A 57,671-nucleotide genomic window follows, 5' to 3' on the forward strand; every position below is an offset into this window, starting at 1 on the left:
AACGGCAAGGCATAGCCGATGGGAGTCCCCAACCCTTTACCCAATGCCTGTGCCAGCGCACGACGAGCGGTAGGGTCTTTGAGGTCGGCTTTGAGTGGGTCAAGGTTGTCCGGAACGGTTCCTTCTTGCCACAGCCAGTAAAGAACATCTTCATAGCCAGGCACCAGATAATCTTTTCTGATGGCCAATTGTTGTGTCAGGTGCTCAGAAAAATTCAGCGCATCGGTGTGGGTGAACTGATAGTCACGATTGATGTCAGCCAGCAGCTCAATGTCACGCCAGATCGGGGTGTTGTCTTTGCGCCAGAAGCAGCTATAGGCCCAACGTGGCATAAGTTCGCCCGGGTACCATTTGCCCTGGCCGTAGTGGAGCAGGCCACCGGGGCCAAAGGCCTCGCGTAAACGAAGCAGCAGGTTGTTGGCCAGTTCTCTTTTATGCGGGCCGTCAGCTTCAGTGTTCCACTCAGCACCTTCCATGTCGTCGATCGAGACAAAGGTCGGTTCTCCGCCCATGGTCAAGCGGACATCAGCAGCCACCAGTTCATGGTCAACTTGCTGACCCAAAGCGTTGGCGGTCTGCCATTGCTCATCGCTGTAGGGTTTGGTGACTCGCGGATCCTCATGGAAACGTGTCACAGTGTTGCTGTGCTCAAACTCCACCTCACAAGCCTCAGTTGCCCCGGTCACTGGAGCCGCGCTTAAGGGATGCGGGGTGCAGGCCAGAGGGATGTGTCCTTCGCCGGCAAGAAGGCCGGATGTTGGGTCAAGACCTATCCAGCCCGCGCCCGGAATATAGACCTCGGCCCATGCATGCAGATCGGTAAAGTCTGTTTCCGGACCGGAGGGCCCGTCCAGCGATTTTTCATCGGCAGAGAGTTGAATCAAATAGCCACTGACAAATCGAGCAGCCAGGCCCCGCAAACGGAGAATCTGCACCAGCAGCCAGGCCGAATCACGGCAGGAACCGAGTGCCAGCTGCAGGGTTTTTTCACAGCTTTGCACGCCAGGCTCCATACGGACGGAATAGTCGACGGTTTTGTTGAGCTGCTGATTAATATCAATCAGGAAGTCGATCGTTCTTTTTTTACTGCAGTCGGAATTGGCCAGCCACTTTTTCAGTAGCGGACCGGGGACGACTTGCTTGAAATATGGAGCGAGTTCCATGAGCTCCAGTTTGCTGTAAGTAAACGGATATTCCTCTGCATATTCTTCGATGAAAAAATCGAAGGGGTTATAGGCGGCCATGTCGGCGATCACTTCAACTTCGATGCTCAATTCGCGAGTTTTCTCGGGGAAAACCAATCGGGCCAGATAGTTGCCGAAAGCATCTTGCTGCCAGTTGATAAAATGATTCTCCGGTTTCACTTTAAGGGAATAGGCATGAATCGGGGTACGGCTGTGAGGCGCAGGTCGCAAGCGTATGACGTGCGGGAAAAGAGAAATTGGACGGTCAAATTTATAGTAAGTGTTGTGATTACAGGCAACGCGTATTGACATAATAATCCTTATTAAAACCCTTGATTGAAAGCAGGCAACAAAAAGATAAGTTTTTAATCGATAGCATTCTTGTTAACGGCTAAATATACCATATCCTCGAAAATTGATAATGGTTATGAATCGCAATAATTTCGAACCATAGCGCATTTGTTCCCCAACGCTTTAGTCTAGCGTTAAGCTGGAGCATCACCAACAATACACAGATGATGTAATTCTTTGAGGTGTGAACGGGAATGCAGATGTTTAGTGTCCAGGTGAGAGGCCCGTCGAAACGTTCGTCCCAGGTCCAGCCCTGAGGTGAAAATCTGGGGCGGGGAGGGGAGGTCGAATTGTGGAAATGAAAAAGCCCCAACCGCTGGTGTCTGGGGAATATCTCGTTGAATGACCGGCTGTCTCCTTTCATTGTTTATTTGAGGCGACAACTATGCTGACACAGGGAGGTGTGGTGTTTTGCGAGTTTACTGATAATTCTGCAATGTAAGAATTACGCATGGGGAAAGTGGAGTTACTAAATAAGTTCTCCCAATGTGGGGAGGCAAGGCCTACTTACCTGAAGGCCTCCATTGAATACGTAACTCTCTTTTCCGTCTCCGGTTCGCGTGCATCGGTTACGAATTTTATTAAGTTGAACCGCACATAGGTTGTGGTCAACTTGGTGGCTCTCTTTAAGTATTGGCCTACAGTGTTGTATATGAGGAGTTGGTATAAATGTGCCTTTCTCCCGCATGACCAATGGTGTTCCTCAATACATTAGCGAGTGAAGCCATTAGTTCTTATTGTCGGGGATTTCCCTGGGGTCCGTCATGTTTTCAGGGCGCAGCATCTCATCGAGTTGTTCTTTAGAGAGCAGGCCTTTCTCTAGAACCAGGGAATAGACGCTGCCGCCTGTTTTGAGAGCCTCCTTGGCAATAGCGGCTGACTGTTCGTAACCGATAACTGGTACCAACGCAGTGACCAGGCCGATACTGTTCTCCACATAGCCACGGCAGATATCGCGGTTGGCCTCAATGCCAACGATACAACGAGAAGCAAGGGTTACACAGGCATTTTTAAGGATCATCATGCCGTGTAGCAGGTCGAAAGCGATGACCGGTTCGGCCATGCAAAGTTCCAGTTCACTGGCTTCGGCTGCCATAGAAACAACGGCATCGTAACCCATGACCTGATAACAAATCTGGCTGACCAACTCAGGAATAACTGGATTGACCTTGCCGGGCATAATCGATGACCCTGGCTGCATTGGTGGAAGGTTGAGCTCGTTGAGCCCACAGCGTGGACCAGATGATAGCCAGCGAAGATCGTTGCAAATCTTGGAAATCTGCACCGCGCTCCTTTTCAGGGTCGCCGACATTTGCACAAAAGTTCCGGCATTCTGGGTTGCTTCGACAAGGTTCTCGGCTCGGCGTAGTTCAAAACCACTGACTTCGGAAAGCTTTTCTGTCACCAGGTTGGCGTACCCGGGCGGACTGTTGATTCCGGTCCCGATGGCTGTTGCCCCCATGTTGATGGCGAGAAATTCGTAAGCAGCTCTTTCTATGGCGCTAATGGCACTGCCGACCATCACAGCGTAAGCACCGAACTCCTGGCCGAGGGTCATCGGAACGGCATCCTGATTCTCGGTCCGACCCATCTTCAAAACATCGCTGAATTCTTCAGCCTTCAACTCCAGGGCTTGACGAAGCTCCTCCATCGCCCTGGCCAGTTCTCGATTTGACAGCAGAACAGCAAGTTTGATCGAGGTTGGATAAGCGTCGTTGGTTGACTGGGAACAGTTGACATGATCATTGGGGTGCAAGTGTTCATATTCTCCCTTGCGATACCCCATGATCTCGAGACCGCGATTAGCGATCACTTCATTGGCGTTCATGTTGGTTGATGTCCCGGCTCCGCCCTGAAACATGTCGACGGTGAAATGCTCCCGTAATTTGCCGTCCAGAAGCTCGTCACATGCACTGCAGATCGCTTGTGCTTTTCCCTCGTCGAGAACTCCCAGTTGCTGATTTGCCAGTGCCGCAGCCTTCTTCGTCATGGCAAGACCTTCAACCAGATGCTCAAAATTACTGACAAAAACACCTGAAATCGCGAAATTCTCCATAGCCCTCTGGGTCTGAACTCCGTAGTAAGCATGGTCTGGAATTTCGCGTTGGCCCAGAGAATCGTGTTCCAGACGATAACCTCCTACCTCACGGGCCTCCTGGTCATCCTGGTAGATCTGATCGGACAGACTGCGCAAACGCCTGTTGATGCCGACCGCGACCCGCGCAACGATCCGGTAGAAGAGGTCAGGTTTCTCTTCTCGGTAAGCATCAAGCTTTTCTTTGGAGATCTGCCAAACGGTTGTCCCGTGGCGGGTAAAGGCTCCTGTGCTATGAGCGTCGTCGCCCAAAAAGGCCCCTTCACTGATCAGCGTTCCTGGAATCAGGGAACCGATGTGTCTGGAGGAGCCGTGCAGGCCCCGAACTAACTCGACATCGCCATCCAGAACGATCCCGGCCCAGGACCTGGGAGTCGACTCTTGAAAGAGCCAGTCATTGGCTTGATATGTTTGCGTTTCACCTTCTTTAAAAAAGATTCGGAGATCTTCTTCACTGATGCCCGTGCCTTTGGCCGCTTGTTTAATGATCTGTTCTTCGAGGATCATGATTATGACTCCTTTATTATCAATTGACTGGTGTTAAAGGATAATCCCACCAAACACAAACCCCAGGATAACTGCAGCAACGATAGTCACTGTGCCGGGGATCAGAAACGGGTGATTGAAAACAAGTTTACCGATCTGCGTCGACCCGGTATCGTCGAACTCAACAGCGGCAATGAGAGTTGGATAAGTCGGCAACACGAAGAGGGCACTAACGGCAGAAAAGGCTGCTATCGCGGCAATAGGAGAGACGCCAAGAGCCATGGCTGCCGGCATCAGAGCCTTGGTGGTAGCTGCCTGAGAATAGAGCAACATAGAAGCGAAGAACAGAACCACGGCCAATGTCCAGGGGTTTGACTCGAGTATTTCTCCGGCAAAGATGTTGATCTCTTCAATGTGGGCCGTGACAAAAGTCGTGCCGAGCCAGGCGACCCCGAGGACACAGATACAGGCGCTCATGCCCGACTTGAAGGTTGCGGCATTAAGGATTCTTTTTGCATCGACCTTGCACAAGAGAGTGATCAGGGACGCTGCAGCCAGCATAAAGGTAACAATCGCATCGTTGCGCGAGAGAATCGGCTCCTTGATCAGGCCGATTGTGTCACTGGTTGCTGTTGCATAAAAAACCACGCAGATAATACTGAGGGCAAAAATCAACACCGACCTTTTTGCTTCCGTGGGAATCTCCTGTTGATTGTCCTCTTCCACGTCTATATTGACCTGTCCTTTCGCCAGACGTTCCTGGTAGATGGGGTCATCTTTAAGATCCTTACCCATGAAGTTGGCAACAACCGCTCCAATCATGACCGCCAGGAAGCTGCTGGGAATCGAAATCATCAGTAACTCGACATAGTCGACACCAAATTTTTCCAACTCACTGGAGAAAAACACCACGGCTGCAGATATCGGGGATGCGGTAATGGCGATCTGAGAAGCGACAGTGGCAATCGAAAGAGGGCGTGAAGGTCTGATCCCCTCACGTTTAGCGACTTCAGCGATGACCGGTAACGTTGAAAAGGCAGTGTGACCAGTGCCCGCAAAAATAGTCATCCAGTAAGTGACGACCGGGGCCAGGAAGGTGATATATTTCGGTTTGCTTTTCAAAATAGTTGCGGCAATGTGTACGAGGTAATCAAGCCCCCCTGCTTCCTGCATAGCAGCGATCGCAGCGATGACCCCCATGATGATGAGGATGACATCCACCGGGATCGCCCCCGGCTCAAGGCCGAAGCCGAAAGCGAGGACCAGAACACCAAATCCGCCGGCAAAACCGATACCGATGCTCCCCATCCGGGCACCGAGCCAGATAAAAAACAGCACGACCAGTAACTCAACGATCCACATACAATGTCTCCTTTTGTACGAATAAATCAGCTGAACACAAGCGCTGTCATCAAGGAATCACGTAACTGCCACTCAAGTCCAAAGTCTGACCAGTTATCGTTGTTTTTCTGCCGTTTTCATTTAATTGAGTGGAGACGGATGACCAACTGTAGGAAAGTTCTCCACTGATTCCTTCCAGTTTATTGCTGCCACCAAGGATGGTTCCGGTGACTCGTTTGTCTGTCTGTATTGCACTACTTTGCAGTGAGAGATAGATCTCCGCCCCATCAAGGTCCTTCCAGACACAACGGGCAGTGGCGCCGGTCGCAGAGTCTGATAGACCGATACATTCAGCCCAGTAATCATTTTTTTTGCCGAGACGTGACTCAAGATTTACATGACCGGAAAACTTGAAGGTGTAAATCTGTATGTCGCTGTTGGAGATAAAAACCTCTTTGACGCCATTAGCAATCCATCTTCCACTAAATTCACCAGCTTCTGCTGCATACCCGACAGTTTGAAAACCAAAGACAAGGAAAAGAACGACGAAGCTGATTACCCTGGAATGCCAACTCAACGATAGACTGTAGTTGCCCATCCTTATTCCTCCTTAAAGTGAGCTTATTGCTCTGACGGAATTTTAGAGTTAGTTCAGATTTGAGAATGTTAACTATTTGTCGAGAGTATACAAGGGTTCTGAATGATGTCTATTGACCCGTTGGCGATAAAAAAAGGGGGGGTAACCAGAGAAGATGGGGCAGGGTTGGGGAGAAGATACTTGCAAAGGTTTAAGGTGCAGACGCTCATTGACTCGAATCAAGTCATGCGGATTATTATTTATCCCCTCGCTTTGTTAGGAGGGTGTGGAATTTGCTGAAAAAAATAGATGGTCGTGCATTGTCATAAAAAAAACCCCACAGCCAGGAGGGTGGCTGCGGGGTAACGGGTTATTATGGGTTTTTTTAGGAGGTAGAACATGAAGAAAAGTGTTCTGGTTGAAATATTACTCTTTTGGTCAGGTATGTCAACAAGAAAAACAAAATGAAATTACCATCAAGGATCGAACCCTGGTGGCCTTTTTCATTAAGGACATTCATAAGGTCGCCAATTAAAATCTAACGGACTTAATAAGGCTTATCCTTTAACTCCCCATCGCGCAATCAACTCAAACTTTTCTGAATCATCAAGCCATTCGGCGTTAATCATGTGTCTACCGCTTTTCCATGGCTGCAAATTAACCGCTCCTAGGGCAATCAAAAGTACAAACAAACAGAAAACAAGAATAAGTAAGACCATGATTGACTCCTGGTGGTTAGGCTTTTAATTACTTCCCGTAAGTCGCAATCTATTAACAAAGACAATAAAAGTATAATTAATTGTTTTTCTTGTGCATTAATTATGCTAATGATGTGCCATGATTGATTACAAACTATTAGAAGCCTTAGCAATGGTTGTTCAGGAAGGTGGCTTTGAAAAAGCAGCGACCTTGATGAACCTGACCCAGTCTGCGGTATCTCAAAGGGTCAGGCTTCTAGAAGAGCGTGCGGGCAAAATTCTTCTCTCTAGAACATCTCCACCCCAGCCTACAGAAGCCGGGCAAAAGCTCATCAAGCACTATTTGCAGGTAAGGTTGCTCGAGGATAGCCTCGAAGAGGGGATAAGTGACTCTGATGATTCCACCCCTGTCAGATTGTCGTTGGGAATTAACGCCGACAGCCTGTCCAGTTGGTTTTTGCCTGCCATAGGAGACCTTTTAGAGGATGGCAAGATTCTGATTGATATGCATGTTGATGATCAGGAACAAACCCACAAATTACTTAGAGGCGGAGTCGTTGTCGGCTGCATTAGTGACTTAGCCTCTCCAATGCAAGGGTGCAAGGTGGATTTTTTAGGGGCGATGAAATATCGCCTCCTGGCTCGTCCGGAATTTATTGCGAAATGGTTCCCGGAGGGGTTGACAGCTTCTGCCGCTGAGAATGCTCCGGCGGTAATGTTTACTCGCAAAGACATGCTTCACTATAAAATCCTACAACGAGTGCTTGGCGAAGCTATTAAAGTTAAAGCGATTCATTACGTTCCTTCAAATGATCAATTCATGAAGATGATTAGTTCAGGTTACGCTTACGGCATGGTTCCTGATTGGCAAAGTAAAGTCTTGCGATCAAAAGGCGAGGTTGTCGAGGTTCATGGAAGAGCGCATGATTCTGTAAAACACTATTGGCATTGCTGGAACATCGATTCCATGCCCTTGAAGACACTATCAAAGCGGCTTGTGAATAAAGCAAAAATCTTGCTCTCCTGAGTTTAAGCGTACTTGACAAGTTTCAAATATAGGTAAGAGTTTTCTTTGGCTGTAGATACTTACGTTTACAAAGGATTGTTGAAAAGAAACTTCTGTTGAGTGTTTCTAAGGGATTAGAACCCAGGCTAAAAACATAAATAATTCCAAGTTCTTTTAATCTTGAGGTGGGCTAATATGGCATTTTTATCTTGTCGCTTTTCCCTACAGCAAAGTTTCTTACTTTTTCTGATTAGCTGTATCTTTGGGTGCGCATCTGGAGGCATCCAGAGCCCAACGGGTGACCCGCTGCCAGATGTGCTTGCGGCGCTTAAAAGTGGCCAGATAAGATTGTCTTGTGATGCAGCTTGTGCCGTCTCATGGAGAACAACACGACATCAGGTCAAAGCTTTACATGACAATGAACTTTGGAATCATTTGGCAATAGAAGTATCGAGGGTTGGCTATAAGGTAGATTTAGCCTATTACTACTTAGGGCGTGCCGCCGAGGGATTGGGGTTCTACGACTCAGCCAGCATTTATTATAATCTGGCTTTGGCTGATATATATGAGTGCGATGGAATCATTAATAACTGTGATGGTTTTGTTTTTCCCCGTGATGCAAGAAGCAGGTTAGAGCATGTTGAAGCGTTAGAATATTCAAAAAAGTTGGCCAACAAACAAAAGTTAGCTAATGAAGAGAGATACGAAATAAAAGATAAAAAAATAGCTGAATCTAAATTGAAAGAAGAACAGGAACTTTATAAAAAAGTTAGAAAAATACCAGCCCGTTACGTTGAAGAGAATAGAGATGGTTATAAAAAATTATCGGAAATGAATCCTGACAAAGAAACCTACAGGAAGAAATATAAATACTATAGCGAGTTAGCGGAGAGTAGGGGCAAAAAGAAAAGCACTAAGATCGTTTCAAGTTCTTCATATAATGTAGATGAAAAACCAAGCAGTGGAGATAAAGGAACTTTAGACGAATTGGAAGCAATGGGGGCTTTTACCAAAGATTCTAAAACGAGTTCAATCTCTGTAGAAACTGGCTTCTGGAATACATTGGATTATCAACAAAAGAACGCGTTTTGCTACAAGGTTCAGAAGACATATCCAGAATACGCCAATTCAATTTTAGATAAATATTCTGGGAGAAAGCTTGCGGAATCAAACATACACGGGGAAATCAGTGCAATTAGATAGATGCCTCTCTTATTTATGTAAGTGTCTAAGGATTGTTGGTTAGGTGAGGTGTTTTCGCAAGGCTGCGGCACTGTTGTTTAACCCAAAATAACCACTTCTTACGGAGGTCTCTATGCTTACCCATGCAGCGCTGGCGAGTTTCGCAGCAGCCCTCTTCTCCATGATGAACCCACTAGGCAATATTGGCGTCTTTGCTGGCATGACAGCAGGTCGGACGGATTCTGAAAATAAGCGAACTGCTTGGGCGTGTGCTATGGCCGTCGCGATTACCTTGCTAATTGTGACTTGGGGTGGCCCAATGCTGTTTAAATTCTTTGGTGTCACCGTCGATTCGCTCCGCTCTGCCGGAGGCTTGATTGTACTCATCATTGGCCTGCATATGCTTTTTAATAAATCAGAACACAAGCAATCGGATGAAGAGCTTGAGGAATCCGAATCTCAAGAATCGATTGCGGTCGTGCCACTCGCAATCCCGATGGTTGCCGGACCAGGCACAATGGCAACCGTTCTTGTCGCAGCCCAGCAAAACCAGGCTGTACTAGGTAAACTTGAGGTTTCGGCTGTAATCATATTCTTTTCCGTGTTGTGTGGGATTTTGTTCAGCTTCGCTACGCCTGTTTCGAGGCGATTGGGCGCGTCCGGAATGGGCGTTGTTACGAGAGTCATGGGGCTGGTTCTTGCCGCAATCGCTATGGGGATGTTGACTGAAGGGCTCAAGGCCCTATTGCCAGGACTGGCCAGTTAACATTGTGAATCACCTAATTAATTCATAGGTAGCTATTCTTCCCTGTCTCTATATTCGTGTGTAATTGGTTGAGATGTTGGAATTGAGCATCAAGCTTAATTTTTCTCATAACTCAGGGTTTGTAAGAAGTTTGTATTTCTGCCACACCGAGCACCAACAATACAAGACAGGTGAATAAATAAGTAGCTTCCTTTTCTACAAATCAGAAGTTCGCGAGATCGAACCTTCAGCGGCGCCATACAATTAAAAATCCAGAACTGTATTGTTGCTTGGGCTTACTCTTGTGCACTCTTCAGAGTGATAATTCTGCTTTAGTTTGCTGCCAGTCGCTCTTCCTCCTTGGCCAGTCGACGTATTACACCGATCACGCTGTCTGGGTTAAGTGAGATAGAATCAATACCATTTTCTACCAGAAATGCCGCGAAATCAGGGAAGTCGCTCGGCGCCTGGCCACAGATGCCGATCTTGGTGCCGGTCTGCTTGGCGCTACAGATCGCCTGGCTGATCAATGCCTTAATCGCCGGATCGCGTTCGTCGAACAGCTCTTTGAGAATTTCCGAATCTCGGTCGACGCCGAGCGTGAGTTGGGTCAGATCGTTGGAGCCGATTGAGAAGCCGTCGAAACGGGCAGCGAATTGCTCAGCGAGAATCACGTTTGAAGGGAGCTCGACCATGACGTAGATTTCCAACCCCTTCTCACCACGCACCAAGCCGTTCGTTGCCATCTCCTCGAGGACCTTGTCCGCCTCGTCCAGGGTGCGGCAGAAGGGAATCATTACGATCACGTTGCCCAGCCCGATGTTTTCTCGGACCCGCTTGATGGCGGCACATTCCAGGGCGAAGCCTGCGCGGTAGCGGTCGCTATAGTAGCGCGAAGCGCCACGGAAGCCAAGCATCGGGTTCTCCTCGGCAAACTCGAACTGGCGACCGCCGATCAGCTCGGCGTACTCGTTGGTCTTGAAGTCGCTCATACGTACGATGACAGGCTCCGGATACTGGCTGGCGGCGATCACCGCGAGCCCTTGGGCGAGTTGGTCGACGAAGTACTCAGTCTTGTCGGTATAGCCGCGTGTCAGTGCGCGGATTTGCTTCCTGGCGACCTTGTCCTCGAGCTGGTCGTACTCTACCAGCGCCATGGGATGGGCCTTGATGATGTTGTTAATGATGAATTCCATCCGCGCCAAGCCGACCCCGCGACAGGGCAGCCGCCACCAGCGGAAGGCTGCTGACGGTGTGGCGAGGTTGAGCATAATTCGGGTGCGGATAGTCGGCAGTTCATCGAGGTGGATCTCCTCTTCAGCAAATTTGAGCCGGCCTGCGTAGATCTTGCCTTGGTCGCCTTCTGCGCAGGAAAGGGTCACCTCCTGTCCGTTCTTGAGTTCGGCGGTGCAGTGGCTGGTTCCGACCACTGCAGCAATGCCAAGCTCACGGCTGACGATTGCAGCATGCGAGGTGCGACCACCGTGGTCTGTGATGATGCCGGAAGCCTTCTTCATGATCGGCACCCAGTCGGGGTCGGTTATGCTCGTGACCAGGATGCTGCCTTCATTGAAACGATCTATCTCGTTGCTGCTTTTGATCACCTGAACAGGGCCTGAGGTGATTGCCTCGCCGATGGCAAGGCCGGTGAGCAGCAACCGGCCAGATTCGCAAAGATGGTAGTTGTGCAGAACTCCGGCCTTGCCGCGGGTCTGGACCGTCTCCGGACGGGCCTGAACTATGAACAGCTTTCCGCTGTTTCCGTCCTTGGCCCACTCGATGTCCATCGGTTGACCGTAGTGTTTTTCGATGGCCGTTGCCCAGCGTGCGAGCTGCAGGATTTCGGCATCCTCCAGCACAAAGGCGTGACGCTCATTTGCGGCGGTATCAAGGTTGCGAGTTGAGTGGCCGGTTGCGCGGGAGTAAACCAGCTTCTTCTCCTTGTTGCCTAGTTTCTTACGCAATATCGGTGTCAAATCCGGCCAGGCAAGAAGTGGTTTGAACACCAGGTAGTTGTCCGGGTTAACGGTGCCCTGTACGACATTTTCGCCCAGTCCCCAGGCAGCATCGATTACCACCACGCCGGGGAAGCCGGTCTCGGTGTCCAACGTGAACATCACCCCGGCCCCCGCCAGATCGCTGCGCACCATGGCCTGCACGCCGATTGACAGCGCTACCTGCAGGTGATCGAAGCCGTGGATGTCCCGGTAGCTGATCGCCCTGTCGGTGAAAAGCGAAGCGTAGCACTTGCGGCAGGCTTCGAGCAGTTCGGTTTCGCCGGAGATGTTGAGGAAGGTCTCCTGTTGGCCGGCAAAGCTTGCCTCAGGAAGGTCCTCAGCCGTGGCACTGCTGCGAACCGCCACATCGATCTCTTCACGTTCGTTTCGGCGGCTAAGCTCTCGATAAGCCGTGATGATCTCCGTGGCAAGTTGCTCGGGCCAAGTGCTGCGGAGGATCAGGCGACGGATAGCTTCGCCGATCTGCGACAGCGATTGCTTGCGCTCGCGGTAAGCGGCAAGGGCAACGCCGATCGGATCTTCTAGCCGGTTGGTTGTCAGGAACTGCCGGTAGGCGTCTGCCGTGGTTGCGAAACCGGCCGGTACATGGATACCGCTCTCCTTGAGTGCTGCCGTCAACTCACCAAGAGAGGCATTCTTGCCACCTACCACTGACACATCACTCCGATCCAGCTCTTCGTACCAGCGGATCAGGTTCTTGTTGGTCGTCATGAGGTCCTCTCGAATCAGGGTGGTTACAAACAAAAAATAAATTTTGTCTCGTGTATACATTTCTATCAACTGCACTTGGGAAGTCAACTGTCGCCGGTCTTCGCAAGGGGACGCTTTCCATCTGTTTGTCAGGGGAAGTCAGTGTGAAAAACGAGAGTAGCCTTTTGCCTGTTTTCCGGTGTCCCTAGTAGACCAACTACAAAACAAGCTGGTTCCTTTGGATGCCAGCACATTTCTCGTAAATCAAGACTGGTGAGAAGAAAAGCGGCTTCTTACTGATAGAGGTATTCAGTAAACTCTTTAATCCACAAAAGTATGGCCACCCGCTACCAGGTGGCCACTTCTTTGTCTGCCGTGGGTTGTTTCTCCAAACCCTATGATGAGTCATTTCTGCTACTCGTGCTATATTTGTGGATAGCTTAAAAAAAGAGGTAGCCGATGAGAATACTTCCCCTGCTTTTATTCCTTGTTCTAACTCCTGCAAATTTCACGTGGGCGGAGTCAACTGTCAACTGTCACTGTTTCCAGGATCGGACGTATGATCCACAGCGTACCTATGCGGCTGATCCCTATTTTCTAGCGACCACCCAAAATGCTCTCTTGGCGAACTTGTTTGGTCTAAGTAAGAAGGACGTGGTAAGTGCCAAGATGGGAGGCGCTAACGGAGACAGCTTGTGGGTCGGTCATTACCTGGCGAAAAAGAGCGGGAAGACACCCGATGAGATCAAACCTCTCTTTTCAACAGGGGAAGGCTGGGGTTCGGTTGTTAAACAGTTAAACATTGACCCTGAACAACTTGGACCTCTTTTCGTGGCGGCTCTAAATGACAAACATAAGTTGGCGACGATTGTGGTCGATGAGCAGTTGATGGAGAACCTCGATGTAGAGATGTTGCAGTTAAAACAGTTGCGTGACCAGGGAGCGGACAATCAACAGACGGTTATTGCGGTTTTCCTTGGCCATTTGAGTAATCCGGAACCAGTCGAGCTATTTAGCCAAATTGAGAACGGGCAGTCCAGTTGGGGGAATTTACTCGCTGAACAGGGTCTTTTTAATGGCTCTGAAATCGAGGAGAAATGGCGCCAAATCCTCAGTAAAAGCAAGTAAAGCATATTTACAGAAAAGGCTTCTGTGGTTGGACAAAATGATGGCCACCTGGATTTCTTCCGAGTGGCCATTTGTTATTTGTCAGGATTTATTAGAAGGACATCAAACTTAAGAAGCTTAGGCTAGTACTTCTTCCAAAAAAATTAGACTTCTTGCCCCTTTTTTTTGTTCCTCTCGAGCCAGGAAACAATAGTTGACAGCGCGTACAATAGAGACTCTATTGAAAAACAGGCAAGCAAATACAATGCTGATACAATTAGCTAAAGCTTAATAGTTTCTTTGTTCAGATGGGTAGACAAATGGCTACCATATATATCCCTCTTTATTAGGAGGTTTGCCGATGTTTTTGTTAATCATCTACATCGTCATTGCTTTGGGCTTCTCTTTTCTATGTTCGATAGCCGAAGCAGTGCTGCTTAGCGTCACGGAACCATATATTGCTTTACAGGAGTCACAGCACAAGCCTTCTGCAAATCTCATTCGCCGGCTCAAGGCAGACATCAACAAACCTCTAGCAGCTATTCTAACTCTCAACACCATTGCGCACACTGTGGGTGCAGCGGGAGCTGGCGCACAAGCCACGAAAATCTTTGGTAGCGCGTACCTTGGCATCGCGTCCGCGATCCTGACTTTACTAATTCTCGTGTTTTCAGAGATCATTCCCAAGACTCTAGGAGCACATTATTGGCGTCAGCTTGCGCCACCGACTGCATACGGTCTCAAACTTCTGGTCTGGACGCTTTATCCCTTCGTCAAGCTAACGGAGTTATTAACCCGCAGCCTGACCGAGGGACCAACCTTGCGGGGAATCAATCGTAAGGAGTTGATGGCCTTAGCCGAACTCAGTGAGAGGGAAGGAACTCTCGCCACCAAAGAATCGGTTATTATGCAGAATCTTCTACGCATGCATGAGACCCCGGCTAAAGCGGCCACGACACCGCGGACTGTTGTCTTTTCCATTCCACATAATCTAACGGTCGGCCAATATTTTGCGGAGTTCGAGAACAAACCGTTCTCTCGAATACCTGTCTATATTAATGAGCCTGAGAACCTGAAAGGCTTTGTTTTGCGCAGTGATCTGCTGCTCGCCCAGGCACGTGGTGAAATGGAACGGCCTGTCGCTGATTTTCTAAGGGATATTCCTAAGATATTTGAACAGCTAGACATCTCACACGCCTTTGATCGCTTTCTCAAAGAGCGCGTGCACATTATGATGGTGCTGGATGAACATGGTGGACTCTCCGGTGTTCTGACCCTCGAGGATGTTCTGGAAACTCTTCTTGGCCTGGAGATCATTGATGAGTTCGATGATAACGAGGACATGCAGCTCTTTGCACGTAATCTCTGGAAACGTCGAGCCCAAAAACTAGGACTCAAAATCGACGATCAATGACATTTGTCTGATCTGGAGCTAAGGTCAATGTAGTTTTTCTTAACTTGAACGACTTGTGAGAGGAAAATCGGCTTATTATTGTATTTAGGAGACAATAGACAGCACAGAAAAAGCTGTTACAAGTTACATTATCTTCTGCCTTATGATCCCTTCATAAAGCAGAGAGGCTTGCCCTGCTCCCACCCCCCCCCCTCCGGTGAGCGGGGCTTTTTTATTTATCAGGGGAAGTAAGAACCTTTCTCACGTTGAATTACAGCATAAATGACGTAAGCTTTACAGGAGTCTATTCTTATTAGTGTTTTTCTTCAGGAAGCATTCAATGAAACGGATCTCTTTTTTGGTGCGACGCTTGATATTACCAAGTCTACTGTCATTCCCCTCCTTAGTTGACAAGAAGGAATTACACCCGATCTCTTTACCTGAGCCTCAAATTGAAGGGGGCAGGCCTTTGATGCAAGCTCTGAAAAAACGAAGGTCATTGAGGCGCTTCGACCCGCAATCGCTGCCATTGCCAGTGCTCTCCAACCTACTTTGGGCAGCGTTGGGTGTCAATCGAGTCAAGCAGGGAAAACGTACCGCTCCCACGGCTAGGAATAGACAAGAAATCGATATTTACATTGTTATGACTGATGGTGTCTATGAGTATGATGCCAAGAGCCATTGTCTCAGACCGGTTTTGGGTGTTGATATCCGGGCGATAGCCGGGCGAAGCAGATTTGTAAGCGAAGCGCCTATCAGCTTAGTTTATGTTGCCGAAATGGGACTTTTCGATCAAAAAAATGAGTCTGATAAAATTCTCTATTCAGCGGCTGACACAGGGTTTGTTAGTCAAAACGTCTATCTCTTTTGTGCATCAGAAGGGCTGGCGACCTGCGTGTATGGCGATATTGACAGGGACTCTTTGGCAAAAGCGATGAAGCTAGACCCCACGCAAAAAATTATTCTTGGCCAATCAATAGGGTTCCTCGCAGCGCCAGAGCTATCTGGGTAAGTCTAGTCATTGATTTTTTTACACGCTGCATTTCTTATTTGCCACTATTTACGGTAAACATTACCCCTCCTTGATTCTAAGGGTAGGGGCATTCCTATGAGTACTAGTGCAACTCTTTCTTACATCATCTAGGGATATTTAGTATGCGGATGGCAAGGTACAAAACCAGACACTGTCTGTCAGATAAAATCCCGATTACCACAATTTATTAGACGAAACGATGGCCACCAGGGTTTGCCCATTGGTGGCCATCATTCACTGGTCGGCACCAACAGGACTTTACTTGTCTGTAATTATAAAACCCATATTACCAATCATTACTTTCTCGTTCTTGTCACCCAACCAGAGTCGAACAGAACGCTCCCCAACCAGTTCAAATCTCATGCTTTCGTCTTCAATAGTAGCGACCTTGTTTCCCGCTTCGGTATAAACCTCAACGACTCGGTGCGTACCGATCGTGTCAGCCTTCAGGTCATAGGCCTTCTGTTGGGCGCTCTCACAGCCAACCAAAAGCATGAGCATAGCAAAAAAGCAAACTACCAATAATCTCTTCATGGATTTCCCCTTTCTATTGATTGAGTCAGTTTTTAACCTACCACAAAGTGAATCAACAGTTTGTTAAAGAAACCATGTTTATTCTCTAGAACCATTCTTGCGTTGCAGGTTTTCTAGTTGTTTATGGCTATATGTTTTTGCTGAAACTACTTGTAGAACACCCAAGCCTTTGGCCTCTTCTGTTGACGCTGTTGATCCTCTTGATTTAAGGTTATAGAGTCATATCTTCCGGGAGATTGTGAATGAAAATTTCAATACGTTTTGTACTGTTGTTTAGTTTTCTTGCCGTTATCTGGGGTACTTTTTTTCTCACCACCACCTCATCACAGATCACCTCTGAACAAGTTCTTAAAGATCATTCCCATCTCATTATGGAGAATATCGCCTCCTATGCCATGGAACAGAGCCAGAATTACCTAAGTAAGGCACAGAGAGCAACGGAGTTGACCAAGAGCTTATTGAGGTCACAGGTCCTCGTTCAGGAAAACAGTCGTACGCTGGAGAATTACTTTCTTGAGCAGTTGCTGAGCTACCCGGATATTTCCGGTATTTACCTCGGAACACCCGATGGCGATTTCTTCTTTGTTAGCCGCAATGATAAATATTCAGATGGTGGCATCAGAACCAAAATTATCAGTCACGAAGCAGGTGAGCGGAAGGTGCGTTATCTGTGGCGCGATGCACAGCGTAACCTGATCGCTGAAGAAGTTGACGCGACCGATACCTACGACCCGCGCGTCCGCCCTTGGTATAAAGGCGCAATAGCCGAAAACGATATTTTCTGGAGTGACCCTTATATTTTCTATACCTCACAAAAGCCAGGCATAACCATCAGTGGCCCGACCTATAACCTGAATGGTCAGTTGCGTGGCATCGTTGGCGTTGATATTGAGATCGATAAACTTTCAACATTTATCTCCAACTTGCGCATTGGGGTCAATGGCTATGCCTTTATGCTCAACCAGAATCGAGATGTCGTCGCCTTTCATGACGTTGAGCAGCTCAAATTTGTCGAGTCAGGGGACAAGGCGAGCTTGCGCCTGGTGAAGATTGATGAGTTTCAGGATAAGCTCAGCCGTGCCGCTTTTGCGGCGCTAGGCGTCGCGCAGGACGAAACGAGCAAAATCCTGCTTGATCGCCCGGAATACGTGAGCTTCACAGTCGAAGATGAAAACTATCAGGCGATGTTTACGCCCTTTCCTGATCCTCAATGGCCCTGGATCATTGGCATGTACCTGCCAGACAATGATTACCTGGGAGCACTGAAGCAGGACAGGGTCAACAACTACCTGCTCACTTTTGCCATTTCGGTGATGGCGAGTATTTTGATTCTCTTTATTGCTCGATCCATTGCGCGGCCACTCATCGGTCTTCGACGCTACGCTGAGGATATTTCCGCTGGAGATTTCGATCCTGTAGAAGATCATGTCTTGTCTCAGTGTCGGTTCAGGGAGGTGAGCGAGACGGCCGTTCGTTTTGATGGGTTGATGGGTGAGCTCTATCAAGCGCGCGAAGACCAGATAAAAGCGGAGGAGAGTCTGCGCCGCAAGGAAATTGAGTACACCTCACTGGTTGAAAATCTTAAAGTTGGGATTTTTCGTATTAGCCTGGAGGGTAAAATCCTCAGTGCAAACCCTGCGTTTGCTATTATGGCTGGTTGCTCGAGTGTTGACGAGCTTAAGAAATACAACATCACGAGATTCTTTTTCAATTATGATGATCGTCAGCAGCTGCGAGAGACTTTGCGTGTGAATCGAGAGGTTAGTAATTGGGAATTGCAGTTTATACCCATTGGGCAGAAGGAGCCGGCTTGGGCTTCGATCTATGGTTTGTTGAAGGAGGATTCAACGGATTGCTTTGTCGAGGGGATGGTTGAAGATATCACGGTGCGAAAGCACTCAGAAGAGATGTTGATTCTTTCTGAGCGAATGGCTGCTGTCGGGACTATGGCAAGTGGTGTGGCTCATGAATTCAATAACCTCCATGTTGGCGTACTCGGATATTCTGATTTGGGAACCCGTCTCGAAGATATCTCGGAGACTGCACGGACCTATTTTAAAACGATTCACAGTGCGTCATTGCGTGCGCGCGATTTGACTCAAAATTTATTGAGTTATACGAACCAGCAGAGCTCTAAAATGCTGTCCGCTGATCTGAATACGACAACGCGTGAAAGCTTTACGTTAGTTGAGCGAGAACTGATCAAAGACGGGGTTGATGTCGAATGTGACTTTGGCGATATTCCGGCTTTACTGATGGATCGTGCTCAAATTGGTCAGGTGGTACTTAATTTCTTAATCAACGCGCATCATTCCTTGATTGATTGTCCTGAAAAAAAGATTCGCATCAGTACTGGTGTAAGCGAAGGCCAGGCCTGGGTTCAGGTAGCAGATTCCGGATGTGGAATTCCGAAAGATAAGTACAAAAAGATTTTCACTCCCTTCTTTTCCACCAAGGGGGAACATGCCCATTCTGACTCACCACAGGCGAAAGTCCGTGGGTCTGGTTTGGGCCTTGCTGTTAGCCATACGATTGTAAACAATCACAATGGCCGGATCGAGGTGGACAGCCAGGTCGGCGTTGGTAGTAAATTTATCCTTTACCTCCCTCTCAACGTTGCAGGTGGGAAGGTGTTAGAGCCTCAATGTGAACAAGCAATGCCCTTTGACAGTTCTGGGCAGGGGAGACGGGTTCTGATCATTGATGACGAACAGGAAATTCGTGAACTGATCATGCTGGTTCTGACCATGCAGGGCTATGAAGTGATAACGACCGACGATGGCAATGAGGGCCTGGAGATTATTCGCAACGAGGGGGTTGACCTGGTGCTGGTCGATTTACAGATGCCAAAAATGAGTGGGTTCGATTTTCTCAGTCATTTGAAGACCATAGATGAAGAACGTAGGCCAGTTGTTATGGTTGTGACAGGCAAGGTCTTTGACGACACAGTGAGTGAGTTAGACGATTTGAACATTTATTGCTCTCTGAGGAAGCCCTTTGCCATAGACGAACTCCGGTTGTTGGTCCATTCGGCGATTGTACAGAAACTGTCTGCAGTGGAGACATGAGTCGTCTGAACTTTACCGACTGTTTCAGAAATTACTGTTTTTGTGTATTACATGACCGGGAGGTCCGGGAGACATTGGTGTCGAAATATTGCTGTTTTCGCTGACCCGCAGCATTACATTCTCGTCGCCCTTTTCTATTCTCTGCAGCTGATCAAAAATAACCCCGCTCTCATGAGGTGGCCCAGGGCAAAGTCTCTGTGCCTTAAAATGAGGGGAAAGCGAAGCTGGCAGAGCCTGGTTTCCTGCTAGCCCCAAACCATCCCGCCCACCCAGTAAAGCAACATTCCTACCAGCACCGTTCCGCCAAGGCTTCTCGTCTTCAAAGAAAACAGCAAGGTTGGAATTGCGACTAAAAGCTCGAGCTTGCCGAGGGTAAAGCTACGTGTGGCCGCATCGGTAAGGAGTGATGGTGCAATCAGTGCGCTTAAGATTGCGACCGGGATCAGGCTGAGCCAGTCTGTCAGCCATTGAGGCATCTTTTTGTGGGCCAGGTAAAGCAAGGGCAGGGCTCGGGGCAGGTAGGTGGCCAGGCCCATGCCTCCGAAGAGGAGGAGGTAGTCGTTAAAAGTCATTGACTCCTCCTGTAGCGTTTTTTCAGAAGGTAGCCGATGGTCGCAGCGCTCATTGACGCGCCGACAATGTAGGAGTCCCCAGGGATGAGGAGATACCATAAAGTTGAAAGCCCGGCGGCCAGGATTCCGGTGATTACATAAATACGCCCTTGCAGTTGGAAAACCAGCAGGCAGATAAACATACCAGTCAGGGCATAATCGACGCCCAAGGCTCCCTGAGGGACAAACTGTCCGATCAGGGCGCCACAGATGGTTGCCATTATCCAGACACTGTTCGCCATGTGATTGACGATTAATGCCTGCCAACGGCCCCAGTTGCCTTCTCTGAACTTTGTCAGGTTAACTGCGAAGCTTTCATCTGTCACGCCGTAGGAATAAAGAGCCAGAAACTTGCGGTTAACCCCCTGAAGGTAAACGGCCAGTGCTGAGCTCATAAGAACATGACGCAGGTTAACAACAAAAGTGGTGAGTATGATAGCGGCAGTGGAGGAGCCAGCGGCGATCATGGCGACGCAGATAAATTGAGCGCTGCCGGCAAATACCATGACAGACATCATCGCTACGGCCCACCATGGCAGACCAGCTTTTTGGGCGAGGACACCCAGGGCAAGGCCAATAGGGAGGTAACCCAGGCAGATTGGCCAGGCTGCAGCTGCGCCCTGGCGGAGAATTTGTTTGTTTTTAATGGAGGTTTTATTCATGAGCCGATAAATTACAATCACGAAGAGCACGAAGGACTCGAAGTTGAGCTTTTTTTTACTGAACCCGTAAGGACTCAGCTTTGTTGCTGAGCAGGTGGCAGGTTATATGCAATATCTCGATAATTCAAGTCACACAACTGCCCTTTCATGCGACTCGATTGTGTCCACCGGGTTGTTGTTGCCATATACAAAAGCCATTCTCTGTGAACTTCGTGCTCTTCTTGGTTAAATAAATACTAAGCTTTGAAAAATAAAAAAGAGCGCCCGAAGGCGCCCTTAGATGTTAACTGTTAAAGTTACTTTTAAAGAACTTGACGCAAGAAAGCCTTGGTTCGTTCTTCCTGTGGAGCCGTAAAGAAATGCTCGGGAGTGCCTTCCTCGACCAGCTTCCCCTGATCCATAAAAAGCACGCGGTCGGCGACTTCGCGAGCAAAGCCCATCTCATGGGTCACCACGACCATGGTCATGCCTTCGCGGGCCAGCTGTTTCATAACTTCCAGAACCTCACCAACCATTTCCGGGTCCAGGGCGCTGGTCGGTTCGTCAAAGAGCATGATCTTCGGATCCATGGCCAGGGCACGAGCGATGGCGACGCGTTGCTGCTGGCCACCGGAGAGGCGAATCGGGTATTCGTGCTCTTTCTCTGAGATGCCGACTTTCTTCAGCAGCATGCGACCCTTTTCCTCTGCTTCAGCGTCTTTACGCTTACGAACCACCTGTTGGGCGAGGACGATGTTTTGCAGCACTGTCTTGTGCGGGAAGAGGTTAAATTGCTGGAAGACCATGCCGACTTCACGACGGACCCGGTTGAGATCAGTTTTTTTTGACGTCAGGTCAACGCCCTCAATCTCGATTTTCCCAGAGGTTGCGCTCTCAAGGCCATTCAGGCAACGCAGGTAGGTCGATTTCCCGGAGCCTGAAGGGCCGATGATAACGACAACTTCGCTGGGCTTGATATGAGCGGTAACGCCATCGACAGCGTGTACTGTCTGACCGCGACCGATAAATGTCTTTTTTAGGTCAACTGTCTTAATCACTGACTGCGAGCCTCCGTTCCACCCAGGCAATCACCTGGGAAAGCACCGACGTCAGCATCAGGTAAAGGAAAGCGACGACGAACCAGATCTCGAAGGTGGCGAAGGTTGAGGTGATAACCTCCCGGCCGCTCTTGGTGAGATCCGTAATAGCGATAATCGAAACCAGGGATGAATCCTTGATCAGACTGATAAACTGGCCGGCCAATGGGGGCAGGGTACGTTTAAAGGCCTGTGGCAGGATGATGTAGATCATCGCCTGGGGGACATTCATGCCAAGAGATCGTGCGGCCTCCATCTGACCCTTGGGGATCGACTGAATGCCGGCGCGAATAATCTCTGCAACGTAAGCACCGGCAAAAATTGCCAGGGCGCTGATGCCGGCAATAATACGGCTGATATCGAGAACGGTGCCGAGAAAGAAATAGAAGATGAAAATCTGTACCAACAGGGGGGTGCCACGAATCAACTCAATATAGGTAACGGAAAGACTGCGTAAGGTCGGGTTATTTGAAACCCTGCACAGCCCTGTTACCAGGCCTATGATCATGCCGAAGATGCTAGCGACAGCAGAAATCCAAAGCGTGACCCATAAACCTTTCAGTAGTGGCCCGGCCCGCCATTCGAAAACAGCGCCAAGGTAATCACCTTCAAAGAGGTCTTCTCCTTCGCTGACTTCAACGGCATGACTATCGACTTCAAAAGTCTTCTCTTCACCGTTCTCGCTCACCACTCTGATCTGTGTTTGGTCACCAAGGTTTGATACCGAGGCAACAACACCGTCAAAGGGCGTCGGGATCAGTGTCTCATTGTTGTAAATGAAGTACTGGGGAACACGATTCCAACGCCAGGTGTAGTCAATCTTTTTGGTGGCAATCCACAGCCCCGCACACAACATGAAGAGGATGAAGAGGGTCAGAAAGTGCCAGGGGATATTTTTAGTAATTATCTTCAAAATGTGTATTCCCGCGGTTCAGAAAGAAAGATGGCGGGGTCGCTTCATAAGGAGCAACCCCGCCATACTTTTATGCTCTATTACTGGAGCTCTTTAAGCCATGCATCACTCAAGAACCACTTTTTGTAAATCTTGTCGTAGGTGCCGTCGTTCTTTGCCTGGACCAGGAAGTTGTCCAGCCAGTTGATGAAGTCGGCGTTGCCTTTATTAACGGCCCATGCCAGAGGCTCATAGGTGAAAGGCTCGTCGAGCAGTTCCAGTTTGCCCTGACCTTTTTCAGCAAACGCAATGGCGTTGAAAGGCAAGTCGTAGACGAATGCGTCAATTTTGCCGTTAAGCAGATCCATAACGCCTTCCTGCTCGGTCTCAAAAGAGATGTACTCGCAGTTTGGAATCATGCGCTTGGTGGCTTGCTCACCGGTTGTACCGAGCTTGGAAGCAACCTTGTACTTCTTGTTGTTCAGGTCTTTGTAGGATTTGACTTCGCCTGCCAATTTCTTGTCGATCAGGATGCTCTGGCCAATAACGATATAGGGCTTGGCAAAGCTGATCTTCATGTTGCGTTCCTGCGTCAGGGTCATGCCGCTCATGATTATGTCAAACTTCTTGGTGATCAGGGCAGGGATGATGCCGTCCCATGCAGTGCTGACCAGCTCAAGCTTAACGCCCATGGCTTTTGCGATACGCTTCGCCATATCGACGTCGAACCCGATGATCTCACCTTTTTTGTTGGTCATTTCAAAAGGCATATAGCCAGGCTCCATGCCGACACGCAGGGTGCCGCGTTCAAGGATGTCGTCGAGTGTGTCCGCAGCAGCGACACCGGGCAGGACTACACAAAGAGCCAGCAGGCAGGCAATCAGTAGTTTGACTTGTTTCATGTTTGTTCCTCCTTGATAGAAAATGTAGGGATAGCTAAGCCGAACCGTTCGGCAAAAAAACATTTAGTAAGATTTTCCTTCATCGAGAAGTTCGGAAATTGACATTTGGACGTTGCACTGGGGACAGCGAGGCAGATCTTCAATCGGGAGATAAACAATCTCGGTGTAGCGACATCTCGGGCAAATAACTTCAATTGGCTCTTTTTTGCCACGATTCATAATAAAGTTCTCTCAAGATTGTAGAGAAAATAATTGATATAACAGAACTCTGCTTATACCATAGCGCCTTCGCCTGAAACAAGACTCTAACAGTTTTACACCGGATGTGTATGGATTTAAAGAACAAACGGCAGTTTCACGCTGAATTTATGCTGGCGACCGTGACCCTCTTCTGGGGCGCGACTTTCCCCATCGTCAAAGACGCTATCGTCGAAATGCCGGTTATGGCCTTCCTCTGGGTGCGATTTGCCATGGCTGCCATACTTCTGTTCTTTATTGCCGGACGAGCCAGACTGGCAACTCTCGACCGCCGTGGCTGGCGACTTGGTGTCCTGCTCGGGACTTTGCTCTTTTCTTCTTATCTCTTTCAGACTTTTGGCCTGGAACGTACGTCTTCTGCCAATGCAGGCTTTCTCACTGGGTTGGGCGTGGTGTGGGTTCCTTTGATGGCGGGGCCTATACTAAAAAAGCCCGCGGCTTTTGGTTCTAAAATTGGTGTCGTGCTGGCCTTGACTGGTCTTTTTCTGCTGACCTGGCACACTCCCTGGACAATCAACTACGGGGATCTTCTGGTTGTGGTCTGTTCCTTTTTTGTCGCGCTGCACATTATTGGCCTCGATGCCTTTACCAAGGGTTACGACGCGCGAGCCCTGACCTTCGTGCAAATCCTGACCATGGCCATCCTCGGTTGTATCGGCAGTCTTGCCTTTGAACCGACCTCCTGGCCACAGGAGTGGACCAGCTCACTGATTTTCGCCTTTGCCATTACTGCCGTTTTTGCGACAGCCTACGCATTCTGGGCGATGACGACCTTTCAGAACCGCACGACACCGACCCGTGCGGCGCTTATCTACACCCTTGAACCTGTCTTTGCAGCGATCTTCTCGGTCTGGTTGGCCGGTGACCGCCTGACGGCGATTGGCTGGTTCGGTGGCGCGATGATAGTCTTTGGCATGATCGTCGCGGAAGTCTGGCCTCTTATGGCTCAGAAGAAGGAAGCTCTTAGTCACAGTTCGGGGTAAGTGCCTGTCGTTGGGGTTCTAGAGCTTGCCGTCTGAAAAAGCCTGCCTTTAATAGTGAGGCTTTTCTGTTATATTGCAACTTTCCACTTATTGATCATGGAGGTTTTATGTCAGGGAAAATCGGTTACAAAGACCTGGTTGCAGAGGCCGAACAACATATAGAGACGATCACGGTCGAGGCCGCTCTTGCTTCTTTTGACTCGCCAGATGTGGTCTTCGTTGATTTGCGTGATGTCAGAGAGTTGAAGAGAGAAGGGAAAATCCCCGGGGCCTTCCACTGTCCTCGTGGCCTGCTTGAATTCTGGATCGACGCAGAAAGTCCTTATTACAACAAGATCTTTGGGGAAGATAAGCGCTTTATCTTTTATTGTAACCTCGGCTGGCGCTCTGCGCTGGCGGCTGATGTTGCTCAAAAGCTTGGGTTGAAAAGTGTCTGCCATATTGATGGTGGTTTCGAGGCCTGGAAGAGTGCCGGTGGGGCCGTTGAAGAGAAATAAAACAGCTTCTGAATTAACCTTATTATGGAGGAAGATATGTATGCGATCGCAGTAAATGGCAGCCCGCGTTCAGGTGGTAATACGGAACTACTGCTTAAAGAGGTTCTTGGTGAGCTTGATACAGCCGGTTGGGACACGGAGTTGGTTAAGGTTGGCGGGACTGCGATTCGTGGTTGCATTGCCTGCCAGCAGTGTTTTAAGAACAAAGACAATTTATGTGCGGTCAATTCGGACAACTTTAACGACATCTTTACGAAAATGCTGCGGGCCGATGCCATGATTCTCGGCTCTCCGACTTATTTTGCTGCCGTCTCCGCGGATTTAAAAGCCCTGATCGAAAGAGCTGGTTATGTTGCCTATGCCAATGATCAGGCTTTTGCCGGCAAGCTTGGGGCGGCCGTTGTTGCTGTCAGGAGAGGTGGCGCGACTCATGCCTACGACACCATTAATCACATGTTCCAAATGTCCAGAATGATACTCCCCGGCTCAACCTACTGGAATATGGGCTTTGGCCTGGAAAAAGGGGACGTCCTTGAAGATGAAGAGGGTTTAGCCAACATGCGTCATCTTGGTAAAAGTATCGATTGGTTGGGTCGTAACATTAAGGCCTCTCATGACAGTTATCCAAAATTCTGATTTTTTGCAGCTAAGCGCTGAAAGAGAAAAGACAATATGAGTGAATTGCCAAAATGTCCTGAATGTGGGTCAGAGTATACTTACGAAGACAGGGAGATGTTTGTTTGCCCTGAGTGTGCTCACGAATGGAGTATGATTGCCGGTGAAGAGAGTGCTGATGCCGCCAGGGTTATTAAGGATGCGAACGGTAATATCCTGCAGGATGGTGATACCGTAACCGTGATCAAGGATCTCAAGGTCAAGGGCTCTTCGCTGGTTGTTAAGGTCGGGGCGAAAGCCAAGAATATCCGCTTGGTCGATGGCGATCACGACATCGATTGTAAAATCGATGGTATCGGCGCTATGAAATTGAAGTCGGAGTTTGTTAAAAAAGCCTGAAGCCCGGCAGCCTGTCGGACAATCAATAAGCTGGCTGCAAATTCATCTGTTTGGTCCCTATCTCAGTTCCTTTTCGACCCATAGCTACGGCTATTACTCAATCTATAAAGCTTGGCAGGGGGTAGGACTGCAACCTAAGGAGTACAAGCGGGAGTCTGGGGCTCAAATCTGCCTATGAAAAAAGCGAACATTCTTCTCAAAAGTGATAATTCAGAGTCACAGACAGATCGTTACGTAATTTGCGAGAGAGGGAAAGGTTCCATTTTTGTGCAGCATTTGCAGCACCGTAGATGTTGCCGACATAAAAGGGCACGCCAATGCCACCTACGATTCCGGCCAGAGCGTAGTTTTTATTATCAATTGCGGCAATAGTGGCAGCTATAAATAAACCATTTACCGCGAAAGCCATCAGGCCGTCTTTGTAATGATTCGCGTAGACTTGGCCACTGCCCGGGATGATGGCAGACATCGTCCCGGCCAGCCCCGGGGATTTCTTGGGCTGTGCTTCGTACGCATCGATCAGGCTGAATAGCTCCTGGGTTACAGGCACGCTGACTTTCTCTGGATAGGTGACCTGGAAATCGTTCAGCTCAGACCGTACTTTGGCAATGTCATCATGTTCTGCAGCGTTCAGGACGATGCCTAAATGAGCATTGGCTGCGTCCGGATGGCTTGCATTAAACATCCGGGAACGTTCATAAGCCAGGGTCGCGGCGTCATGCCTGCCGAGTTTCTCGTAACTCAATCCCTCATGCAAAGCTGCGCTGCTGAAATAGCTTGCTGCGTAGGTTTGTCGAACCTTGGCAAAGCTTTTTACCGCCGACTCGTAATCTTTGCCATTGTAATAGGCTAAACCAATCTGGTAGAGGGCTCCAGGCAGATGCTCCGAATCCGGGAAGAGGAAGATCAGCTTTTTGTATTCGGTGATTGCGCGGTAGTAATCCTCTTCTGCCATGAAGGCCTGTCCCAGGGCCATCTGGATATCATCAGTCAGCACAATGCTCTGTGCTGCACTCGAAGTGGTGGGGTGGCAGACCAGAAGAAACCCGAAGAGGACGATTATGGGTGCAGTCAATTTGCTCATAATGTGCCCAGCAGGTTTTTGGCGACGGGGTCATACAGGGCCCCATTCGGGAGCCGAACGTAATCCGTGCCCGGTTCAGTCCAGTGGTTACAACGCATCAGACGATCGGCCGTCATGACGATACCGAGGAAAGGGCCTTGGTCATCCACTGCCTCATAACCGAATTGTGAACATGTTGGTGAGAAGCTGCAGCGAGGCCCATCAATAGGTGAAATCCATTTCTGGAAAAAATGCACGCTGCCCAGTAGTGCCGATCGTAGCGTTGATGCTTCTGTTACGGCAACAGAGGCCGGAGATGACGAGACCAGATCACTCTTTGGTGCCTTCATGCCATTGGTTTCCAAACCTTGTGCCGGGTTGGTCATGCTCAGAAAGATCCAGGCAAAAAGAAACCCCACACAAAAACTGGCCGGGTTTCGTTTGTGCGTGGTGTCTGAAGTTTTATTCAAACCAGGCATGACGCAATTCTGTAAGACTGTTAGCAAGTTTATTGGGCCTTGAGAATCTTCTCTTTACTTTCTTGAAATTCCTCTTCACTGATAGCCCCTTGTTCCTCGGCGGCCTTGAGATCCTGAAGCTGTTGTCCGGCAGTCGCACCACCACCGCCTTCGGGTGTGGCCGCTTCAGGGGTGACAACGACCGTCTCCTTGCCCCCACCACAGCAGCAACCGGTCAAAAAAACAGTCAAGACAATAAAGATCAGGCTTTTCGTAAGATGGCGTTTCATTTAGAGGTCCTCCTTTGTCAAGTTGACGGTTTGTAAAAAAGCCACAGGTCTTTGATTGGAATATATTAACTCTAGTGTGCAAAACGCTCGATGGCAAGTATAAAAATGTCTCACTTCATCTGCCCAGCGTAGAATACATCCATGCAGGTCACGGCAGGTGAATTCCACTGAGAGGCGGTATCGAAAGGATGAAAAACTGTCTTGTACGTGGCGTCATCCTGGAACGATTTATAAGTCCTTTGAGGGAGACTCTATCGATACAGAGCAAGGCCTGAGTTTAGAGTTCGTTGCCAATTGCACTGCATTATTCACCGCGTAAGTAAGTCGCTGGCTTATGCCCCAGGGCTCTCCAGGTTCCAACCAGCCCCAAAAATACTGTTAGGGCAACTCCGGTCAAAATTGTCGTGATAATTGTTCCCGGATGCAGGGTAAAAGAGATCTTCATCAAGCCTTCCAGGATCCCCATGGCCGCCAGGCTGCCGACGATCGCGCTGATGCCGCCGGCAATTAAGCCAAGAAACAGAAACTCCGCTGCAAATGCGCCCAGAATATCAAAGCGGGTGGCCCCGCAGACCTTGAAAATAACGGCATCGTGAATACGCCGGTGCTGGTCTGCCGAAACAGCTCCAGCCAGAACCAGGAATCCTATTAACACTGCAAGACCTGCCATGCTGCGAAAGGCCGTGCCGATACGTTCGAGTGTTTGAGATACGTTTTTAAGGAGCTCGCGGGTGCTGATGGCAGAGACATTCGGGAATTGTTTAGTAACTTCGGCGAAGGCGGCTTCTTCATGCTCTGCTGGAACATGAATCGAGGCGATGTTTGTCTGTGGTGCGTTTTCCAGGACTCCGGGCGAGAAGAGCAATGCGAAATTCAAGTCGAGTGTCGACCAGTCGACTTCTCTTAAGCTGCTTATCCTGGCTGTAACATCTCGGCCCAGAACATTGATCGTCAGCGTGTCGCCTATGCCGACCCCAAACCCTTTCGCGAGATCCGCCGTAATGGAGACCAGGGGTTCTCCCGCATAGTCACTTGGCCACCACTCTCCGGCAACGACCTTTATGTCCGGTGCCTTCTCCTTTGCGTAACTTAAGAACCTGTCGCCACGAACGGCCCAGCGTACTTCCTTGGCAACTTTTGCCATTGTCACCGGCTTGCCCGCAATAGCTGTTATGCGCCCGCGCAAAGTCGGATAACGTTCAAACTTGGTGAGCCCAGGCAGGTTGCGAGCTGTCTCTTCGAAGCTCTCAACCTGGTGTGACTGCAGGTCCAGGAAGAAGAAGGAGGGGGCTTCATTGGGAACCGTTTCATTGATCTTGTCGTCGAGGTTGGCTTGGACCAGCGTGACGGTGACCAGGGCGGTTAAGCCGAGGCCCAATGAAAATAGCGCACTTCCTGCCGGTGAGCCGCGCCGGTGGATGTTGCCCAGTCCGAGCCGCAGAGAGGGATTTGTTGGCTTGGGGATCAGGTGCGTCAGTTTAACAACAGTTGTTGAGGCGAAGCGGAAAATGACGAAGCAGAGGCTCGCCCCGGAGATAAACCAGAAGGCCAGTCTTTGATCACTGCTGGTCAGGATAGCCAATGCGGCCAGTATCATTGACGAGATGATGATTGACACTTTAACAACTGTTCCGGGGTTGCGATTGCTGGACTCGCTGTATCCTCGAAACAACACTGAGGGTGAGACCAGCCTGGCCAGACCTAAAGATTTTAAAGAGAAAATCAATGCGATCAGAAGACCGAATAGTGCCGCTACGACCAACACTTGCCAATGAATGCCAGGGGCCACGGGGACGGGTAGATGAGTGCCGATAAGTTGTTTCAAAACATAGGGAAGGGTAGCGCCGGCAGCGAGGCCGGCTGTTGAACCAAGGAGCCCCAGGAAAAGAATTTGCAGCAAGTAGGCAGTAAAGATCAACTTGCCCGGAGCCCCCAGGCATTTCATTGTTGCAATATGTGTGATTTTGCCATCCAGGTAGCCGCGAACCGCACCGGAGACACCGAGACCGCCAACCAGCAGTGAGCAAAGCCCGATCAGGGTCATGTTCAAATTCATGCGGTCGAGAAAAAAGGTCACCCGGGGTGCTGCCTCGCGCCAGCTTCGAACACGCCAGCCCGCTTCAGGAAAGCGGTCCTGCATCTCAACTTTTAATTGGTCAACTGTTTCACGGTTCGGCAACCGCAGCCGGTATGCGTGATAAATCAGGCTGCCGGGTTGGATCAGGCCTGTAGCTTCGAGTCCCTCGAGGCTGATCATGAAGCGTGGGCCAAGGTTGAAAGCGCGCACTGTGCGGTCCGGCTCTGTTGTGATGATCCCCTTTATTTTAAAAACCGCGTTGCCGACTTTGACCTTGTCACCAATCTTCTTGTCCAGGCGGGAGAGCATAGGCGCTTCTACCAAGGCCCCAAACTCATCACGACTGTCGAGTTCATGATGAATGTTCAGTTGTGGGGTGCTCGTGATCTTGCCGTAGAGAGGATAGTCGGAGTCGACCGCTTTCAACTCTGCAAGGACACGCTTGTCGTTATGTATGTCGACGACCATGGTCCTCATGGTGGCTACATGCGAAAGCTGGCCCTGATCTGTAAGAAAACTGATCCCCTCGGTCGGAAGTTCGCGATGAGCCAAACGGATTTCCAGGTCGCCTCCCAAAAGGGCGCTGGCGTCTGCCAGCAGGCCCGCTTTGGCTGACTCAGTAAAAGAACCGATTGCGCTGATTGCAAAAACCCCAAGGAAAAGGCAGGTCAGGAAGACGCCAAAGCCGCGCAATCCACCACGGAGTTCTCGACGGACCAGGCGGATGGCCTGGGTTATGGTGCTCGTTGAGTTCAAGAGTCAGCCCCATTCTCTTCACGTAGACAGCCGTCGATCATTCTCACGGACCGCTCGCAACGTGAGGCAAGAATCTCGTCGTGGGTGACCAGAACCAGAGTTGTGCCATGCTCTTGTTGCAGGTCAAAAAGGAGGTTCATGACAATCTGTCCGGTTTCGCGATCGAGATTGCCGGTGGGCTCATCAGCAAGGAGGAGGGCGGGTTTAACAACAAAGGCCCGGGCCAGAGCAACGCGTTGCTGTTCTCCGCCGGAGAGTTCGCCGGGATAATGATCGATTCTGTCGCTCAGGCCAGTCTTTGTCAGTGCTTCTTCTGCTTGTTCTTCAGGATTCTTGCAGCCGGAAAATTCTAGGGGCAAGGAAACATTCTCTAGAGCCGTCATGGTGGGAATGAGATGAAATGACTGGAAAACAATGCCGACATGCTCGCGGCGGAACCTCGCCAGGCCGTCTTCACCGATGGTGGTCAGGTCAACTCCTGCGACCTGAACCTGCCCTGAGGTCGGTTTCTCCAGACCTGAAAGCGCCATTAGCAGGGTTGTCTTGCCCGCTCCAGAAGGGCCGAGCACGCTCACGGTTTCGCCTTTGGTTATGCTAAGGTTGACTCCGCGCAGGATGTTGACCTCTCCGGCACCGCCGACTAGACTGAGATGAAGATCCACGATATTAACCAGGGGCTCTGACATGCATTTATCCTTTTTGCTCAAGTTGGTTTTGTTCACCATTTTGACAGTATCATCGTCATTTGCCAACTCTACGGCTACAAATAGTGTCGTTATCCTGGTTCTCGGCGATAGCCTGACCGCTGGCTATGGCCTTGCGCGAGATGAATCTTTTCCGCGGCAGCTTGAAAATAGTCTGGCGACTTCAGGATATCCCGTAACTGTCATCAACGCCGGAGTCTCGGGCGATACCTCAGCTGGCGGTCTTGCCAGACTTGAGTGGGCCCTGGCAGTCAATCCTCAGGTCGTACTCGTTGAGCTAGGTGCAAACGATGCCTTACGTGGTCTTGACCCAACACAAACCTACGACAACCTTGATCAAATCCTCGCCCGCCTCAAGAAAGCCAGCTGTCGCATCGTCCTTGCCGGTATGCGGGCTCCCAGGAACCTGGGTCTTGACTATACTCTCGAGTTTGATCAGATCTATCCCGATCTTGCTGAGCGTCACGATCTTTATTTTTATCCATTTTTTCTAGACGGCGTCGCAACTGATCCCGGACTGAACCAGGCTGACGGCATACATCCTAACGCAGAAGGTGTTCGCGTCGTTGTAAAGGGTATTCAACCGCTTGTTGTTAAAGCTATTGAGGAGGTTGTGGCCACAAAAGAACGGTTGGAATGAAAATTGCTATTTTGCATATATGGTTTATTGAATTACGCGAAAATCGAGGTCAATAATTATGCAAGAATGCCAACATCTGAACAACTGTGAGTTTGTCCTGCGCTATGTGGCCCAAGTCAAGCCACACTGGGATGACTTTGTAAGTCTCTATTGTTGCGGGTCTTTTCAGGAGAACTGTAAACGGCTAGAGTATTTTAAGGCGCACGGAATGCTTCCTGATTCAGTGCTGATGCCAACGGGCCAGCGCGTTCCACAGAACTTGGAGAATGAATAGCGCACGGTGATTGACCGCCTTTCTGGTGTGAAAAGACGAAAGGGTTACGGGGTTTTAACGCGTTTCGTGATTGCCCTCCGTCGCTACCGAAGGTACGCCTCCGTGACATAACGTCTCATCATAGCGTGCGTGTTGAAATAATACGCATTCTTGCCAATCGCATTTTTCAGGACCTTGGTCCATTCTTGACGATTATTGTAGTAGAGCGGAATAATCGTCTCCTCGAGCTTTTTGTAGAGATCCTGAACGTCTTCGTCAGAATGGTTGACTTCTGTACTTGTTTCCGTTGGTGGCGGTCCGATAGACCACCCTGTGACGCCTTCAATATGCCCTTCAATCCACCATCCATCAAGAACGCTGAAGTTGGGCACACCGTTTAACGCTGCTTTCATGCCACTGGTGCCAGAGGCCTCAAGTGGCCGTAACGGGTTGTTCAGCCAGAGATCAACGCCCGGTATCAAACGGCTTGCGACGTCCATGTTGTAATTCGGCAGATAAACAATCTTGAGTTTATCTCCGAAAAACTCTGCCTGCTGGCAGATCTCCTGAATCATCTGTTTGCCATAATCGTCCTTCGGGTGGGCCTTTCCACCGAAAACCAGCTGCAGTTTGCCCTCGCCAATTTTGAGGAGTCGGTCCCGATCGGTAAAGATCATGTTGGCGCGTTTGTAAGCGGTTGCCCTGCGAGCAAAGCCAATCGTGAGAACATCAAGGTCCAGTTTTGCTCCTGTGGTCTCTTCGATCCATTGAAAGAGGTAGGCCTTGGCTCCGGCATGGGCGTCTTGAATCTCATCATCAGGGATAAGGTCGACCCTGACCAGCAACTCCGGTTCGTTTGCCCAGCCGGGCAGGTACTTGTCATAAAGGTGTATCAAGTATGGAGAGGCCCATGTGAAAGGGTGAATACCGTTGGTGATCGAGTGGATTTCAAAGCCGGGGAACATGGTTTGAGAAACCTCACCATGCTTTTTGGCGACCCCATTAACGAAATGTGACAGGTTTAAGGCCAGGAGCGTCATGTTGAACTCGTGTTCGCCACCGAGCTTTTTCAGGAGGTCAATAGGGACAACATCCCCCATGACCTGAGAGACCAAGTCATAGGAAAAGCGATCATGTCCTGACTCGACGGGTGTGTGGGTGGTGAAAACACAATTTTCCTGAACGCTTCGGATGTGTTGTAAATAGTCTTCTTCCAAAGAACCTTCAACGGTAAGGTGAGGGTGGTTGAGTAACACCAATGTAAGCAAGCTGGCGTGCCCTTCGTTCAGATGGTATTTGCGGACCCGGAAGCCGAGGACCTGCAGCAGCCTAGCGCCGCCGATGCCGAGAACGATCTCCTGTTTCAGTCGATAAGCTTTATCGCCACCATAGAGATAGTCGGTGATCTCCCGGTCCTCAGGCTGGTTCCCCTGGATATCTGTGTCGAGAAAGAGGACAGGCACTTCACCGCCTGTAGGGCTTTTGACTCGGTACAGCCAGGCCTGAACCTTGACATCTCGATCTTCTATTGTTACCAAGGTTTTGACAGGCAACAGTTCAAGTAAATCCTCAGGTCTCCAGTCAACGGCGCTTTCCTGTTGCCAGCCGTCGTCAGTGAAGGTTTGCAGAAAGTACCCTTTGCGGCTGATCAAGGTCACTGCCACGAACGGTAATTTCAGATCTGCTGCGCTCCTGATGGTATCTCCTGCGAGAACTCCCAGGCCACCGCTGTAGGTTGGAATCTCTGTCATCAAGCCTATTTCCATGGAGAAATAGGCTATGCGTGAGGTTTCTGTGTAGTGTCTCCAGTCCTTCATCGCTTGCCTTGGATCGCGTCTAGTAAAACAACGATCGCTATTTTTTAAGCGGACGGAAATTTATAAATCCAAAAGGGACTGATTGTTAGGATAGAATAACATACTGGCGATGGTTTTTATGGTTACACCCGTCAAAATTTGCGAGTGGAATTGTTGAGTAAAAACTTGCAAAATTATGCAATTTGTGGAAATAAATAGCTTTTTAAGCTCTTGTGTTAAATGACTTTTTTCGGGGGATGGCCGATCCATGTACGAATCATTTTTTTCTTTAAAAGAAAAACCTTTTGCTCTAACCCCGAATCCTCGCTTTCTATTCCTGAGCAAAACCCACAATGAGGTTTACGCTCACCTGATTTATGGTATCGAAAGTCGAGCCGGCTTCGTAGAGGTGACCGGTGAGGTTGGGACCGGAAAAACCACCATCCTGCGGACTCTGCTTTCACATCTGGACGAAAGTAAATATCGGGTTGCTTTCATATTCAATCCTAAATTGACGGCTTTTGAGCTCTTGCGCAACATCAACCGCGAATTCGGTGTCGATGATGATGGCGCCAGTAACCCTGACCTGATCCACGCTCTGAATGCATTCCTCCTTGCAGAGAATGAAGCTGGCCGGACTCCAATCCTGGTCATTGATGAAGCGCAGAACCTTTCAGGAGAGGTGTTGGAGCAGATCCGCCTGCTTTCGAATCTCGAGACTGAGGATGACAAGCTGATCCAGGTCATCCTTGTTGGACAGCCTGAACTCCGCCACCATCTGAGCGATCACAGCCTGCGCCAGTTGAATCAGCGCATCGCCGTGCGTTACCAACTGCGTCCACTCAATCGTGAAGAGACGGCTTCGTATATCTTGCATCGTCTCAATATTGCAGGTCGTCCTGATGGCAGCCTGTTTTCTGCCGCAGCGTTGAAGAAGGTCTTTGCATGCTCTGGCGGTATCCCCCGACGGGTGAATCTGATCTGTGATCGTTCTCTGCTGACTGCCTATTCCGAAGAGCGCGGCATCATTTCTGCCCGTGATGTTAATCAGGCCGTTAAAGAACTGGCCGGAATGGGGGAGGGGGCTCAAAGTAACTTTGAGATGCCGTGGAAGGTCATCGCTTTTGCTGCTGCGGCCATGCTGGTTATGTTGGTTGGCTTTCTTCAGGTTTCTTCTTACGTCATCAATTCTGAAGAAGCTCTTGTGCAAGCCGAACCCGCTCCGATCCTTGAAAAGAATACGGCTCAAAAGGCCGAGTCTGCTCTGCTCATTGATCAGAAAGCCGCACAAAATGCCGAGCCAGGGCCGGAAATCTCCGAAGCCCAGGAAGCTTCACTTCAATCTCACCCCGATAGTTTGATCGCCTCCTGTAATGCTCTACTCGCACTTTGGGATATCTCTCCTCTAGCGAGTGGCATTTCCTCAGAGGGGTTTGATTTTGATCAGCAATTCAGCCTTCGCGGCTTTCGAATTGCTCGCCTCGCCGGTGATTTCGAAACGCTGAGTAAGTTCAACGTCCCTCTGCTTGTGCCGTTACCAGAAGAGAGAGGCGGTGGTTATCTTGCTGTCCTTGGCCAGACGTCTGTGGGATTGTGGTCAATTGCACCTGCTTACCAGGGACGTGAGACTTTAAGTACCTCAGAGCTGAACAATCTTGGACTGCAGATGGCATTGGTCCCCTGGATTGATTTTGCCTCGATAGGCTATGTGGCCGTTCCCGGTGCAAAGGGCGAAAATGTTCGCAGGTTGCAATATTTGCTTGGACTGACAGGTTGCTCGGGAGTCTCAAGCAGTGGCCGTTTTGACCCTTCCAGTATTAAATGCGTCAAAGGTTTCCAGCGTCAGAATGGATTGATTGTTGATGGATTGGTTGGGCCACGCACCTTGATTCTTCTTTACCAGGCAGCCGGCTCCTACAAGATGCCCCGTCTTTCTTGAGGTTTGTGAGAAATAAAACTGATGAGTTCCATCCTTAAAGCACTACGGAAAATAGAAGAAGAAAAACGGGTTGCCAGTCATGCTGCACCGGACCTGAGGATGGACCAGGGTCTGGCTGAGCCTAAACCAAGACCTTTACTGCCTTTAATTGCCGGAGTTGCGCTTGGCTCTGTATGTGTCGGGTTCTTTTTTCTTTGGTCTTCATCAAGTTTTACTGAAGTAGCGTCACAACCTCAACGACAACTACAAGCAGATGCCCAGGTGCTTGTGGTTGGAAGTAACCAGGCAGAGCAACCTGTCATCGTCCTTGAAGAGAAGAGCCCGGTGACGCCCCTATCAGCTTCTCCTGCGCCTGTTGTACGAGAGAAAACCCCTGAGATAGTTGTAGAAACCAGCAAGGTTCCAGAAATCATATTGCCTGCGGAGCCGGTGCCTGCGTTTTTCAACACGCCTGAACCGATAAAAACCTTAGAGCCTCCGATTGCGTTTGAAGCACAAGCCAAAGCCAAAGCTCCAAAGGTTGTGAAAGAGGCACCGAAAGAGAGTATGACCTCCACCAGTGCTTCAAAGCCTGAGTCGTTACCAGTCAAAGCTCGCCCCTTACCCGTTGGTGCGTCACTCAAAGTCACAGAGGTTTTCTACCAGGATGATCCTGCCAACAGCATGGCTGTCGTTAATGACCTGCCGGTGATGATCGGTACCTTTGTTGATTCTGCCGTCGTGCTGGAAATTCGCTCGGACAAGGTTGTTTTTAAGATTGGCGACGACTCTTACGATGTCCCTGTAACACCCCCACAGTAACTTCTAGAAGCCTTTCAGGGTCCCCATGAACTGGCTGCAAATTCGTTTTATCCTAACTTTCCATAGAGTCGAATAATCCCCATCTGACTGTAGAATATTCTACCTTTTTCTTGTGTTGATTTACTCGCATATTGCAAACGAGTCGCAGTATTGGATACTTAGCGATGTGGCACGCAATATGAATTATTTTTATAAGAACTTTTTTATTAAGGGATTATTTATGCTTCGTAAAAGAATATTGGTTAAGAGCGTTTTGGCTAACTTGGCATTCTTTGTCGGACTTTTTTTGTCGCTCAGCTCTTTACATGCGGCAACTCTTGATCAGTTGGTTCTGGAGGCTTTGACTCATAATCCTGACCTGGCTGCAGCAAAAGCGCGTTGGCAGCAAGCCTCACACAAAGCTCCCCAGGTAGGAAGCCTGATGGATCCGGTTCTTTCTTTTGCATTTTCCAACTATCCACATGACGACTTATCTAGTGATACTGCACCAATGACCGGCAACGAAGTGAAGTTGGCACAGGCTTTTCCCTTTCCCGGCAAGCTGGACGGTCGCTCTGCCATTGCCAATGAACAAGCCAACTGGTTCGAGTCTGTTTATCGCGATCAGCATTTTCAGATTGCACGCATGGTCAAGGACGCCTGGTACCGCCTCTACCTTAAAGGCCGTATCATAGCCGTCACTGAGCGCAATTTGGCCCTGGTCGATGATATTATTCGTTTGACCGAAGTTCGCTATGAGACAGGTTCCGGTTTACAGCAGGATGTTCTCAAGGCACAGGTACAAAGATCCCAACTTATGGAGCGGTTGATGTCTTTACGTCAGCAGCAGATAGCAGTCCAATCTGAGCTGAACAGTCTTCTAAACAGACCTTCTGACAGCACTTTTGACGTCCCGGAAGAGCTCGAATTGGTAGACGCTGACGTCAGCCTTGATGCCTTGCAGGTCGCTGGTGTAGAAAATCGCCCTATGACGACAGCTTACCAGTCTTTGCTCAAGCGCTATCGGCAGCAGGGCAAACTGGCTAAACTCAACGATTACCCCGACATGACTCTTTGGACAAGCTGGCGCTTCCGTGATGACGACTTGCCTGATGGAGGCACCGACTTTGTCAGCGCCGGGATCAGCGTGACTCTGCCTGTTTACCGTGAAAAAAGACGCGCCGAGAAAGCTGAAGCACTTGCAGGTTTGAGGATGGCCGAAAAACAGGCCGAGTCTTTCCAGAATAGTGTTGAGGAAAAAATCCGCACGGCCTACAGCCGCATGGAAGAAACACAACAACAGACCAAACTCTATAGTGAAGGGATTATTCCCCAGACCAGCCAGAGTTTGCAGTCAGCCTTGAGCTCTTACCAGGTTGGCAAGGTGCCTTTTGTTAGTTTGCTTGGCGCCTTGATGACGACCTATCAGGCAGAAATGGAATATTATCGCGTCAGCACGGAATATATGCGGAGTCTGGCCTGGCTGGAAGCAGAGACGACCTTACCGCTTATCGGTCAACCTCTGTCGCGCGCACAAGAGAGCTCATCTGACTTGAACAAATAAGCTTCACACACTGGAGCACGAGGACAACATGAGGATAAAAAAGACTTCAATTTTAATCGTCGCCTTGGTCATGGTCATTACCGGTCTTGCCCTGAGTCTGGTTTCGACTGGTCCGGGCAACGGCAGCCTTGGTGCTGTTGCCAACCTTGCGACGCCAGCTTCAGTCGAGGCAGCACAGCAGTACACCTGCGGTATGCACCCTATGGTTATTACGGATGAGCCCGGCCTGTGCCCCATCTGCAATATGGATTTAACGCCTTTGAAATCGGCCGGCTCAGAATCATCAATACCTGCCGGGGAGCGCAAGATCAAGTATTGGGTGGCGCCGATGGATCCGACTTTTATTCGTGATGAACCTGGCCAGTCACCGATGGGTATGGACTTGGTTCCGGTTTATGAAGACGAGTCTGCTACGGGGTCAATCATCTCTATTGACCCTGTCACCTCACAGAATATGGGTGTGCGCATGACGACTGTCACGCGTAAAAAATTGAGCCGTACCGTGCGTACGGTCGGTTTGGTCGGCTATGAAGAACCGAAGCAATTTTCAGTTAACAGTAAAGTCGATGGTTGGGTTGAACGGCTTTATGTCAATCAAACCGGACAGTTCGTTAAAAGAGGTTCGCCTTTGTTGGAGATCTATAGCCCGGTGTTGGTCAGTGCACAGGAAGAATTCCTCCTGGCCCGCAACAACAGTCATTCTCTGGCAAAATCACCTTTTCCGTCGATCGCCGATGGCGCTAAGCGACTGCTTGATTCTTCCCGGCGTCGTTTGAAGCTGTGGGACATCAGTGACCGTCAGATTACACGCCTTGAGAAGAGCGGAGAGGTTGCCAAAACCCTGACTCTCTACGCTCCTTATGACGGCATCGTTAATATGAAAATGGTCAGGGAAGGGCAGTATGTCAAGAGCGGCATGGAGCTTCTGATGATATCCGACATTTCGAAAGTCTGGATTTATGCTGATATCTATGAATATGAAATGCCATGGGTTAAGGTCGGTCAGAAAGCGCAAATCATTCTTCCTTATGTCGGCAGTGATCCGATCGAGAGTGAAGTCAGCTATATCTACCCCTTTGTTGAACCGAAAACCCGCACGGTCAAGGCGCGTTTCGACATCGACAATCCTGAATTCACCTTGAAGCCCGACATGTATGTCAATGTTCGCCTCGATACTGAACCTGTTGAAAATGCACTGACTGTTCCCGTTGAAGCCGTTCTGCATTCTGGCGAGAGGAAGACGGTCTTTGTCGCTCTCGGTGAGGGCAAGTTCGAGCCGCGCCTGGTCAAGACGGGCCTGCTGAGTGAAGAGGGTGACATTGAAATCGTGCAGGGGTTGCTTGAAGGTGAAAACGTTGTTGTCAGCGCCCAGTTTATGCTCGACTCAGAGAGTAAACTGCGCGAAGCGATCCAGAAGATGCTCAATCCTGAACCTCCAGCACCTGCTGATCACAAGCACGATGAGCCGTCGATGAAAGAGTCCGATAAAGACCAGAAAGAACTTGAGAGCCTTTTTGAATAGCAATTAAGGAGAGGCGATACGGAGAGTGTGAAGAGGTTAGCTTGTCCCAGTAACCGGTTTTCAGCCCCCAGCCACAGAAACTACTATGCTTGAAAATATCATCGACTGGTCCATAAAGAACAAGTTTATCGTTATTCTGATTACTTTTTTCTGCATTATCGGTGGCGTCTATACCCTCGCAAACACACCGGTAGATGCTATCCCGGATCTTTCTGACGTTCAAGTTATCGTCTTTACCGAATACAAGGGCCAAGCTCCCCAGGTCGTTGAGGATCAGGTTACTTATCCTTTAACCACACAGATGCTGGCAGTTCCCGGCGCGAAGGTTGTCCGTGGCTATTCTTTCTTCGGCCTGTCTTTCGTCTATATCATTTTTGAAGACGGCACGGACCTCTACTGGGCTCGTTCACGCGTCCTTGAGTATCTAAATTACGCTGCGGGCAAGTTGCCCCAGGGCGTGACACCAAGCCTTGGTCCAGATGCCACCGGGGTTGGCTGGATCTATGAGTATGTCCTGGAAAGTGACCAGCACGATTTACAGGAACTCCGCTCCATTCAGGACTGGTTTTTACGTTATGAGTTGACGGCGGTCGCAGGGGTTTCTGAGGTCGCTTCTATCGGTGGGTACGTTAAGCAGTACCAAGTCGAGGTCGACCCTGATCGCCTGCTCGCCTACCACATTACGATTCCGCAGATCAAAAAAGCGATTCAAAGTTCCAATAACGATGTCGGTGGCCGCCTGGTTGAAATGGCTGAAACTGAATTCATGGTTCGGGGCCTCGGTTACATTCAATCCAAGGCCGACATCGAGAACGTGGTTATTGGTACGGATAAGCAAGGAACGCCTATCCTTGTTCAGGACCTTGCCCGGGTTAGTATCGGCCCTGAGCTGCGTCGTGGTGCCGCTGAGCTTGATGGCAAAGGAGAAGCGGTCGGCGGTATCGTCGTTATGCGCTACGGTGAGAATGCCCTGAAGACCATCGAGAATGTTAAGGAAAAGCTTGAACAGCTCAAGGCCGGTCTTCCGGAGGGAGTAACGATCAAGCCCGTTTATGACAGGAGTGGTCTTATCGAGCGCGCAGTCGATACGCTCAAGGAAAAACTGATCGAAGAGAGTATTGTCGTTGCCATTATCACGGCACTCTTTCTGTTCCATTTCTCCAGTGCCCTGGTTGCCATATTCACTCTGCCTGTGGCAATCCTGGCCGCTTTCATCATCATGCATTTCCAAGGTATCAATGCGAACATCATGAGCCTGGGTGGTATCGCCATCGCTATCGGTGCCATGATCGATGCCGCCATCATCATGATCGAAAATATGCACAAGCATCTCGAGCGGGACCGCGGCAAACTACCTCACTGGCAGATCGTTGCCAATGCTTCAAAAGAGGTTGGACCGGCGCTCTTTTATTCTTTATTGGTTATTACCGTCTCCTTCTTTCCTGTTTTTACTCTTGGGGAACAATCCGGCCGGATGTTCAAACCTTTGGCGTATACAAAAACCTATGCCATGGGCGCCGCCGCACTCCTGTCGATAACGGTCGTGCCAGTTCTTATGGGCTGGTTTATCCGCGGCAAGATTCCTGATGAGAATAAGAACCCGCTCAACCGTTTTCTGATCCGTATTTATCATCCTGTAGTTGATTTTGTTCTGAAATTCCGCTGGCCGGTTTTGATTGTCGCTTTATTGCTTACCGCGTCTAGTTACATTCCTTTTAAGAAAATGGGCTCCGAGTTCATGCCTCCGTTGTACGAAGGCGACCTGCTCTACATGCCGACAACCCTGCCGGGAATTTCGATCACCAAGGCCAAGGAGTTGCTTCAGCAAACGGATCGAATTATTGCTGAGTTTCCTGAGGTTGAAAGGGTCTTCGGAAAAGTCGGCCGCGCCGAAACAGCAACCGACCCGGCACCTCTTTCTATGTTGGAAACCACGATTACCCTTAAACCGGAAGTGGAGTGGCGCACCGTCCACCATGATCGATTCTATACAGGTTGGTCCGATACCTGGGATTGGTTAAAGACACCTTTACGGGCTATCTGGCCTGAGCTTGGCCCGATCGATGTGGAACAATTGAAAGCGGAAATGAACGATGCGATCAAGTTTCCGGGTTTGACCAACGCCTGGACCATGCCGATTAAAACCCGCATTGACATGCTTTCCACGGGTATCAAGACTCCAGTCGGTATCAAAATTATGGGTGATGACCTGGAAGTCCTTTCCTCTCTTGGCGAGCAGATAGAGGCCATTGTTCGTGATATCCCTGGAACCTTGAGCGCATTTTCAGAACGCGTGGTTGGTGGAAATTATCTCGATTATGAAATAGATCGTTTGGCTGCGGCACGTTATGGACTTACTGTTGGCGCTGTTCAGGACATCATCAAGGCGGCTATCGGCGGGATGACTGTGACGGAAACCGTCGAAGGGTTAGAGCGCTACTCGGTAAACGTTCGTTATCAACGTGACTATCGTAACGACCTGCAGTCTCTCGAGCGTATTCTGATCCCTCTGCCCAGCGGCAAGCATATTCCCTTGTCACAAATTGCAGAGATCAAGATCAAAAAAGGCCCCCCGGGAATCAAGACTGAAAACGCCCGTCGAACCGCTTGGGTGTATGTTGATTTGCGTGGCACGGACGTGGGTAGTTATGTCGAAAATGCCAAGAAGGTTATCGAGGAGCAGGTTGATCTGCCGGTCGGCTACAATATTGTCTGGAGTGGCCAGTACGAGTACATGGAGAAGGCGAGTGCCACTCTTAAGGTCGTGATCCCGCTGACATTGCTGATTATCTTCGTTATTATCTATATGAACACCAAAAGTATGGTCAAAACCGGCATCATTTTCGTGGCTTTGCCGCTCTCTCTGGTTGGCTGCTTCTGGTACATTTACCTGCTTGGCTATAATATGTCGGTTGCAGTCTGGATCGGAATTATTGCCCTGGCAGGGATCTCGGCTGAGACCGGAGTCGTTATGCTTCTTTATCTCGACCTGGCTTTTGACCTCTGGAATAAAAATGGTCGCATGCTCAATCTTGGCGATCTGACTCAGGCTATTCATTATGGCGCTGTGAAAAGGATTCGACCCAAGGTCATGACCATCTGCGTCATTATCGCAGGCCTGATACCGATCATGTGGTCCCATGGTGCCGGTGCAGACGTAATGAAACGCATCGCGGCACCGATGATTGGCGGTGTTGTTACCTCGGGACTGATGGAGTTGCTCGTTTTCCCGGTCATCTATTTCATGTGGCGCGGCCTTAAGCTCGAGAAATCACGCGTTCCCACTGGCTTGGAAGATCCACAAGAATAAGATGTTTAGTCTGCTAACAAGGTTAGCGAATTGCTGATCTCAACCTAAAAGGAGATTCACTATGAAACGTTTTACTTTCGCTATGATGGCCCTGATTATCGCTATGGGCATGCCCATGGTCGCCATAGCCATGGACCACGGTTCCCACGACAAAGAAATGTCCAAGGACATGGATCATGACAAGCACAAGGCCCATGACATGAAGATGGATGACACCAAAGAGATGGATCATGACATGCACAAGGGTCACGATATGGCCGCCGAAGATGGTGATTTTGTAGAGATTGGTAAGGATACCCAGGATGGCGTTGTTGCTACGGTCAAAGTTAAGGCCTACGATGAGAAAACCAGGGCTACTATGGCAAAAATGGGTATGAATGCGACTCACCACGTCATGGTCTTTTTTACCGATGAAAAGACCGGTGAAACCGTTACTTCAGGTAAGGCGGCTCTCAAGATAAAGGGTGAAGACGCCAAGCCCTCCATGTTGATGCAGATGGGCCCCGGCTTCGGTTCTGATGTTTCCGCAGGAGATGGTATGTCTACCTTTGAAATCGGAACCAAACTCGAAGATGGTAAAAAGCGCCAGTTCTCGGTCATGTTCCATAATATGTAACAAAAACGGCAGCCGTTTTTATGGCTCTCCAGACTGATGACAAGCCCCGCATTTTTGGATGCGGGGTTTTCTTATGCTTTTTCAGCAGTCTTTTCTTTGTTTCTTAGACCATCAGACTCAGACAGGCTTTTGAATAACGATGAAGACTTTTATCTGGCGCTTAAGAAGCAGAATAACAGCCCATAGGGAATCCTTTTCACTGTGTGCTCTTGATATACATAGCAGCAAGACCATCTTTTTCATAGTCTGACAAGCCGCTGCCAGCAGACGCTCATTAGCCTCCTGAACAATAAAATCCCCGCCACCTTGGCGAGGACTTTATCTTCCGTCAGAGGCCGCCTCATATCTGAGGCGGCCTTGTGTTGTTGTGCGATCAATTCCTTTTAGCCAAGGATCTCCTTGAGGTCTGCTTCGGCAGTTGTGATCGGGCCAATGTTGTAATTCTCAACCAGGAAGTTGAGCACGTTCGGCGTAATGAATGCCGGCAGTGAAGGTCCGAGTTTGATGTTCTTGATGCCGAGATGGAGTAGCGTCAGAAGGATGGCAACGGCCTTCTGCTCGTACCATGAGAGTACCATGGAGAGGGGCAGGTCGTTGACGCCGCACTCGAATGCGTCCGCAAGAGCGATGGCAACCTGAATGGCGCTGTAGGCGTCGTTGCACTGACCGACATCGAGCAGGCGAGGGATGCCACCGATATCGCCGAGGTCGAGCTTGTTAAAGCGGAACTTACCGCAAGCCAGGGTCAGGATAACGGTATCTTTAGGAGCTTGCTCTGCAAACTCGGTGTAGTAGTTACGGCCGGATTTGGCACCGTCGCAGCCGCCGACCAGGAAGAAATGTTTGATCGCGCCGGCCTTGACACCTTCGATGACCTTGTCGGCAACACCGAGGATGGCGTTGTGACCGAAGCCGGTCAGGATCTCCTGGCCCGGAGCATCTTCGAAACCACCGCACGCCTGGGCTTTAGCGATAACTTCCGAGAAGTCCCAACCCTCAACATGCTTGACGCCAGGCCATTGCACCAGACCCCAGGTGAAGAGGCGGTCGACGTAGCTGTCTGCAGGCTTCTGGATGCAGTTGGTGTTGAAGATGATAGCGCCGGGGAATTCTGCGAACTCTTTGTGCTGGTCTTGCCATGCACCACCATAGTTAGCGACCAGGTGAGAGTATTTCTTCAGGCCGGGATAGCCGTGAGCAGGCAGCATCTCGCCGTGGGTGTAGATGTTGACGCCTGTCCCTTCGGTCTGCTTGAGCAGCTCTTCAAGGAACTTGAGGTCGTGGCCGGAAACCAGAATGCCTTTGCCCGCCTTGGTACCCAACTGGACAGAAGTTGGAACCGGGTGGCCGTATGCTTCAACATGAGCCTGGTTGAGCAGCTCCATCGTCACATAGTTGATGCGACCGGCTTCCATGGCCAGACCGACGTTCGCCATCAAGTCGAGGCTGTCGTCGAGCATTGCGGCCAGGGCCTTGTGAGTGTAAGCGTAGATCTCATCAGATTCTTTGCCGAGGATGCGGGCATGGTCAGCATAGGCTGCGTAGCCCTTGATGCCATACATGATGATCTCACGAACCGAGTGAATGTCAGCGTCGACGGTGTAGTCTTTGACTCCATGCAGTTGGCCTAGCTTGACCTGGTCATCAATCGATGCAGGCAGGGCCCAGTCTTGAGCCGCACCAGGAACGGCACCATCATAAACGCCGGCCAGTTGCTTGGCCTTGCCGCGCAGACGAACGCCTTCAGCGATAAATTTTGCGACAGCCTCAGGGTCAAAGTCGACATTGGTGACGGTAGTGAAGAGGCCGTCGATCATGAAACGATCGATTTCCTGGTCCTTGGCGCCATTTGCACGAGCTTTGTCGGCCCAGAATGCGATGCCTTTCATGGTGTAAACCAACAAGTCTTGCAGGGCGGCTACGTCAGGTTGTTTGCCGCAGACACCAACCGCTGTACAGCCGGTTCCTTTGGATGCTTGCTCGCATTGGTAACAAAACATTGACATGGGATTCTCCTCCATTAGGTTCGTTGAGTTAAGGTTTTGTTCAGTCGTGACAAAACTTGATAACTTTAACAGGTTTTTGGCAGTTGTCTTTCTGCTTTTAGTGCTATGATTTGTTATAACTATTCATAGAACTTGATGTGAGAGTAACCCAGCGCTTGCCTTGATGAATTTGACAGAGGTCAAGAAAATCAAAATAAAATGAGGTCGATGCTTTAATAATTCAGCTCCCTCGTTATCTGGAGTTTATGTATGAATTACTGGTTAATGAAGTCTGAACCTGATTGTTTCTCTCTCGATGACTTGCAGCAGATGCCGAACATGACTGATCACTGGGACGGAGTGCGTAATTACCAGGCCCGAAACCTTATGCGTGATACCATCAAAGTTGGTGACGGCGTGCTTTTCTACCACAGCAATTGCAAGGAACCGTCGATAGTCGGGCTGGCCAAGGTCGTGCGAGAAGGTTATCCGGATCATACCGCCCTTGATCCACGCGAGAAGCACTTTGATCCCAAGTCTACGGATGAAAAGCCAATTTGGTTTATGGTAGACGTTCAGTACCTTTGTCACCTTCCGCACCCTTTAAGTCGAGATGCGCTGCGTCAACATCCGACGCTCAGTGGCATGGGTGTCTTGCGCAAGGGCAACCGCCTTTCGGTGCAACCCGTTACCGCTGAAGAGTGGCAAACGGTCCTTTCTGTAAATGGTGTAGATGACCCGTTACAAGCATGATGCGTCAAACTTGAAGTCCGTTGGTTAACGAATGAACTCTGTTGTGGCTTGGGGTGTGTAAATGAATAAATGGTTGAAAATACTTTTCGGTGTCGGCGCTGTCCTGATTCTACTTGTTGTTACCTTGCTCGTACTGGCGACGGTGTTGATTACCCCTGAGAGGGTGAAAGAAACAATCCTGCCGCTGGCTGAAGAGAACATCCAGCGCAAGATCGAACTTGGCGACATTGAGGTCAGCCTGCTCTCCGGCATCGAGATTCACGGGCTGAAGCTCTATGAGAAGAACGGCCAGGATCTGTTCGTCTCTACCGATATGGTCAGGCTCAAATACCAACTGTTACCATTATTGGCGATGAAGGTTGTTATTGATGAGGTCCGCCTGGAAAAGCCGAATGTCAGGGTCGTTCGATATAAAGATGGGCAGTTCAATTATAGCGATCTGGTCGATGGCGAGGACTCTGAACCCACACCTGGAGAGACTCAGCCTCAAATTCCACAAGGCAGTGAGTCGACGAGCAGCGAGAATGACCGTCCTATCAGCCTGCTTGTTTCAAACCTGCTCCTTCAGGATGGACAGATGGTATTCCTCGATCATGTCCTGAATGACAAAGCGCCTTATCGTTATGAAATCTCTGGCTTGCAGGTCGCTGCAAAGGGCGTAACGCTCACCGGGAAGATCCCACTCTCGGTGCAATGCCAACTCAACGAAAGCCCTTTGACACTTGATGGGCATATCAACCTGCAGCCCTTCAGCGTGGACTTCGACATCGCAATGAAGGCTCTCGATGTTGTCGCATTCAGCCCCTATTTCAAGGAAAGTCTGCCCGGCAATCTGGGTGGGGCGAAACTATCTCTCGAAGCAACCCTGCTCGGAAGCTTCGAAGATTTTGGTTTGAAAGGCTCAGTATCTCTGGCTGACCTGGATCTTCTCCTTGACTCCATGCCGGAAGCTCCTCTGGAAAATGCAGACGTGAATGTCGACTTCGACCTCTTGCTGGCTCATAAGAAGGATTTACTTCAGGTTCATAGCTTTGATCTTGATTTCAACGGTATCAAGCTCGGGGTCGTCGGTAAGATCGACACTGTTCTTACCAGGCCGACTCTCAATCTCACCCTCTCTGTTCCTGATTTAAAAATCCGTCAGGCGATTGATGCCGTACCGCAGAGCTTGATTGGTGACGTCAGTTCCCTTGACCCTGCGGGTTCACTTTCAGCAGAGGCCTCTTTGGCCGGCTCTCTTGAGAACCCTCAATCCTTATTGAAATCGGCACAGGTTGATCTTGAAGGTGTTCAGGCCACGGCAGGGGGGCAACGTCCTGCTTTTTCCGGACGCTTACTGTTGAGCGGTGACCATCTTAAATCTGAAGGGTTACAGGTTCGTCTCGGTGACAATAACGCTGACATTAAGCTCACGGCCAGCCGACTCTTTACTCCACCGGCGGTTGTGACTGCGGATATTACTTCAAAGAGGTTCCTGCTTGAGCCCCTCCTGCTGGGTAGCGCGTCACCGGCTGCCGCCGCAGAAGAGGTGGTGACAGCGTCGAACAGGGGGCAGGGTGACGATAAGGAGCTTGGTCCCTTTGATATCCCGGTACATGCTACCGGAACCATCTCGGTGGCTGAGGCCCTCTGGAAAGATTTGACAATCAAAGATTTCATTGCCCGTTATGAACTGAAAGATAATATTTTCAAACTTTCACAGATGGATGGCAATGTGGCTGGTGGCTCATTCAGGACTACTGCCAGTGTCGATCTTAGGAAGAAAGGCCTTGCCTACAGCGCAAACCTTGATTTAAATGCTGTTCAGGCGGACCCGTTGCTGACTGCCTTCCTGCCGAAAGCAGCGGGAAGCCTGCTCGGAGCTATGAACCTGTCGGTTGATCTGGATGGTCGAGGCTCTCAGTGGAAATCTATGAGTCGTAATCTCTCTGGCGCTGGAGATATGCTGGTTTCAGACGGACGCCTGGCGAGTCCGGGGTTGGTCAAGGGCTTCAGCTCTATTGTGCAGCTTTCAGATCTTAAAGATATCCAGTTTGAAAATTTCAAAGCTCAGTTCAAGGTTGTTAATGGAAAGGTTAAGTTGGACAGCCAGCTTACCAGCGAACGGCTGAAACTGTCTCCGCAAGGCTCGATCGGTTTGGATGGCTCTCTGGATTTGGGCCTTGATACACGTCTTAGCCCAGAACTTTCGGCCAAGCTTGATAAAGGTGGCAGTGTCACGCGCTACCTGGAAGATCAGGACGGTTGGACCCAGCTGCCGTTACTGCTGACAGGAGACTTCTCCTCACCCCGATTCGGTCTTGATCCGAAAGGAATCAACCGTCAGGCGAGTAAAGCTTTGGGTCAGGAGCTAAATCGTCAGCTTGATAAACTATTCAGGCCGAAAGACAGCAGCAGTACTACCGAGACTCAATCCGGAGAAGAGGCTGAACCTGCAGAGGACCCGGGCCGTAAGTTGTTACAGGATTCTCTACAGAAACTCTTTGGCAATTGACAGTTGTTCAAGCCTGAGGTACAAACGAAGAAAAACAGAGGAAGGCACTATTTATGAGTGGTATCAAGTACTTCAGTGGTTTTGAAGTTGTTCGCGCTGCAAAGGAAGTCGAAAAAAATGGCCATCGTTTTTATTCGACCATGTCGGAGAGAGCTTCCGATCCGACGTTAAAAGAGCTCTTCTCCTGGCTGGCTCAGGATGAGATTGAGCATCTCAAGCGCTTGACTCAATTGGAGGCAAAGTACCAGGATGGCGCAATCGTCGAGTATGAAGAGGAGTTTCTGCCATACTTGAGCCAATTCTCCGACACGAAAATTTTTCCTGATGCGGAACAGCTCGAAGCGGTTCTGAAAACTGACACGGCAGATATTCAGGCTCTTGATCTTGCGATAGAAGCAGAAGAGAAGTTCGCCGAATACTTTCTTAAAGCCAGTGCTCTTGCTCTGGCTGATGATGGCAGGGAAGCTTTCGGTTGGTTGGCTGGCGAAGAGGTCAGACACGCAAAGATCTTAAAAGAGCGTCGTGCTAAATTTGCCGGAGAGTAATCTGTTTTTTCTTTAATGAATTTGTTCAGGCTGTTTTGATATTTGGGGGATGGTATGGCGGAAAGTCGTTACAAGAAGCGCCACCGCAAACGGATTTCACTTAACTTTGGAATCAGCAAGGCCGAAAAGTTTGGTTTTACAGACGACATCAATCACGATGGGCTATTTATCCGTTCTTCCGTTTGCGCTAAACCTGGAGCGTCCATAAAGGTAGAGATCAAGCACGAGTCTGGCTTGATTGCATTTTTGGGCGAGGTGCGTTGGGCTAAAAAGGTTCCAGCCAACATTCTACACAAGCTCAAAGGCGGGATGGGCGTACAGATTATCTCTTTCTTGTCTGGCGAAGAGCTTTATCATGCGCTATGCGAGGAACTTGTTGAAAAGTGGGGGACATAACAAGCGATTGGATTATTCTCTTACTGTTGAGAACATCAAAGTGAAAGGCCTGCCGCTTGATGCGCAGGCCTTTGTTTTACCTATCCTTATGTCCCTAATCACGGGCTATTCCGGCGTCGAAACCCGCCGGTTCGTCTGAAACTATTGCAATGATCGGGCTTAGAATCGATAGGCGAACCTCCTTGCAGGGGGTTGAAGATCTAAGCAACGTTGCTTCAGGTCCATTATAGCGGTTATTTAGTTTTTTACACGTCAAAGTAAGCTTTTTTATTATTCGTCCTCGATGTGGTAGAAGTTAAGTCTTACAATGAAGAAAGATTGGATTAAATTAATTGTTTTGGGTTGTTGACAGCCCTGATGCTTAGTTTATTTTTAATTGTACACAATAATGCGTCTACTTCGAGATTATTGATTTTTTTCGCTTCGTGAGGGGGCAACTACAAACGTAAAAGCCATCCCTATCGCAAGGTAGGTGCGGAAAGCTTTGGATCCGCCCACAAAAACTTCTTCGGACAGCCGGGTTGCCATCATATTGGCCCCGGCTTTTGTTTTACCCGCCGGGGTAATGCATCGGGAAGGAGATTCTTATGGACGTTTTTCTGTTAAGCATCATGAGTTCGTTTGTACTCTTCGCTGTACTGCTGCCACTCTTTGGGGTTTGTCTTGGTCTCTTCTGCTATTACGTATTGCCGTATGTCTTTGGCGGACTAGTTGCGACGATACTCCTCGTGCTCACAGGTGTGAAAATCCTGCTGGCTTTATGGGCCTGGTGCCTGGCTCTTCTTTGGGCCTCTGCTGTGGTGTTTGTTAAAATGAGATTTCGCCATATGGGTGAAGAGATCGAGCATTATCGTGCGGCTCATACCCTTTTGTTATTTGGGGGGCCATATCGCCGTAAGCGCAACGAGCTGCGTGAAGCTTTTGCCGGTGAAGGTGAGATTTAGGTCTCTTGGAGTTCTGACAGCACAACATAGTCTCGAGGGTTAATGCTGCTGGTCGAAAATTACTCTACCTGCCTCTGTATTAAAGGCCTTGGTTCGTCTATTACCAGCCTTCGTGATTCAACAAAAGCTCACAGATGATCTCTGTGCATTCGTGGTCAAGGTCAAGAGTCAGTCCACTTAAAGATTTGTGACATTCGATTCGATATGCCAGCTCTTCTCCCCACGCCGGGTCGTAAAAACTGACCATGGCTGCCAGGAATTGCTCTTCTCCCTCGCTCTCTTCTTCGAAAAGAGCTTCTATCGTTTCTTTCAGGGGGCTCAGTTCTTCTTTTGTCCGTGCTGTTTCAGGTGAGCCGGGGCCAAAGAATTGCGGTCCAAGAAATTCAACACCATGCTTCCAAGCATCGAGGAAACGTGCACGTTTCTGGTCCGACTGCTGCAGTACATTCAGCACATTATCTTTGTGCATGAGTCACCTCACGTGTTCTGTACGGGAGCCTTGATTGCTTTTTAAAGGTATTTTAACAGAGAAAAGTATTTGTGCGGGGTGGTGGGGAAATTTTATGGGGACACAATACGAACAATATTGCGTCCCCATAAATATATAAGAGAGAAAGTTATCTTCTTACTGTGATCTCTACGTTAAGCTCTTCGGCAACATCGTCGAGTCCTTCTTCGATGGATTCTGGCGTTGCACCTCCGGTGAGATGAATATGGATATCCATCAGGTAAAGCGAGGTTCCACTCTCCGGGGTCGTTTTGACGGTGGATTTGAGGTCGATTATGTTCAATGAATTGTCGGCAAGATATTGGCTGATCTTGTAGACGATACCCGCCTGGTCCAACCCCTCAACATGGATGGTCGCGATGGCCGCATTAGACTGGCTGACGGCGCTACGCTCTTTAAGCGGTCGGATGAAGGCTGATATGCTCTTGGTCTTTTCCATCTCTGCACAACGATCCAGGAGCTTTGTCTCAATGTTAGCGTCGCTTGATGAGAATAGCAGGTTGATCGTGAATTCATCAGACAGCATCGACATGGTGCTGTCTTCAAGGTTGCATCCGGTTTCATAAAGCACGCTGGTTACGTCTGCTACAATGCCAGGACGATCTTTGCCAAAAGCGGTCATGATATAACGGTTTTGCATCTGTCCCTCCGTCCCTTATGCTGGTTAAGTAATCAAAGATGTTTCATTCTCGCACTTTCTGGTGATTACTTCAATCGCTTGTCTTTGAGTAATATTGTTTACAGCCTCTTCCTCTTGAATTTGTTCCGTAAAATCTCGAAATCTCTATTTCATTACACACTCAAAGACTTTTCTTTATGGTATTCTTACAACATTGACACATGACTAATTCTTATTGGGAGATCTTTTATGAACGAGAAGAATGAAGAAAAAGTGGATCATGAAGAAATAGGTCGGTACGAGAAGTTGGCCTCGAGGACAGCTGATCTTCTTGAAGAAGGCAAAAAGACTTTTGATGAAGCGCTCAAAAAGGCTAAAGAAGAGCTTTCTTCAGCCGGTGATTTTTCACGTGAGCAAGCGGATAGACTTGGCGAATATGTGCGTCGCGATTTAAAGGAAAATGCTGACAAGGCCAGAGACGCAGTCATGAAAGCTGTAGAACCTCAACGCCTTGCTGCAGGCGTGCAAAGTGCCTTCTCGAGAATTCTGACCAGTGCCGCTGAAACGCTCACCGAGCTTGCTGAACGCTCGGAGAAGGTTCTCGAGTACAAAACCGGCGAAATCACCAGCCCTGGAACCTTGACTTGCAAGGACTGCGAGGCTGAAATGCACATGACCAAGACAACTCGTATCCCTCCATGCCCCAAGTGCCATAAAACTGTTTTCCGTAAATCGTATTAATTGCTACAAGCAAAGGTTGGATGTACGGTTTTTGCGCATTTCGTTTTTGCGCTGGCATGATAAGCATCATGGGCTTTTCCTCAAATCAGGAGAAAGTCCGCTAAGAAGAAGTTTAAGGACGTAGTTGATGAAGATTGAGTGGTACCCGGGGCACATGGCGAAAGCCAAGCGGCAGATTGCCGAAGTGATGCCGAAGATTGATGTGGTTATTGAAGTTCTTGATGCGCGTTTACCTGTGTCCAGTGCGAACCCGATGCTGGAAAAACTCCGTGGACAAAAACCCTGTATCAAGGTTCTGAACAAGAGTGATCTTGCCGATCCTGAAGTAACTGCAGCCTGGATCAAATATTTTGATCGTATGGTTGGGGTTAAGGCGATTCCTATCGAAGCCAACAACCGTTCCTCTGTAGGACAGATCCCAAAACTTTGTCGTATTCTCGCTCCTCATCGGGGTGTTCCCGGAAAAACCTTGCGGGCCATGGTGGTCGGTATCCCTAACGTTGGCAAATCGACCCTGATTAACACTCTTGCCGGCAAGAAGATGGCACGGGTTGGTGATAAACCGGCGATAACAACGTGCCCTCAGCAGATTGATCTTCGCAATGGCATCCACCTTTCTGACACGCCAGGCCTGCTCTGGCCGGACATCCGCAATCAGAAGAGCGCTTACCGACTGGCCGCCAGTGGCGCCATAGGCGAGGGCGGGATGGATTATGAAGGTGTGTCTTTGTTTGCCGCAGAATACCTGATGGAGTGTTATCCGCAACCTCTTGCCACTCGATACAAATTTGACACCTTGCCCGAGAGTGCGCTCCAGCTGGTTGAGCAGATCGGTCGTAAACGTGGATGCCTGATCACTGGTGGTCATGTCGATCAACAGCGATCCGCAGAACTCCTCTTGCGAGAATTGCGCTCGGGTTTGATCGGTCGAGTCAGTCTGGAGACGCCTGGTGATGACGATTTTGCAGGATTAGGGGAAGAATCATGACAGCAGATAAGCTGGAGGAGTTACTTGATTTCGGGCAGGCTCTTGTGGTGCTGGATGTTCGCAGCAGTCTCGAATTCAAGTCCGGTCATATCAAGGGGGCCATTCATGCCCCTCTGCCACATCTGCTAAAGAGTACTGCTGCAGCAGTTAAACAAAAATCAGATCCCCTGGTGATTATCTGTGAACATGGACCACGCGCACAAGTCGCCGCGATGTACCTCAAATTCAGAGGTTATCGGTCGGTTGAATTGCTTGATGGGCATATGTCGCGATGGCGGGGTTCAAATCGACCGATGGAACATGCTGCTTGATATCGGGCTATTTTTTTATGAGAAGTTTGAAAAAAATGAACATCCCGGCCAAGGCGGCAATATACCAGTAGAAAGGCACTTCCCTGAGGGTGTTGGCCAGACTGTTCATGGCATTGTTCAGCTGGTTCATCAAGTCGCTGTTGATAAGGGCTCCGTAGCCGACCATCGCAACTCCTTTGGCTGTGAATGCTTGCGTACCTTCTATTATCATCTTAATGCGCGTCCTCTGCAAGCTTCTGGATAATTCTTTGTCCATGTTTTGCTCGAGAAGGTCCTAAAATACAATCATTGCGACTGACTTTTAAGGAACGGCAGAATCAATCTGTCGCTGGTGTTTTCTACTGGCCTGAATATCAAGAAACCTCATGACGCGACCAGCCTACAAGCGCCCCTGGTATCTTTTTCATGCGCACCTGGAAACAATTTGGCCGGCACTTCTGCGACGGGTGCCACAGCCACCATACCGGCGTGAAAGAATTTATACGGATGATGATGATTTCCTGGACCTGGACTGGCTTCAGGCAGGTCACAGACGCCTGGTCATTGTCTCTCATGGTCTGGAAGGCGACACCAGTCGACATTACGTGACCGGTATGGCCCGGGCTGTTCATGGGGCAGGCTTTGATGTCCTGGCCTGGAATTTTCGCGGCTGTGGAGGTGAGATCAACCGTCAGCCCCGCTTTACCCATAACGGCGCAACTGAGGATCTTGATGCCGTCATCAGCCATGCTTTGGTGGCAGGAAATTACAATTCAGTTGCCTTGGTTGGTTTCAGTATGGGCGGCAATCTTACGCTGATGTATCTTGGCCGCGAGGCGGACATTGTGCCTGATGAAGTTAAGGCAGCCGTCTGTTTTTCCGTCCCTTGCGATCTTGCTGCCGCTTCATCTCGCCTGGCTGAAAGTTCCAACACGATTTACATGAAACGCTTTATGCGCCTCATGGGGGAAAAGGTTCGTCTCCAGGCCAAGAACTTTCCAGATGAGTTCCCTTGTGATGACTATCATAGTTTGAAGACCTTTGCTGATTTTGATGGTCGTTATACAGCCCCCTTGCACGGATTCCGTGATGCCCCGCATTATTGGCAGTGTTGCAGCAGTAGCCAGTACCTTGACCGGATACGTGTTCCTGCCTGGATCGTTAATGCCCGTAACGATCCTTTCCTGTCACTGTCGTGTTTCCCCGATATTACGACTCATGAAAATCCCTCGGTGACTCTCATTTCACCAGAACATGGCGGCCATTGTGGCTTTGCCAGCCTTTATGAAGACCCGGCATATTGGTCAGAACGCCTTGCTGTCTATCTATTGTCTCCTGTTTGATATTCTTAACATCAAGCTCACTTTAATGCTGTTTTTCATGTAGTCTGGTGTGTGATTGCATGGTGAATTATGTTATAGTTTGCAATCAATTATTGAGGGGTAAAAAGATGCCGAAGGTCACTGTCATTTTCGCTCATGGAAGAGAGAGCGGTCCCTGGGGCGCTAAGATTAGAGTTCTCGCCAAGGTGGCTGAAGGCTTCGGTTGTGGGGTCATCAGTCGCGATGACAGTGATAACCGTGACCCTGAATTGCGGGTTGTCCGGTTAATTGACGAGGTGAAGTCAATCGATGGCCCGATTGTTCTGGTTGGCTCCAGCATGGGCGGTTATGTAGCAACCGTGGCTTCACAGGTTATTCGCCCGACCGGTCTGTTCCTTATGGCCCCGGCCCTTGGCATGCCTGGCTATGAACATCAGTCACCTCAAGCCATTGCCAGGGAGTTGACTGTCGTCCATGGCTGGGGGGATGATCTTGTGCCGGCCGAAGCCGTCCTTGAATTCGCCCGTAGCCAGCAGGCGATGTTGCACCTGGTCCCTGCGGGGCACGCGCTCCTTGAACAGATTGAATGGCTGGAACAAATTTTCACCTTGTTTCTGCAACGATGCCTGAAGCCTGAGCAAGTCACTCAGCAAAGTCGTATCCTGGCGACATTGTGATCAGTCGCCATTAACGTTTATCCTTTATCCAATACTTGGAAATTATCGAATATTCATGGCTGGCAAAGAACGAATTGATAAACTGTTGGTACAACGTCAACTGGCCGGGTCAAGAGAGCGCGCCAGGGCCCTGATCCTTGCCGGCCGTGTGATTGTAGATGACCAGACCGTCGATAAAGTTGGTTCTCAGGTTTTCTCGACCTCGGAAATTCGTCTCAGGGGCGAGGATATTCCTTATGTGTCACGCGGTGGTTTGAAGCTCGCAGAGGCTTTGAATTGTTTTGAAATTGCGATTGACGGACGGGTTGCCATAGATGTCGGTGCATCGACCGGTGGCTTTACAGACTGTCTTTTGCAGAATGGTGCAGTAAAAGTCATCGCTGTCGATGTTGGTTACGGCCAGTTGGCCTGGAAGTTACGTGATGACGACAGAGTTCAGAACCTTGAACGGACCAATATAAGACATCTTACAGTGGACCAACTCGATGATCTTCCGGATCTTGCTGTTATTGATGCTTCATTCATTTCTCTGGAAAAAGTCCTGCCGTCAACCATTGCCCTGTTAAAGCCTTGCAGTGATATCATTGCCCTGATCAAGCCGCAGTTCGAAGTGGGAAAGGGGCAGGTCGGCAAAGGTGGAGTCGTCCGTGACCCCGACCAGCATCTAGAGGTTGTTGCGAAGATCAAACTTTTCTCGGAACAGCTCGGCTGCCGGGTGGTTGAAGTCTGCGACAGTCCGCTCTTAGGGCCAAAGGGCAATAAAGAGTTCCTGATTCATTTGCGTTTGGAGAGGGGCTTATGAGTCATCAGATTTATTTTTTAGGCGCCGGCCCCGGTGATCCCGAGCTATTGACCCGTCGTGCAGAGCGTCTTCTCATAGAGTGCCGGGTGGTTTACTTGCCACCTATGTATGATCAACCTTTTGCGGAGTTCCTTGAAGGTAAAGAACTCTTTGTTCCCTTTGAATACTATTTTTCTGACCTGATTGAGCAGATCAAGAGTCATCTGATCAATGGGCCGGTCGCTTTTCTGGTACCCGGAGACTTAACTTTTTATTCCCCGTTTCAGGCTCTTGTCGATGCCTTGGGTCCTCTTGCTGTCGTTGTTCCCGGGGTGGGCTCCGCCAACGCAGCCTCCGCACTTCTGAAAAAGACACTTGATCTACCCGGTGTCTGCAGTCGGGCGATTCTTGCTTCGCCGCGAACCCTTGGTGATGGCCCTGACGCCCCGACCATGGG

The 57,671-nt window shown here is 49.6% G+C and carries 52 protein-coding genes and 1 riboswitch (2 of these 53 only partly in view); of the genes, 30 read left to right on the forward strand and 22 right to left on the reverse strand.

Annotation, left to right across the window (positions count from 1 at the left end):
• The 5 genes from P9J64_01580 to P9J64_01600 all read right to left on the reverse strand — a co-directional run.
• Window positions 1–1,496, reverse strand: partial view of a transglutaminase family protein gene (locus tag P9J64_01580; GenBank protein MDG5467009.1) — the 5' portion only. The gene continues 1,831 nt to the left of window position 1, outside the view; only the first 1,496 of its 3,327 coding nucleotides appear in the window; the start codon lies at window positions 1,494–1,496; its stop codon lies off the left edge, out of view.
• Window positions 1,497–2,262: 766 nt separating this feature from the next.
• The gene (locus P9J64_01585; GenBank protein MDG5467010.1) at window positions 2,263–4,137 is read right to left on the reverse strand and encodes an aspartate ammonia-lyase; all 1,875 of its coding nucleotides are present in this window, start codon (window positions 4,135–4,137) and stop codon (window positions 2,263–2,265) included.
• Between the two features lie 33 nt (window positions 4,138–4,170).
• Entirely contained in the window at window positions 4,171–5,478 is a 1,308-nt protein-coding gene (locus P9J64_01590) for an anaerobic C4-dicarboxylate transporter (protein MDG5467011.1), read from the reverse strand.
• Between the two features lie 49 nt (window positions 5,479–5,527).
• A complete protein-coding gene (locus P9J64_01595) occupies window positions 5,528–6,055 on the reverse strand; it encodes a hypothetical protein (GenBank protein MDG5467012.1) in 528 nt (175 codons plus the stop codon).
• 536 nt (window positions 6,056–6,591) lie between these two features.
• Window positions 6,592–6,753 (reverse strand): hypothetical protein, encoded by a 162-nt coding sequence (locus P9J64_01600; GenBank protein MDG5467013.1) that lies wholly within the window; start codon window positions 6,751–6,753, stop codon window positions 6,592–6,594.
• 118 nt (window positions 6,754–6,871) lie between these two features.
• Between P9J64_01600 and P9J64_01605 the strand changes: the two genes are divergently transcribed.
• From P9J64_01605 to P9J64_01615, 3 genes are all read left to right on the forward strand, one after another.
• Window positions 6,872–7,759, forward strand: coding sequence for a LysR family transcriptional regulator ArgP (locus P9J64_01605; protein ID MDG5467014.1), 888 nt, complete (start codon window positions 6,872–6,874; stop codon window positions 7,757–7,759).
• Window positions 7,760–7,933: 174 nt separating this feature from the next.
• Complete coding sequence (locus P9J64_01610; GenBank protein MDG5467015.1) at window positions 7,934–8,941, forward strand: hypothetical protein; 1,008 nt, start codon at window positions 7,934–7,936, stop codon at window positions 8,939–8,941.
• Between the two features lie 112 nt (window positions 8,942–9,053).
• Window positions 9,054–9,686: a MarC family protein gene (locus tag P9J64_01615; GenBank protein MDG5467016.1), complete on the forward strand. Its 633-nt coding sequence runs from the start codon at window positions 9,054–9,056 to the stop codon at window positions 9,684–9,686.
• 311 nt (window positions 9,687–9,997) lie between these two features.
• Here the strand turns inward: P9J64_01615 and ppsA are convergent, their stop codons facing one another.
• The gene (gene ppsA / locus P9J64_01620; GenBank protein ID MDG5467017.1) at window positions 9,998–12,394 is read right to left on the reverse strand and encodes a phosphoenolpyruvate synthase; all 2,397 of its coding nucleotides are present in this window, start codon (window positions 12,392–12,394) and stop codon (window positions 9,998–10,000) included.
• A 438-nt stretch (window positions 12,395–12,832) separates the two neighbouring features.
• Here ppsA and P9J64_01625 point away from each other — a divergent pair, with 438 nt between their 5' ends.
• The 3 genes from P9J64_01625 (at window position 12,833) to P9J64_01635 (ending at window position 15,885) form a co-directional block, all read left to right on the forward strand.
• The gene (locus P9J64_01625) at window positions 12,833–13,501 is read left to right on the forward strand and encodes a hypothetical protein (GenBank protein ID MDG5467018.1); all 669 of its coding nucleotides are present in this window, start codon (window positions 12,833–12,835) and stop codon (window positions 13,499–13,501) included.
• A gap of 340 nt (window positions 13,502–13,841) precedes the next feature.
• A complete protein-coding gene (locus P9J64_01630; GenBank protein MDG5467019.1) occupies window positions 13,842–14,894 on the forward strand; it encodes a hemolysin family protein in 1,053 nt (350 codons plus the stop codon).
• Window positions 14,895–15,213: 319 nt separating this feature from the next.
• Window positions 15,214–15,885 carry a SagB/ThcOx family dehydrogenase gene (locus tag P9J64_01635; protein MDG5467020.1) on the forward strand — a complete coding sequence of 224 codons (672 nt, stop codon included), beginning with the start codon at window positions 15,214–15,216 and terminating at the stop codon, window positions 15,883–15,885.
• Between the two features lie 279 nt (window positions 15,886–16,164).
• Here the strand turns inward: P9J64_01635 and P9J64_01640 are convergent, their stop codons facing one another.
• Window positions 16,165–16,440 (reverse strand): DUF5052 family protein, encoded by a 276-nt coding sequence (locus P9J64_01640; GenBank protein MDG5467021.1) that lies wholly within the window; start codon window positions 16,438–16,440, stop codon window positions 16,165–16,167.
• A gap of 242 nt (window positions 16,441–16,682) precedes the next feature.
• Here P9J64_01640 and P9J64_01645 point away from each other — a divergent pair, with 242 nt between their 5' ends.
• A complete protein-coding gene (locus P9J64_01645) occupies window positions 16,683–19,508 on the forward strand; it encodes a cache domain-containing protein (protein MDG5467022.1) in 2,826 nt (941 codons plus the stop codon).
• A gap of 245 nt (window positions 19,509–19,753) precedes the next feature.
• Here P9J64_01645 and P9J64_01650 read toward each other — a convergent pair whose 3' ends face one another.
• The 5 genes from P9J64_01650 to P9J64_01670 form a co-directional block, all read right to left on the reverse strand.
• On the reverse strand, window positions 19,754–20,080 hold the full coding sequence (locus P9J64_01650) for an AzlD domain-containing protein (protein MDG5467023.1): 327 nt from the start codon (window positions 20,078–20,080) through the stop codon (window positions 19,754–19,756).
• Window positions 20,077–20,781, reverse strand: coding sequence for an AzlC family ABC transporter permease (locus P9J64_01655; GenBank protein ID MDG5467024.1), 705 nt, complete (start codon window positions 20,779–20,781; stop codon window positions 20,077–20,079). Before P9J64_01655 ends, P9J64_01650 begins: the two co-directional genes overlap by 4 nt.
• Window positions 20,782–21,083: 302 nt before the next feature.
• Window positions 21,084–21,818 (reverse strand): amino acid ABC transporter ATP-binding protein, encoded by a 735-nt coding sequence (locus P9J64_01660; protein MDG5467025.1) that lies wholly within the window; start codon window positions 21,816–21,818, stop codon window positions 21,084–21,086.
• On the reverse strand, window positions 21,811–22,713 hold the full coding sequence (locus tag P9J64_01665; GenBank protein ID MDG5467026.1) for an amino acid ABC transporter permease: 903 nt from the start codon (window positions 22,711–22,713) through the stop codon (window positions 21,811–21,813). Before P9J64_01665 ends, P9J64_01660 begins: the two co-directional genes overlap by 8 nt.
• 137 nt (window positions 22,714–22,850) lie before the next feature.
• Window positions 22,851–23,651, reverse strand: a complete 801-nt coding sequence (locus tag P9J64_01670; GenBank protein ID MDG5467027.1) for a transporter substrate-binding domain-containing protein — start codon at window positions 23,649–23,651, stop codon at window positions 22,851–22,853.
• A 329-nt stretch (window positions 23,652–23,980) separates the two neighbouring features.
• Between P9J64_01670 and P9J64_01675 the strand changes: the two genes are divergently transcribed.
• The 4 genes from P9J64_01675 to P9J64_01690 all read left to right on the forward strand — a co-directional run bounded on the left by P9J64_01675 (window position 23,981) and on the right by P9J64_01690 (window position 26,403).
• The gene (locus P9J64_01675) at window positions 23,981–24,892 is read left to right on the forward strand and encodes a DMT family transporter (protein ID MDG5467028.1); all 912 of its coding nucleotides are present in this window, start codon (window positions 23,981–23,983) and stop codon (window positions 24,890–24,892) included.
• A 107-nt stretch (window positions 24,893–24,999) separates the two neighbouring features.
• The gene (locus P9J64_01680; GenBank protein MDG5467029.1) at window positions 25,000–25,389 is read left to right on the forward strand and encodes a rhodanese-like domain-containing protein; all 390 of its coding nucleotides are present in this window, start codon (window positions 25,000–25,002) and stop codon (window positions 25,387–25,389) included.
• Between the two features lie 36 nt (window positions 25,390–25,425).
• Window positions 25,426–26,025, forward strand: a complete 600-nt coding sequence (locus P9J64_01685; GenBank protein ID MDG5467030.1) for a flavodoxin family protein — start codon at window positions 25,426–25,428, stop codon at window positions 26,023–26,025.
• A gap of 36 nt (window positions 26,026–26,061) precedes the next feature.
• Complete coding sequence (locus P9J64_01690) at window positions 26,062–26,403, forward strand: zinc ribbon domain-containing protein YjdM (protein ID MDG5467031.1); 342 nt, start codon at window positions 26,062–26,064, stop codon at window positions 26,401–26,403.
• 196 nt (window positions 26,404–26,599) lie between these two features.
• Here the strand turns inward: P9J64_01690 and P9J64_01695 are convergent, their stop codons facing one another.
• The 5 genes from P9J64_01695 to P9J64_01715 form a co-directional block, all read right to left on the reverse strand.
• Window positions 26,600–27,487, reverse strand: coding sequence for a tetratricopeptide repeat protein (locus P9J64_01695; GenBank protein MDG5467032.1), 888 nt, complete (start codon window positions 27,485–27,487; stop codon window positions 26,600–26,602).
• Window positions 27,484–27,945 carry a membrane protein insertion efficiency factor YidD gene (gene yidD, locus P9J64_01700; protein MDG5467033.1) on the reverse strand — a complete coding sequence of 154 codons (462 nt, stop codon included), beginning with the start codon at window positions 27,943–27,945 and terminating at the stop codon, window positions 27,484–27,486. Before yidD ends, P9J64_01695 begins: the two co-directional genes overlap by 4 nt.
• Window positions 27,946–27,974: 29 nt before the next feature.
• The gene (locus tag P9J64_01705; GenBank protein MDG5467034.1) at window positions 27,975–28,214 is read right to left on the reverse strand and encodes an SHOCT domain-containing protein; all 240 of its coding nucleotides are present in this window, start codon (window positions 28,212–28,214) and stop codon (window positions 27,975–27,977) included.
• A gap of 304 nt (window positions 28,215–28,518) precedes the next feature.
• On the reverse strand, window positions 28,519–31,047 hold the full coding sequence (locus tag P9J64_01710; GenBank protein ID MDG5467035.1) for an ABC transporter permease: 2,529 nt from the start codon (window positions 31,045–31,047) through the stop codon (window positions 28,519–28,521).
• Window positions 31,044–31,733 (reverse strand): ABC transporter ATP-binding protein, encoded by a 690-nt coding sequence (locus P9J64_01715; protein ID MDG5467036.1) that lies wholly within the window; start codon window positions 31,731–31,733, stop codon window positions 31,044–31,046. Before P9J64_01715 ends, P9J64_01710 begins: the two co-directional genes overlap by 4 nt.
• On the opposite strand from P9J64_01715, the gene P9J64_01720 reads away from it, so the two are divergent.
• Window positions 31,732–32,391, forward strand: coding sequence for an arylesterase (locus P9J64_01720; protein ID MDG5467037.1), 660 nt, complete (start codon window positions 31,732–31,734; stop codon window positions 32,389–32,391). The genes P9J64_01715 and P9J64_01720 overlap by 2 nt on opposite strands.
• Window positions 32,392–32,748: 357 nt before the next feature.
• On the opposite strand, the gene glgP is transcribed toward P9J64_01720, so the two are convergent.
• Window positions 32,749–34,461: an alpha-glucan family phosphorylase gene (gene glgP / locus P9J64_01725; GenBank protein MDG5467038.1), complete on the reverse strand. Its 1,713-nt coding sequence runs from the start codon at window positions 34,459–34,461 to the stop codon at window positions 32,749–32,751.
• A gap of 247 nt (window positions 34,462–34,708) precedes the next feature.
• Here glgP and P9J64_01730 point away from each other — a divergent pair, with 247 nt between their 5' ends.
• The 6 genes from P9J64_01730 to P9J64_01755 all read left to right on the forward strand — a co-directional run bounded on the left by P9J64_01730 (window position 34,709) and on the right by P9J64_01755 (window position 44,171).
• A complete protein-coding gene (locus P9J64_01730) occupies window positions 34,709–36,379 on the forward strand; it encodes an AAA family ATPase (protein ID MDG5467039.1) in 1,671 nt (556 codons plus the stop codon).
• Between the two features lie 21 nt (window positions 36,380–36,400).
• Entirely contained in the window at window positions 36,401–37,180 is a 780-nt protein-coding gene (locus P9J64_01735) for a hypothetical protein (GenBank protein ID MDG5467040.1), read from the forward strand.
• Window positions 37,181–37,400: 220 nt separating this feature from the next.
• Window positions 37,401–38,723: a TolC family protein gene (locus P9J64_01740; GenBank protein ID MDG5467041.1), complete on the forward strand. Its 1,323-nt coding sequence runs from the start codon at window positions 37,401–37,403 to the stop codon at window positions 38,721–38,723.
• A 28-nt stretch (window positions 38,724–38,751) separates the two neighbouring features.
• On the forward strand, window positions 38,752–40,245 hold the full coding sequence (locus P9J64_01745; protein ID MDG5467042.1) for an efflux RND transporter periplasmic adaptor subunit: 1,494 nt from the start codon (window positions 38,752–38,754) through the stop codon (window positions 40,243–40,245).
• Between the two features lie 85 nt (window positions 40,246–40,330).
• On the forward strand, window positions 40,331–43,555 hold the full coding sequence (locus P9J64_01750; GenBank protein MDG5467043.1) for an efflux RND transporter permease subunit: 3,225 nt from the start codon (window positions 40,331–40,333) through the stop codon (window positions 43,553–43,555).
• 61 nt (window positions 43,556–43,616) lie between these two features.
• Entirely contained in the window at window positions 43,617–44,171 is a 555-nt protein-coding gene (locus tag P9J64_01755; protein ID MDG5467044.1) for a hypothetical protein, read from the forward strand.
• A gap of 383 nt (window positions 44,172–44,554) precedes the next feature.
• Here P9J64_01755 and hcp read toward each other — a convergent pair whose 3' ends face one another.
• Complete coding sequence (hcp, locus tag P9J64_01760) at window positions 44,555–46,171, reverse strand: hydroxylamine reductase (GenBank protein ID MDG5467045.1); 1,617 nt, start codon at window positions 46,169–46,171, stop codon at window positions 44,555–44,557.
• A gap of 255 nt (window positions 46,172–46,426) precedes the next feature.
• On the opposite strand from hcp, the gene P9J64_01765 reads away from it, so the two are divergent.
• From P9J64_01765 to P9J64_01785, 5 genes are all read left to right on the forward strand, one after another.
• On the forward strand, window positions 46,427–46,909 hold the full coding sequence (locus P9J64_01765; protein MDG5467046.1) for an EVE domain-containing protein: 483 nt from the start codon (window positions 46,427–46,429) through the stop codon (window positions 46,907–46,909).
• Window positions 46,910–46,970: 61 nt separating this feature from the next.
• Complete coding sequence (locus P9J64_01770) at window positions 46,971–49,403, forward strand: AsmA family protein (protein ID MDG5467047.1); 2,433 nt, start codon at window positions 46,971–46,973, stop codon at window positions 49,401–49,403.
• A gap of 53 nt (window positions 49,404–49,456) precedes the next feature.
• Window positions 49,457–49,948: a ferritin family protein gene (locus tag P9J64_01775; protein ID MDG5467048.1), complete on the forward strand. Its 492-nt coding sequence runs from the start codon at window positions 49,457–49,459 to the stop codon at window positions 49,946–49,948.
• A gap of 54 nt (window positions 49,949–50,002) precedes the next feature.
• Window positions 50,003–50,344, forward strand: coding sequence for a pilus assembly protein PilZ (locus P9J64_01780; protein ID MDG5467049.1), 342 nt, complete (start codon window positions 50,003–50,005; stop codon window positions 50,342–50,344).
• Between the two features lie 441 nt (window positions 50,345–50,785).
• Window positions 50,786–50,873: riboswitch (cyclic di-GMP riboswitch) on the forward strand.
• A 58-nt stretch (window positions 50,874–50,931) separates the two neighbouring features.
• Window positions 50,932–51,288, forward strand: coding sequence for a hypothetical protein (locus P9J64_01785; protein MDG5467050.1), 357 nt, complete (start codon window positions 50,932–50,934; stop codon window positions 51,286–51,288).
• Between the two features lie 100 nt (window positions 51,289–51,388).
• Here the strand turns inward: P9J64_01785 and P9J64_01790 are convergent, their stop codons facing one another.
• Entirely contained in the window at window positions 51,389–51,757 is a 369-nt protein-coding gene (locus P9J64_01790; GenBank protein ID MDG5467051.1) for a hypothetical protein, read from the reverse strand.
• A 148-nt stretch (window positions 51,758–51,905) separates the two neighbouring features.
• A complete protein-coding gene (locus P9J64_01795) occupies window positions 51,906–52,436 on the reverse strand; it encodes an ACT domain-containing protein (GenBank protein ID MDG5467052.1) in 531 nt (176 codons plus the stop codon).
• 228 nt (window positions 52,437–52,664) lie between these two features.
• Between P9J64_01795 and P9J64_01800 the strand changes: the two genes are divergently transcribed.
• From P9J64_01800 to P9J64_01810, 3 genes are all read left to right on the forward strand, one after another.
• Window positions 52,665–53,156, forward strand: coding sequence for a hypothetical protein (locus P9J64_01800; protein ID MDG5467053.1), 492 nt, complete (start codon window positions 52,665–52,667; stop codon window positions 53,154–53,156).
• A 127-nt stretch (window positions 53,157–53,283) separates the two neighbouring features.
• Window positions 53,284–54,144, forward strand: coding sequence for a ribosome biogenesis GTPase YlqF (gene ylqF / locus P9J64_01805; protein MDG5467054.1), 861 nt, complete (start codon window positions 53,284–53,286; stop codon window positions 54,142–54,144).
• Window positions 54,141–54,455 carry a rhodanese-like domain-containing protein gene (locus tag P9J64_01810; GenBank protein MDG5467055.1) on the forward strand — a complete coding sequence of 105 codons (315 nt, stop codon included), beginning with the start codon at window positions 54,141–54,143 and terminating at the stop codon, window positions 54,453–54,455. The genes ylqF and P9J64_01810 overlap by 4 nt, the downstream gene beginning before the upstream one ends.
• A 7-nt stretch (window positions 54,456–54,462) precedes the next feature.
• Here the strand turns inward: P9J64_01810 and P9J64_01815 are convergent, their stop codons facing one another.
• Window positions 54,463–54,711, reverse strand: a complete 249-nt coding sequence (locus P9J64_01815) for a hypothetical protein (GenBank protein ID MDG5467056.1) — start codon at window positions 54,709–54,711, stop codon at window positions 54,463–54,465.
• A 109-nt stretch (window positions 54,712–54,820) separates the two neighbouring features.
• Between P9J64_01815 and P9J64_01820 the strand changes: the two genes are divergently transcribed.
• From P9J64_01820 to P9J64_01835, 4 genes are all read left to right on the forward strand, one after another.
• Window positions 54,821–55,777 (forward strand): alpha/beta fold hydrolase, encoded by a 957-nt coding sequence (locus P9J64_01820; GenBank protein ID MDG5467057.1) that lies wholly within the window; start codon window positions 54,821–54,823, stop codon window positions 55,775–55,777.
• 107 nt (window positions 55,778–55,884) lie between these two features.
• A complete protein-coding gene (locus P9J64_01825; GenBank protein ID MDG5467058.1) occupies window positions 55,885–56,433 on the forward strand; it encodes an alpha/beta hydrolase in 549 nt (182 codons plus the stop codon).
• Between the two features lie 55 nt (window positions 56,434–56,488).
• Window positions 56,489–57,235 carry a TlyA family RNA methyltransferase gene (locus P9J64_01830; GenBank protein MDG5467059.1) on the forward strand — a complete coding sequence of 249 codons (747 nt, stop codon included), beginning with the start codon at window positions 56,489–56,491 and terminating at the stop codon, window positions 57,233–57,235.
• Window positions 57,232–57,671, forward strand: the 5' portion of a protein-coding gene (locus P9J64_01835) for an SAM-dependent methyltransferase (GenBank protein ID MDG5467060.1). 331 nt of this gene lie beyond the right edge of the window; the window shows 440 of its 771 coding nt (coding positions 1–440); the start codon lies at window positions 57,232–57,234; its stop codon lies beyond the right edge, outside the window. Before P9J64_01830 ends, P9J64_01835 begins: the two co-directional genes overlap by 4 nt.

The sequence above is a fragment of the Deltaproteobacteria bacterium IMCC39524 genome, from assembly GCA_029667085.1.
Classification (GTDB): Bacteria; Desulfobacterota; Desulfuromonadia; order Desulfuromonadales; family BM103; genus M0040.

What these genes read in the sequence shown, in the direction of transcription:
- P9J64_01585 (MDG5467010.1), bottom strand. Translation starts at nt 4,137, where the DNA reads ATGATCCTCGAAGAACAGATCATTAAACAAGCGGCCAAAGGCACGGGC.
- P9J64_01590 (MDG5467011.1), bottom strand. Translation starts at nt 5,478, where the DNA reads ATGTGGATCGTTGAGTTACTGGTCGTGCTGTTTTTTATCTGGCTCGGT.
- P9J64_01595 (MDG5467012.1), bottom strand. Translation starts at nt 6,055, where the DNA reads ATGGGCAACTACAGTCTATCGTTGAGTTGGCATTCCAGGGTAATCAGC.
- P9J64_01600 (MDG5467013.1), bottom strand. Translation starts at nt 6,753, where the DNA reads ATGGTCTTACTTATTCTTGTTTTCTGTTTGTTTGTACTTTTGATTGCC.
- P9J64_01605 (MDG5467014.1), top strand. Translation starts at nt 6,872, where the DNA reads ATGATTGATTACAAACTATTAGAAGCCTTAGCAATGGTTGTTCAGGAA.
- P9J64_01610 (MDG5467015.1), top strand. Translation starts at nt 7,934, where the DNA reads ATGGCATTTTTATCTTGTCGCTTTTCCCTACAGCAAAGTTTCTTACTT.
- P9J64_01615 (MDG5467016.1), top strand. Translation starts at nt 9,054, where the DNA reads ATGCTTACCCATGCAGCGCTGGCGAGTTTCGCAGCAGCCCTCTTCTCC.
- ppsA (MDG5467017.1), bottom strand. Translation starts at nt 12,394, where the DNA reads ATGACGACCAACAAGAACCTGATCCGCTGGTACGAAGAGCTGGATCGG.
- P9J64_01625 (MDG5467018.1), top strand. Translation starts at nt 12,833, where the DNA reads ATGAGAATACTTCCCCTGCTTTTATTCCTTGTTCTAACTCCTGCAAAT.
- P9J64_01630 (MDG5467019.1), top strand. Translation starts at nt 13,842, where the DNA reads ATGTTTTTGTTAATCATCTACATCGTCATTGCTTTGGGCTTCTCTTTT.
- P9J64_01635 (MDG5467020.1), top strand. Translation starts at nt 15,214, where the DNA reads ATGAAACGGATCTCTTTTTTGGTGCGACGCTTGATATTACCAAGTCTA.
- P9J64_01640 (MDG5467021.1), bottom strand. Translation starts at nt 16,440, where the DNA reads ATGAAGAGATTATTGGTAGTTTGCTTTTTTGCTATGCTCATGCTTTTG.
- P9J64_01645 (MDG5467022.1), top strand. Translation starts at nt 16,683, where the DNA reads ATGAAAATTTCAATACGTTTTGTACTGTTGTTTAGTTTTCTTGCCGTT.
- P9J64_01650 (MDG5467023.1), bottom strand. Translation starts at nt 20,080, where the DNA reads ATGACTTTTAACGACTACCTCCTCCTCTTCGGAGGCATGGGCCTGGCC.
- P9J64_01655 (MDG5467024.1), bottom strand. Translation starts at nt 20,781, where the DNA reads ATGAATAAAACCTCCATTAAAAACAAACAAATTCTCCGCCAGGGCGCA.
- P9J64_01665 (MDG5467026.1), bottom strand. Translation starts at nt 22,713, where the DNA reads ATGTTGTGTGCGGGGCTGTGGATTGCCACCAAAAAGATTGACTACACC.
- P9J64_01670 (MDG5467027.1), bottom strand. Translation starts at nt 23,651, where the DNA reads ATGAAACAAGTCAAACTACTGATTGCCTGCCTGCTGGCTCTTTGTGTA.
- P9J64_01675 (MDG5467028.1), top strand. Translation starts at nt 23,981, where the DNA reads ATGGATTTAAAGAACAAACGGCAGTTTCACGCTGAATTTATGCTGGCG.
- P9J64_01680 (MDG5467029.1), top strand. Translation starts at nt 25,000, where the DNA reads ATGTCAGGGAAAATCGGTTACAAAGACCTGGTTGCAGAGGCCGAACAA.
- P9J64_01685 (MDG5467030.1), top strand. Translation starts at nt 25,426, where the DNA reads ATGTATGCGATCGCAGTAAATGGCAGCCCGCGTTCAGGTGGTAATACG.
- P9J64_01690 (MDG5467031.1), top strand. Translation starts at nt 26,062, where the DNA reads ATGAGTGAATTGCCAAAATGTCCTGAATGTGGGTCAGAGTATACTTAC.
- P9J64_01695 (MDG5467032.1), bottom strand. Translation starts at nt 27,487, where the DNA reads ATGAGCAAATTGACTGCACCCATAATCGTCCTCTTCGGGTTTCTTCTG.
- yidD (MDG5467033.1), bottom strand. Translation starts at nt 27,945, where the DNA reads ATGCCTGGTTTGAATAAAACTTCAGACACCACGCACAAACGAAACCCG.
- P9J64_01705 (MDG5467034.1), bottom strand. Translation starts at nt 28,214, where the DNA reads ATGAAACGCCATCTTACGAAAAGCCTGATCTTTATTGTCTTGACTGTT.
- P9J64_01720 (MDG5467037.1), top strand. Translation starts at nt 31,732, where the DNA reads ATGCATTTATCCTTTTTGCTCAAGTTGGTTTTGTTCACCATTTTGACA.
- P9J64_01715 (MDG5467036.1), bottom strand. Translation starts at nt 31,733, where the DNA reads ATGTCAGAGCCCCTGGTTAATATCGTGGATCTTCATCTCAGTCTAGTC.
- glgP (MDG5467038.1), bottom strand. Translation starts at nt 34,461, where the DNA reads ATGAAGGACTGGAGACACTACACAGAAACCTCACGCATAGCCTATTTC.
- P9J64_01730 (MDG5467039.1), top strand. Translation starts at nt 34,709, where the DNA reads ATGTACGAATCATTTTTTTCTTTAAAAGAAAAACCTTTTGCTCTAACC.
- P9J64_01735 (MDG5467040.1), top strand. Translation starts at nt 36,401, where the DNA reads ATGAGTTCCATCCTTAAAGCACTACGGAAAATAGAAGAAGAAAAACGG.
- P9J64_01740 (MDG5467041.1), top strand. Translation starts at nt 37,401, where the DNA reads ATGCTTCGTAAAAGAATATTGGTTAAGAGCGTTTTGGCTAACTTGGCA.
- P9J64_01745 (MDG5467042.1), top strand. Translation starts at nt 38,752, where the DNA reads ATGAGGATAAAAAAGACTTCAATTTTAATCGTCGCCTTGGTCATGGTC.
- P9J64_01750 (MDG5467043.1), top strand. Translation starts at nt 40,331, where the DNA reads ATGCTTGAAAATATCATCGACTGGTCCATAAAGAACAAGTTTATCGTT.
- P9J64_01755 (MDG5467044.1), top strand. Translation starts at nt 43,617, where the DNA reads ATGAAACGTTTTACTTTCGCTATGATGGCCCTGATTATCGCTATGGGC.
- hcp (MDG5467045.1), bottom strand. Translation starts at nt 46,171, where the DNA reads ATGTTTTGTTACCAATGCGAGCAAGCATCCAAAGGAACCGGCTGTACA.
- P9J64_01765 (MDG5467046.1), top strand. Translation starts at nt 46,427, where the DNA reads ATGAATTACTGGTTAATGAAGTCTGAACCTGATTGTTTCTCTCTCGAT.
- P9J64_01770 (MDG5467047.1), top strand. Translation starts at nt 46,971, where the DNA reads ATGAATAAATGGTTGAAAATACTTTTCGGTGTCGGCGCTGTCCTGATT.
- P9J64_01775 (MDG5467048.1), top strand. Translation starts at nt 49,457, where the DNA reads ATGAGTGGTATCAAGTACTTCAGTGGTTTTGAAGTTGTTCGCGCTGCA.
- P9J64_01780 (MDG5467049.1), top strand. Translation starts at nt 50,003, where the DNA reads ATGGCGGAAAGTCGTTACAAGAAGCGCCACCGCAAACGGATTTCACTT.
- P9J64_01785 (MDG5467050.1), top strand. Translation starts at nt 50,932, where the DNA reads ATGGACGTTTTTCTGTTAAGCATCATGAGTTCGTTTGTACTCTTCGCT.
- P9J64_01790 (MDG5467051.1), bottom strand. Translation starts at nt 51,757, where the DNA reads ATGCACAAAGATAATGTGCTGAATGTACTGCAGCAGTCGGACCAGAAA.
- P9J64_01795 (MDG5467052.1), bottom strand. Translation starts at nt 52,436, where the DNA reads ATGCAAAACCGTTATATCATGACCGCTTTTGGCAAAGATCGTCCTGGC.
- P9J64_01800 (MDG5467053.1), top strand. Translation starts at nt 52,665, where the DNA reads ATGAACGAGAAGAATGAAGAAAAAGTGGATCATGAAGAAATAGGTCGG.
- ylqF (MDG5467054.1), top strand. Translation starts at nt 53,284, where the DNA reads ATGAAGATTGAGTGGTACCCGGGGCACATGGCGAAAGCCAAGCGGCAG.
- P9J64_01810 (MDG5467055.1), top strand. Translation starts at nt 54,141, where the DNA reads ATGACAGCAGATAAGCTGGAGGAGTTACTTGATTTCGGGCAGGCTCTT.
- P9J64_01815 (MDG5467056.1), bottom strand. Translation starts at nt 54,711, where the DNA reads ATGGACAAAGAATTATCCAGAAGCTTGCAGAGGACGCGCATTAAGATG.
- P9J64_01820 (MDG5467057.1), top strand. Translation starts at nt 54,821, where the DNA reads ATGACGCGACCAGCCTACAAGCGCCCCTGGTATCTTTTTCATGCGCAC.
- P9J64_01825 (MDG5467058.1), top strand. Translation starts at nt 55,885, where the DNA reads ATGCCGAAGGTCACTGTCATTTTCGCTCATGGAAGAGAGAGCGGTCCC.
- P9J64_01830 (MDG5467059.1), top strand. Translation starts at nt 56,489, where the DNA reads ATGGCTGGCAAAGAACGAATTGATAAACTGTTGGTACAACGTCAACTG.